Source organism: Dolichospermum compactum NIES-806 (assembly GCF_002368115.1).
Classification (GTDB): domain Bacteria; phylum Cyanobacteriota; class Cyanobacteriia; order Cyanobacteriales; family Nostocaceae; genus Dolichospermum; species Dolichospermum compactum.
The window spans coordinates 1742585-1800255 of sequence record NZ_AP018316.1 but is presented as its reverse complement, the minus strand read 5'-3'; the positions used below and the strand labels follow the sequence as shown (position 1 = coordinate 1800255).

Sequence of the window (57671 nt, the reverse complement as noted above, 5' to 3'; positions counted from 1 at the left end):
GATGGATTGCTAACTTCGTACAGGTATTGATGATGACAGAAATTCTCGGTGGTAAAGACCAACAACATCCACTCTACAACCGCGATCGCCCCCTTATTGATATTTTACTCGCTCAAGACGCAACGGACTACAATTTATCGGAATTAGCTAGACTAAAAATTCGTTATCAAGGTTTCCCCGGTGCGCGAGACATCCAAAGCAACTTAGATAAAGTTTTGCAACGTTGGGGTTTAACTGAAGCTGAACTATTTGCCAAAACCCGTCAAATCCATGATACAGGCGGAATTTACAAAAGTCGTGGCAAAAAAGATGAGCAGGATTGGAATTAAGGAGTTCGGAGTATGGCTAACGCCACGCTGCGCTATCAGGAGTTCAGGAGAAAGAAAGAAGAAAATTCCTTCCCTGTCACCTGTCACCTGTCACCTGTCACCTATTCCCTTCTCTCGATAGTCTCGAAGTTTCTGGAGGAGTTGTTCTTGGGATGAATTGGGTGATTCTGTGGGTGGTTGGGGGGTTGTTTCCACTTTCTCCACTATTTTGGGTGCGGAATTTATTACTAATATTTGTTTTTCGGGAACAGGTGCGGTAATTACTACCTTTGGGTGATTAGCATCAGCTTTGAGAGCATCTAGAGTTACAGCTACCTTGGTTTTTTCTTGGATGTCTTTGCTAGAAGAAACTAATTTACTCAGACCATTTACCAATCGCAGCATATTTTGACGAAACTTAGGATCACCTGTTAATTCATCTAAATCAGCGGTGATTTTTTGGGTATTTTCAAATGTTGCTCTCGCTGAATCTAAGGTTTGCTGCAATAAAACAATGTTTTTTGGATCATTTAAAGTTTTAGAGGCATCTTTTAAATTCACAGAAGCCTCGGCTGCATTTGCTGATAGGGTTTCTAGATTGGTTAATAATTGTCCTTGAGTTAAGCGATTAATGGCAGGTGATAAACTTGTAACCGTCTGTCTAAGTTGGTTACTTGTCTCCGTCATACTATTTAAAGTACCAACTAGAGAAGAACGATTAGTAGTAATGAGATTATCTAAATTTGTCAGTAAGCGACTTGCTTGTTTAGCTGTGACACTAAAATCTTTAGCTGTTGTCCCTAATTGATCTGCAGTTTTATTAGCAGTTTCAGTTAATTGGGTTGTAGAGCGTTGTAATGTAGATGCTGTTCCAGAAAATACATTTATTTGTCCTTTGAAGGTTTTGCTCAAATTTTGTAAATCCTTACTTAAATCGGCGATATTAGCAGCAGCATTAGCCGAGGTTTCTAAGGTGCGATTCACATTTTTATAGAAATTTTCGTTACTATATTGAGCCGCAAAAATGGTTGATTGACGCATCAGTTCATCTACACTAATACCAATTATCCCTCTTAAGCGAGAACCATTACAAATAATCAAACTAGAATTACAGTCTTTATCTAGAGGTTTGGCAGATAACTTCCCTGGTAAATCTCCTTTTGGAGTAATTTCAATAATATTTTCGCTAATTAATCCACTTTGATTAGCTTCAATGAGGGAATTACTGGGAATTATTAAATCAGGGGAGTTAATTTGAATTTCCACATCAATGGCATTTGTTCCGGGTTGAACCTTGGTGATAGTTCCCACTTTCACACCCCGAAAACGGACTACTGAACCCTTTTGCATTCCCCCAGCGTTGGCAAATTCGATAGTTGCTTTGTAAGAAGTTTCTCCGGGAGTGATTCTATTTAACCACAGTAAAATTATTCCAAATGCGCCTAACCCTACCAGGAGCAACAATCCTACAGAACCTTCTCTCATCATGCGTGCAGACGTGAAACTGCTAATTAGACCTCGCATTTATTCCTCCACAGATAGCGTTAAACTCAGCAATTTGATTTAGTACTTAACCAGCCACTTGAATGGGTCCATTTACACTTCCACTCATAAACTGTCTAATTAGGGCATTTTCTGTGTGATCTAAGGCAACTACTGTACCTTGCCATTGCACTTTTCCTTGATAAAGAAATACTATTTGATCGGATGTCCGCCGAATAGTGCTTTCTTGGTGAGTGACAATGGAGTAGGTACTACAGACTCCTTGTGTATTTTGTAAATCACGGATTAAGTCCTCAATTACCGTTGAGGCAATGGGATCTAATCCGGCTGTAGGTTCATCGTATAATAGAACCTCTGGACTATCTGTAGGCCGTTGAGGATTTGACATAATAGCACGAGCAAAACTGACTCTTTTTCGCATTCCTCCAGAAAGTTCTGATGGGTAAAGGTGACTAATATCTGCTAGTCCTACCAATTCTAATTTTTGATTGACTAATTCCCGAATGTGCGATCGCTTGAGTCGAGAATGTTGATAAAGTAGAAATCCAATGTTTTCCTCCACTGTCAACGAATCAAATAGGGCTGCTTGCTGAAATACCATGCCAATTCCCACCGGATCAGCAGCATCTTCTATTAAACCTTCTCTGCGTACTCCTTGAATATAAATTTCCCCTTCATCAGGTTTTAATAATCCGGCTATAATCCTTAAAACCGTTGATTTGCCAGTTCCCGAAGGGCCAATTATTCCTAGTGCTTGTCCTCGGTATATCTTTAAATCAACGTTATCTAAAACCTTGTTGTTACCAAAAGTTTTAGAAATACCTTTTAATTCAATTAATGGTTCTAATGTTTCTATCATTGCTGGCTAGTAATTAATTAAATTCTCACCTGTCACTTACAGCAGATTGCAGATTAATGAGTTACAGGATCTAAATTCAAAGCCAGACAGCAAGCCAGTTTTACTCCTGACTCCTGACTCCTGACTCGGTGAATCCTGCTGTAAGTAATCACCCGTCACCTATAATATTTTGTAAATCACGTTACTTTCCCATTTTACTCAACTTTATGTCTCCTTATCCTAGTTTAGTTACTGTTTCCGCACTTATACTATACTTTGTAGTAACAATTAATGTTGGTATAGCTAGAGCTAAATATCAAGTTCCTGTACCGCAAACTACAGGAAACCTGGATTTTGAAAGAGTGCTAAGGGTACAACAAAATACCTTGGAACAACTAGCTTTATTTATTCCGGCTTTATGGTTGTTTTCTACTTATGTTAGTCCTATTTGGGGTTCTGCGCTGGGCGCTGCTTGGATAGTAGGAAGAATTGCTTATGCTTGGGGATATTATCAAGCTGCTGAAAAACGCGGTCCTGGTTTTGCAATTAGTTCTCTCAGCGGTATGGTGCTAATTCTTGGTTCACTGGTGGGGATTATTTTATCTATGGTGAAGTAGATTGGGGACTGGGGACTGGGGACTGGGTTAAATTTTACCAATCACCAATCACCAATCACCAATCACCAATCACCCAACTAAATCGGGAAACATTTCTTGCACAGCAGGATGTACAAGACGGTGATTTTGGACGTTTAAACCTTTTGCTAAGGCTGGGTTAATTTCTAAAGCTTTAAGCCCCAGATTTGCTAATTGGACTGTATAAGGTAAGGTGGAGTTGTTGAGAGCTTGTGTAGATGTCCAAGGAACTGCTCCTGGCATATTCGGCACGCCATAATGCACTACTCCTTCATCAAGGTATACTGGCTTAGTGTGAGAAGTGGGATATAAAGTTTCAACACATCCACCTTGATCAACAGCGACATCTACAATCACTGAACCGGGTCGCATTTGTTTAACTAGTTCACGAGATACGAGAATGGGGGCTTTTTTACCGGGAATTAAGACTGCACCAATGAGTAAATCGGCATCTTTGACGGCGGCTTCAATATGGGCGGAGTTGCTGTAAAGTAGTTCTACTCTCGACCCAAACAAGGTTTCTAGGTAAGATAGACGTTCCACGTTGACATCTAAGATTTGCACTATTGCACCCATACCGACGGCGATTTTGGCGGCTTCTGTACCAACTACACCACCACCTAAAATTACCACTTTACCCGCTTTGACTCCGGGGATACCGCCTAAAAGTACGCCTCTGCCTCCTTGTTGACGTTCTAGGAATCTTGCGCCAAATTGTACGGCTAACCGACCAGCAACAATACTCATGGGGGTGAGTAAGGGGAGTTTATTTGCTCCTGGTTGTTCTACAGTTTCATAAGCGATCGCACAAGTGCCACAATCAATTAAATATTCTGTTAACTGGCGATTTGCCGCTAAATGTAAATAAGTAAATAACAACTGCTCTTTTTGCAAGAATTTATACTCGCTTACCAAAGGTTCTTTTACCTTAATAACTAACTCCCGATTCCAAGCAGCATACGCAGTATTGACAATTTCTGCCCCAGCATTGCGGTAGTCTTCATCAGTAAATCCCGCGCCAGTACCAGCTTCAGTTTCTACAAAAATATTATTACCGTTTTCCCGTAATACCCGAACACTGGAAGGACTTAAACCTACCCGAAATTCCTGATCTTTAGTTTCCTTGGGAACACCAATTTCCATTGATAGCCTCTTATATTTGATTGTTTCACTTTAGCGTGCCAGTACCTAGCTGATTATTTCCGTATTCAGTAATTCAAAATGCAAAATTTTTATTCTCCCTCACGCTACACCTTGACTAATCCGCCAGTCTTCTTACAATAGATAAAGAATAATTAAAAATTGTTAAGTACCGACGACCAGAGCCGGCAATTTACTTGAAAAATCTCTGTAAATTTTTGTTTGCCAATTATCAAGAAAGGAATCACTGATTATGACACAACAACAACCAACCATTACCCCCAAATTAGAAGAACCCAAATTTGGCTTCAATGAATATGCTGAACGTTTAAATGGCAGAGCAGCTATGATTGGTTTTGTTTTAATGGTAGTAATTGAATACGCTACCAATCAAGGTGTAATTGCATGGCTTGGTTTAAAGTAGACTTCTAATTTGGCGTTACTGATAGTATGAATTAGGTGTAGAGACGTTCCATATAACGTCTCTACACTAGTTTTCGGTTTATTTTTGTCCTCTCAGGCTGTTTCCCCAAGTTAACTTAGTGCCTCAGTCCTAGTAAAATAGAAATAACTGTGATGATCCTCAACACAATCTCTTCTGTCTGTGGGTGTTAATTACCGTACTCCCTTTTTTGCCAAAGGAAATTACAATTATCTATGCTATTATTTGCCTTTGATGAAACAGACAAATATTAGTTGGGATATTCTGAGTAAATTTATACAAAAAATCTAACTGGAACTAAGTAAGCTGTGATGAATGCTGTATTACCTCGTTTTTTAAAGTCAGCCTACCGCAAAGAACCTATCATTAGTGCGTTGATAACAGTGGGAATGATAGATGCTTTGATTGGTGGTTTAGATGATAGTTGGTCACTTTTCACCTTTGGTTTAGGAACAGCCGGAATAGCTCTCGTCTTTAAATTATGGCGAATGCAGCAACGTCCGTCTTTACCAGAAGAACCTGTTGCACAATATTATTTACCTCCTCAGTCTTCGGCTGACCCTTTACCTGTATTAAAGGCTTCTAAGAAAAAACCCCGTCAGTAGTAAAACCCTTGAGGTGCAAAGCTTTGTGATGAAAATTTGTACCTCTTTTGCCTATAAAATAGGCTATTTTATTACAGCGCTAATACTACAATAGTTACTAATCCTGTGTTGATTGTGGAAGTTTTATCTAAATCAACAAAAGATTATGATGCCTACGGCGAGCGCAGCTATCGTGGTGATAAGTTTCTTTATTATCGCTCAATTCCTGAGTTTAAAGAATATATTTTAATTGACCAAACTAAATATTATGTAATGCAGTATGTGAAAACTTCGGAAAATCAATGGATTTTAACGGAGTATGAAACTGAAGATGCTATGATAAATTTGTCATCAATTAATGTAGAATTATCTTTAAAGAAATTATATAAAAAAGTCAATTTATCGGAAAATTTAGCATAAATAATCTCAGAATTTGATATGGCGGTTCTTGGTTGAGTGAAATACAAGAACCCCTCCCCGCAAGCGATGAGGGGGCTAAGATATAGCGCATAAGAGCGGAAACCGCTGTAATTACCTTTTTATTAACAACTAACAACTGATGAATAAATTACTTGTAGTAGCGACAGGAAACCCCGGAAAATTGAAGGAAATGCAGGCTTATTTAGCTGATTCTGGTTGGGAATTAGCTTTAAAACCAGAAGATTTGGATGTGGAAGAAACGGGAGAAACCTTTGCGGAGAATGCTTGTCTGAAAGCCTCAGAAATTGCTAAAGCTACAGGTAATTGGGCGATCGCTGATGATTCTGGTTTAAAGGTAGATGCCCTCAATGGTGCGCCGGGGGTGTATTCTGCACGTTATGGTAACACGGATACAGAACGGATTGAGAGGTTATTAAGAGAATTAGGTGATCAGAAAAATCGTCAAGCTCAATTTGTGTGTGCGATCGCAGTTGCAAATCCTCAAGGAGAAATAGTAATTCAATCTGAGGGTATTTGTCACGGTGAAATCTTATTTGCACCTTCTGGAGATAGTGGTTTTGGTTATGATCCGGTTTTTTATGTACCAGAGAAACAATTGACTTTTGCTCAAATGACGACGGGTTTAAAAAAATCAATTAGTCATCGTGGTAATGCTTTGAAAGCTTTAGTTCCTCAGTTAATTAAAGTTGTAATTTTATGACTAGAGTAGAATTTACTCTTCCCATTGATACCATCACAGATACTATCAGACAAGAAGCGGAAAATAAAGCTAAAGAAGCTTATCAGGACTTACGCAACTGGCACAGCGATCGCTAATTATTAGTATATGTGTACTGCAATAATGAAGATGTTATTGAATCAGACTGATTGAGAATTGTTAATAGTAATAGATTAAATAAATGACGGGTATTAATTTTATGAGAGAATGATGATAGGGTGCATTAAGAAATTAATTAACGATGAAATTTACTAAACTTAATTACTGCCAGTATTTACTTAGCAGTCAAATCAACTACACAATGACTAATCTAGCAGAACATTTAGACAATATTAGTCACGATAAAATTAATTATTATTTAAAAAATGAGTTCTATGGATGTTACACAACAGGTGTGTAAAATCCGTTGGAAAATAGAAGAGTTTCACAGGGAGATAAAACAATTAACTGGCATTGAATCATGTCAGTGTCGCAAAGGTCGTCTTCAAAGAAATCATATAGCTTGTGCTATGTTGGTTTGGCTAAGACTAAAAAACTTAGCTTACAACACAGGTCAAACTATTTATCAAATTAAGCATAATTTGCTTTCTAATTATTTAATAGGACAACTAAAACGTCCAGATATTGCTATGTCAATGGTTTAGTCTTTAGGCGCTCGGTGCAGCGTAGCCGCACCATCGCTTGTGCCAGTTGCGTAAGTCCTAGATGTTATAACCATCCTGATGAAGTAGTGTAGGAATTTTTCAAAATGATAGAAATTGGATATTCTTAAAATAATCTGACCTCACCCCAACCCCTCTCCGACACGGAGAGGGGCTTTTAAACTAATAATTAGTAATATTCTTGGTATTTAAGCCTCTCCCCGTTGCGGGGAGAGGTTTGGAGAGGGGTTATACAATATATGGTAAAATTGAATTCAAAACTACACACAAAACATGGCTACAAAAATCCCCGTTACCGTCATCACAGGCTTCTTAGGAAGCGGTAAAACCAGCATTATCCGTCACCTCCTCCAAAACAACCAAGGACGACGCATAGCAGTATTAGTTAACGAATTTGGCGAACTGGGGATAGATGGAGAATTATTGAAATCCTGTCAAATTTGCCCAGAAGATGAAACAGAAGCAAATCAAGAAACTAATATATTTGAACTGACAAACGGCTGTTTATGCTGCACTGTCCAAGAAGAATTTTACCCGACAATGCGGGAATTAATTAAACGCCGAGATAGCATTGATTATATTATCATTGAAACCTCTGGTTTAGCCTTACCAAAACCCTTAATTAAAGCCTTTCGTTGGCAAGAAATCCGCAATGCTGCTACAGTAGATGCAGTCATTACAGTAGTAGATTGTGCCGCTGTGGCCGCGGGAACATTTGCTAGTGATTTAGAAGCCATAGCAGCCCAACGCCAAGAAGATGATAGTCTAGAACATGAAACACCATTACAAGAATTGTTTGAAGATCAACTTGCTTGTGCTGATTTAGTGATTTTGAATAAAACTGATTTAGTTGATAGTGAAACACAAGCACAAGTTTTAGAATTAGTTAAGAATGAATTACCTAGAGTTGTGAAAATTGTCTCTAGTGATTATGGTAAATTAGACCCATCTATCTTATTAGGATTTGCAGCCGCAGTTGAAGATAATTTAGATGATCGTCCTAGTCATCATGACACCGAAGAAGACCATGATCATGATGATGAAATCAACTCAACTCACGTGATTTTAGACCGAACATTTGACCCAGAAAAGCTACAAGTAACATTAGAAAAACTGGCAGAAGAACAGGAAATCTACAGAATTAAAGGATTTGTGGCTGTTGAGAATAAACTCATGCGGTTAGTTATGCAAGGTGTAGGAACAAGATTTGATAAATTTTATGATCGTCCTTGGAAACTAGAAGAAGCAAAACAAACCAGTTTAGTTTTTATCGGTCGTAATTTACAATCTTCAGAAATAGAATCTCAATTAGTAGCTTTGTAATATGAATATCACAGATTTATTTAACGTTGCCAATCTTTTTGTTTTGCCTTTTTGGGCTTTGATGATTCTGTTACCCAATTGGAATGTCACCCGCAAGGTAATGGAATCTTATTTACCTTTTGTTGTTTTAGCTGGTGCATATTCCTATTTATTTGTCGTCAGCATTACCCCAGAAAACGCCGCAGCTTTATCAAATCCTCAATTAGCAGATATAGCTAGATTTTTTAGTGATGAAACGGCTGCTGCTACAGGTTGGATTCATTTTTTGGTAATGGATTTATTTGTCGGTAGATGGATTTATTGGGAAGGACAAAAAACCGGAATTTGGACAATTCACTCGATAGCTTTGTGTTTATTTGCCGGTCCTTTAGGTGTACTTTCTCATATTTTCACCTATTGGATTACTAAAGCCTTTTCTAAAGGTTCTGAAAGTGTGACAGTTACACAAAAAGTATAGGTTTAGGAATTTATATCCCCGACTGCTTGGAGAAGTCGGGGATCTGTTTTTATGTTTTTTCAAAACTAATGTACCAATAGGTTCAGAAAAAATTGGTTCTTCCGTACCTGTTATGCCAAATATGAGTTTATTTACCCCATAACCCATATAAACAAAGGGTTTCATTGTTTTTGATGCCAAATTTATGTCAAATTAACCAATGAATTAACGTAAAATCCTTATATGGCAAGGATTTTGGGATTTGAAACAATAATTTAGCATAGTAAGTACGGAAGATCCCAAATAATTCTCGTAACCCCCACTTTAGTTTAAAGGGATCATCTGTAATTATCCATCCATCTTTTTATAACGCAGTTCTAACTGTATTGTGATAAATATCTTTGGCTGGCATTTCTAGTTAATCTTAAATCCAATCTATGCGGTTAGTACCAATTATAATTATAGGGTGATTTATCTCACCCTATGTAATTAATATTAAGCTGCTACAGATTCTCTTTCTCTAAATTTGGCATCTAACCAACAACGTGGTAATTTTTCTCCAGAGGGAAATACTAGTTCTTCTTTTTGATAAATGTCGGTTTCTTGTTCTTCTTGTCCTTCTTGATCTTGGGCGTGGACGATTTTACTAGTGGGGTCTAATAGTTCTTGAACATCAACTATTTTCACCAAATCGCGGCTATCTTTGATTTGTAAAAACATATTGATCAACCTCCATTATTTAAAATGTGTAAATTTGCCAATGGGAAGAAAATGAAGATTATATTTCCCGTTGATATTTCTCGACAATATCTACTAAGGTAACTTGACATTGCAAGGGCAATAAATTAATTAAAGATATTTCATTTCTGCCACCACCCACTTTCACAGTGATAGATTCTAAAGCGGTAATTACTTTTTCTTCATTAACGCCTTTAGAAGTAATTAAAGGATACAATTTTTCAGCAACAATATTATGCAATTTGGCATCGGCTAAATAAAGATGCCATTTTGCAATATCTATATAAACACTTTCACCAATTTCGGCCGCTAGGGTTTCCAGTAATTCTGTGGTATTAGTTTTAGCCACAAATATAACCTCATTGTTCGTAATATTGGGATATCTGACTTTCATTTCACATTATTACTCAATTAGCTAGACTTTAGCTACTACCACAGGTAAGAATTCCCTAGCTAGATAGTCTTTCTTTAGGTAGATTTCGGTGGGGTTTGGTCGTAATTAGCGATCGCACCAATGTAAATTAGATGCAGCAGCAATACTCCCACCCAACCAATTGTTACCCCAGGAAGCCATTCCCAGGCAGTAGTTTTCAAAATGTGGAAAAACCACAACCCAGAAGTGACAGTTGCACAAATACCAACATGAACAGCGAAATTCATGCGATCATCTAGTTTACGGAAATCTGGATCTTGGCGATCTGGTTTGCGAGGCCAACGAGGAGGCATAAATATAAATGTTTGTAACAGCAGTTAACGCACCTCCTCCATTGTAAGGTCTTTGGGGTTTACTTGCTCAAATATACGAACAATTTTTAACTGGTGACTCCTATCACCAATCTGGGGATGAGATAATGTTGGTGTTGCTGATTAAATATATGAATATGTCTCACGCAAAGGCGCAAAGACGCAAAGAATTAAGGCTGCATTAAATTTCCTAATTTCATACTTCAATTCAGCAAGACCAAAAATGTTGATGGGTTTCCCCAGATGGTAATATAGGCTATGAACTATGCACAGTTGACTCTGCATAGCTAGTGAGGGCAAATTCACTGCCTCTGGCACTAGGTACTAAAGTCCAACCCGCTTTCAAGAGTTTTTGATAAGTAGCCCAACCCTTAGAACCGCGAGGAATGCGATAATCTGGAACTGAAAATTGCGGAAAAGCTGTGTAAGGTCGCCAAGGTTGTCCAGGTGCAGTTTGCAAGTGTAAAATCTTTTCATCATCACCGCCATACTTAGATAACCAGCACATTTGTCGAAGCATAATGAACTCCTTGATTGTTTAGCTGAAATATCACAAGGACGCTAACTGCGGATATTTAGTGGTGTGGGAAACTGTTGTCAAAGTGTTTTTCATCCCCAATCTAAAATTCCGAATTAGTATGACATATTTTGATAATATCATACTGATACCAAATTAATATGAAGCTACATAAACAGGACTTACGCAACTGGCACATTGGTAGGGTGCGTCAAATATCAACAATCTGTTTATTTGCAGGATTTATGCAGTCTGACGCACCCTACAACAGATTTTTGGTGTGACACTTGCGTAAGTCCTAATAAAATCAGATTTCTAGAATCATTGACCGCAGATAAACGCGGATGAATTCATGGATTTTATGATTCTGTGCAGTCTCACATCAAATTGGTATGAATTGTGATAGAGTTGTTTTAACCTTATATTTAAGGTAATAAAGATTATTTTTGTCGGGTGAATTATTTAAGAAGGCAAACTCCTGTAGGTTGCTGTTTATGAAAATGGTAAGAGGAACAAGAAATGGTTTTTTGATTCTTGATTTTTCTTACTATGTGAATATTTTTATCATGTTATCCACTGTTGCCAGAATTGGATGTATCCATAGTTACGATTTTGCAAAAATTATTAAAATTTTATGGATCAGGAAAGTTAGAATGCTTGGAGTTAAGGGTCACAATGCTTGTCAAATCAGCCATTAAAGGATTTGAACTTGTTGGAAAATGATTGACTATCACCGTTATAATTTAAGATGGTTGGATATTGGTTTTTCTCTTGATATAGATAAGCAAAGATTATGAATAAACCAGTTATTTGGATCAATGGAGACTGTCTGAGTCCCCAAAGCCCTGTACTCCAAGCATATCCCCAAGCCCCAGCCCTTTGGGTTTGGGATGATGCTTTAATAGCAGAATGGCAAATTAGCCTCAAACGCCTGACTTTCATTTATGAATGTTTGCTAGAATTACCTGTGGAAATTCGCCGAGGAAATGTAGCAGCAGAAGTTTTAGCTTTTGCTAAGGAACATAATACTAATTTAGTTGTAACTACAGATAGTCCCAGTCCCAGGTTTGATGATATTTGTGATCAAATTGAAAAGTCTGTAACTTTGGAAGTTTTTGCTGTAGAACCGTTTTTTGAATATGACGGATATATTGATTTAAAGCGGTTTTCTCGTTATTGGAAAGTAGCAGAAAAATATGTTTTTCAATAAGAAAATAAATGTAATTTATAGCGATTTATAAAATGACAACTAAACTTACTGATGTTCAAAATCTCCTCTCAGATTTAATTTCCCGTTATTCTTCCCGTGTGGATTATTTGATGATTCGATTGGAAGAAGCTGAAGGAACAGATATTGTTTTGCGTGGTGATAGGGTGGAAACTCTCAGCGAGGGAATTTCCATTGGTGGTCATGTTCGCACTTGTTATAAAGGTGGCTGGGGATTAAGTAGTTTCAACAAATTAGCAACCATTGAAGAACGCATAGAAGAGGCGATCGCCGCAGCCCGGATAGTGGGTGATGAAGAAACCATACTTGCAGCGATTAATCCTGTGCAAGCTGTATGTAAATTACCTCTATTGGGTACTGATCCCCGTCAGGTTTCGCTAAAGCAGAAAAAGCAATTATGCGATCGCTATACTGACCTCCTGAAAACAGTTGATCACCGTATTACTACCACGTCCGTTCATTACAGTGATAGCACTCAAAGAGTGATTCTTGTCACATCTGAAGGAACTTTCATTGATCAATCTTGGGTAGATATGGAAATGCGCTTTGCCGCCACAGCCAGGAATGGGGATACTGTACAAACCGGCAGAGAAACCACTGGTTCTCGCAAAGCTTACGAAGATCTAACTAATTTAGACAAACAAGTTAAAGGTGCAGCAGAAAGGGCTGTTACGGCTTTATCTTTACCATCTGTCAAGGGTAATACTTACACCGTAGTTATTGATCCCATTCTCAGCGGTTTGTTTGTTCATGAAGCCTTTGGACATCTTTCCGAAGCAGATATGGCTTATGAAAACCCTGATATTCTGGAAGTCATGACTCTAGGACGACGTTTTGGACCGGAAGAACTGCAAATATTTGATGGCGCTGCACCCCAAGGACATCGCGGTAGTTATTTTTACGACGATGAAGGTACACCGGCGACGACGACCCAGTTAATTGAAGATGGTGTATTAGTTGGTAGACTCCATTCCCGTGAAACTGCTGGTAAATTAGAGGAGAAACCCACAGGAAATGCCCGTTGTCTCAATTATCACTATTCCCCCATTGTGAGAATGACAAATACCTGGATTGAACGGGGTAAAACCCCAGTCGCGGACTTATTTACGGGGATTAAAGAAGGTGTTTTTGCCCAAAATTGGCTAGGAGGAATGACGAACGGGGAAATGTTCACTTTCAGTGCTGGGGAAGCTTGGATGATTAGAAATGGCAAAATTGCTGAACCTGTAAAGGATGTGACTCTTTCCGGTAATGTTTTCCAAACCCTCGCAGATATTGAAGCTATTGGTGATGATTTTTACTGGGATGAATCCGGGGGTTGTGGTAAAGGTGGACAAAATGGTTTACCCGTCGGTTGCGGTGGTCCGAGTTTACGAATTCGGGATGTCGTGGTGGGAGGAGAAAGTGGAGAATAGTTCTTCCTTATCAAGCGCTAGTCTAACATATTTTTTGGCGCGAGTCAATAGCTTCAACCCATAAAACGCGAAAAAATGATCAAGAATATACCCAATTGATTAGAGAAGTCGGGTATATTACGAGTTATAAACAGAGTAGGTTTAATACCTGTCTTTTTTAATTTCTCGTAGGATATTCTAATTAACTCAATATTGTTTAGTTAACGCTTTAATTTCTTCTTCAGTAAGTAATTTTTTAGCAACTCTTACAGGTAAATGTTCAGCATCATAACGATTATTGATAGGTGTTAGTAAGCGCAAACTATATAAGTCTTCTCCTGCTTGTTCAGAGGTGTCTTTATCTATGATCAAACAAACCTGATCTGGATAAGTATGTAATAACCTTACCTGTAAACATCCTTTTAAATCTCTCGCGCTTTGGGCTAAAGGAGTATCATCTCCAAATAATTCTACCGCAGCTTTCCAGCTATGATTTAAAGCGACAATTTCATTAAGTAAACTTTCTATTGATGGTTTTTCAAAAATATCTGTCATAATTATTAATTATATATCAATTAAAGTTTATCAAAATTGCGATCGCCTGGCATCTGATTCTAGTCTGTTAATTATACCTCTCCATTGTTGTAGTTGTTCTTGGCGTTTATATTTATTTTCAGTAGATAGTTCAGGTAAACCTCTATTATATCTACCATATATTTCGTGTAAACCAATAAAATATGTAGTTCCTGTATTTGGTAAAATCTGATATTTTTCTCTCAATAATTTTTCACAAGACCATTGCCAACCCAGAACATGATCATGCGCTTCTCCACCTAATGATCTGATTTTTTTTACTGATAATGATCTTGAACCGAATAAAATTCTTTCGATATCATCTTTTTTAGGAAATAATCTAGTTTCACTGCCTCTACCTCTAAAAAATTCAACAATAAAACCTTTATCTCCTAAATCAAATATACATATTTCTGTAGCATCACTGCCATCAAATTCCAATTTTTTTACATCTTGATCTTCTCGCAGCAAATCATTAATTATTTGATAAGATTGCATAGGAAGTAAAATTTTAATTCTCATAAAACTATTACTATAGTTAGCCCAAAAACCTTGCCGTCTTGTTAATTGTTTTTCCTCTTTTTCTGTAATGCTAACCCTATTAATAATTAAATCTACTAATTGGCGAAAATCATTATAATTAATTGCACCAACCCAATCTCTAAATTTTTGTTTAGCTTTATCTGATAATTTTGATTGTTTTTGAGAATTATTATAATTTTGTTTTAACCAATTAACCAACTCAGGAAAAGTACCAGCTATGCTAGTAGAAACATGATTTAATATATATTCAACTGCTGCAATTTGTATTATTTCCTCCATTTGATCAAAACAACGTAATAACCAGTTAACTTTATCTAAAGTAATCGGATGCATTTTAGGAAAATAAGGAGCAATTTCTAAGAGATAATCTTTTAAGATTGGAAGATTTGGCAAAACATTATTTATTTTATTTAATAATTCGTTCCGAGTTAAATTGTGATTGCAGGTAATTTTAACCAGTTCTTGTTTAGGGTAATCTGTTCCTAAAGCAACCAGAATTTTAATTGCTAAATTATCTTTTAAATAAATTGATTTACTCCAAATAGGAAAACTCTTTTTCAAATAAGATGCTATGACATTTTTTTGACCACTATAACACCAAGCTAAACGACGAATTAATGTAAAATATAACCATTCTATTTCCAAAGAAATATTCCAAATTTTTAAAGATAATTCTTGTTTTTCTGAATCCTGTAACTTTTCCCAAGGTTGATCATTATCAATACACCATATCCATTCTACAAAAGTAATTTCATTGATTTTATTATCATTAATTTTTTCTTTTAATACTAATATATCTAGGTTAATATTACCTACTTTTTGTTTTTTAGCAAGAGTGATTAATCTATGAGGTTTATAGTCAGGTGGAGTAATTTCGCCGAGATTTTTATTAAGCATAACTTCCTACTTTTTTCCTGTATTTAACTGACCTAAATCTTGCCCCTTAAATTGAATCCGAAATACTACCTTTCTATCTGTTGATAAATCTCCTGATTTTGAATCATTTTCCCCTCTCCCTACTACCATGATTTTTTTCTCTAATTGCGATTTATGAGATGTATTAGAAAATGGCATTTTATACAAAGTATATTTAGAAACTTCCCATGCTCTCATTAAACTTAATTCCATATTAAAATCAGACTTACCATAAGCACTGGTATGACCTTCAATAATTACTCGTTCAACTTGATCTTTAACTCTGGGAGTTTCAAAAATTACTTTGCTATAAACTGGTATCAGTTTTTGTAATGTTTTTTCACCTTGAGGATTTAATTTAGCACTATTAGTTTCAAATAGTATGTTATCTCTCAAGCTAATATCACCAGTATTTGGATCAATTGAGGCTTGAATATTATTCGCTTTTAGTTGACCTTCTAATTCACCTATTAAAATTCTGGTAATATCTTTTTGAGCTTCATTCAATTGAACTAAAGCAGTAATAAAAAGCAGAGCAAAAAACATCAGTAATCCTGACATTAAATCACCAATAGAAAGATAAGTTGCAGAACTTTCTTCATCTTGATCATTGTGATTATTTTGAAATTGTAAAGGATTTAACATGAGATAATTTACCTAATTGTATGATTTAATTACTTAAAAAATTAATCGTTCATTAATTGACGATTATTTTCAATTTTGACTAAAACATTAGCAGTTTCTAGTAAACCACTACATACTTTTGACATTGATTCATCAGCTTCATTAAAGAATTTAGTTTGCCATTTTGTTGAAGTATCCATATAGTTATTAAGATGATTTTCCCAATTATGAAGAAGAAGATTAAATTCTTGAGTTGCTGTACCAACATTCCGAGATAACTCTTGTAATTGGGTTAATCTTTCTCCTGAGTGTAATCCCATAGCGGTAGTTAGTTTTTCAATAGATTGAATTCTTTCGTGCATAGCAATACCTACTTGATTAATTTCAGCAATACCTGTTTTAACTTGGTTTATGGTATGACTCAAATCATCCATTAATGATTGTCTACGTTGGGTTTCTTCTGCAAAAGCATTGCGTAAATCAGTTACAACTTCTGATAAAGCATCCCGTTGTGTTCCTAATGTACTTTCTAATAATTGATTTTGATCATTAAAGAATTGAGTTAAACTGTCTTGATACTGGACTCTAAATGTTTGTAATTCCTCTTGTACTGTAATGCGAGTATTTTGCAACGTTTCATCAATATTAGTTAATGTACTTTCTAAGTTATCCTTAGCATTATTCATTAATTGTGATGCTTCTTTACCAACAGTTTCTAAAGTTTGTGTCTGAACTGTGAAATTATCATTTGCTTGATTTAGTATATTTGAGAATACAGAATAAACACTCTCTAACATTTGTTTTTGTTGTTCAGCTTGAGTTGTTAAAGATTGTTCTAAATCTTCTCGAATACCTGTAAATGTATTTGCAGCTTTTTCTGCACTTTCTTCAAATGCTTGACGTTGCGATTCCATTCCTTCAATACTTTTTTCTACTGCATTACTAATTGCAATACCTGTTTTTTCTAAAACTCCTGTGGTATCTGTTTGAAAATCATGTAAAGTAGATTTTAAACTATTAGCAAAGTTATTCAATTTTCCTAATGTTTCTTGTTGAAACTGCTGAATTGTGACAATTGAATTGGCTAACTTTTCAGAAATTCCCCCTAACTCATTATTTAATTTAGTAACAGCTTGGGATGCTTGTTGAGTTAAAGCTGCACTTTGATCTAGTCTTTCAACTATGGGAATAATTAATTGATTTTTCATTTCACTAATTAAATTTTCCAGTACATCTCTTTGAACAGTGGTAATTTGATTTAGTGTTTCTTGGGAACTAGCAATATTATTAAATACAGGTGTTAATCTCGTTTCAATTATCCTATCTAATTGACTACTAACAGCATTTCCTACTTCTGTGCCAATAATTTCAGCATCAAGGTTTTTAGCTACTCTTTCTAGTGCTTGAGACGCTCTTAAATTAGCATTAAAATCAAATTTTTTAAAACTTTCAGCTATTTCTTTTAAACTATTAGCTGCATCATCACTGCCATCTTTTCCTGTAACAGTAATTTTATGTAAACTTCTGCTAATTTGATCATGTTGTGATTGTCTAATTGAGTCTGTTATAAAGAGGATAATCGTAAATAAACTTCCACATCCTAATCCCATTAAAGAAGTAGAAAATGCTGTTTTCATTCCTTCTAATAACCCTGCAACTCCTGACATTAAAGACTGTGTATTATTAAGATTATTTAGGGGAATACCTCCTATTCCTGCTTGAATACCATAAAATGTTCCTAAGACACCAATAGCTGTACATAAAGTACCCACAAAACGTAAATTACTGCGAGTAGAATGAGTTAAAATTTCTGGATATTGCTTGAGTATATATTTGTCATTAATCTCAAGAGGTATATTATTTTTTGCTTCTAAATGTTCATTAATCCATTCTGGTGAAATATTTTCTATATTTCCTCTCCTTAGCTGAGATATTGCTTTTTGATCACGATTAGATAGTTTACAGTATTTTAAAACTGTGAATATTTCACAACTTACAGCTACACCAAAAACTATAACAGTTGCCCAATGGAATAGATCATTATCCCAAAAAATATCCCAAATCTTATAAATTTCTTGCATATTATCTTGCTCCCTGTAATTATTGATGACAAAAAAAGATCATATTCTGGGTAAGGTTTGATCAATTAAATCACTTTATCAAATGTTATAATCACCACAATATCCAGTCAACATAAATCAGTTAACTTCCGAGTTACTTGATTATTAAAAACCAAAGTAATATCCTTTTTAGATATACCTTCCTTTAAAAACTATGTAATTATTCCTTACTCTGCCTAATCTAGACTAATCTAACATGATATAAATTTTATCACATTCTATACAAATGTTAACCGTAATTACTCTATTCATACAATAAAACATTTTATAGGTAAAACTATTTAAACTGGATTTTATACGCAAAAACTCTTTTTTTAAATACTAAATAATAATGTTCTGCGACTTGACAAGTCGAGACATAAAGAAAATAAAATACCCGACTTCTCACAGAAGCCGGGAATCTATTACACCAAAGCTGCTACCTTCCCCAACAAACCCTCAAACAAGCGCAAACCATCGCTATTACCTAACGCGGAATCTGCTGCTCGTTCTGGATGTGGCATCATGCCCAAAACATTGCCTTGAAGATTACAAATCCCGGCAATGTTGTTGAGTGAACCGTTGGGATTTTCTTGATAACGAAATAAAACTTGGCCGTTAGCTTCGATTTCTGCTAAAGTAGTTTCGTCACTGTAGAATCTACCCTCTCCATGTGCAATGGGTAAAGTAATAACTTCCCCTTCAGCATAACCCTGAGTCCAAGGTAAATTATTACGCTCAACTTTCAAGGTAGAGCGATCGCAGATAAAGTGCAAATCTTGATTTCTCGCCAATGCCCCAGGTAATAAACCAGCCTCAGTTAATACCTGAAACCCGTTACAAATACCGATGACAAATTTACCTTGTTGTGCATGGTTGATAACTTGCTGCATCACAGGAGAAAAGCGAGCGATCGCCCCACATCGTAAATAATCCCCATAACTAAAGCCACCGGGGACAATTACCACATCTATATCACTAATATCCGTCTCTTGATGCCAAATCATCCGCGTTGGTTGTCCTAGTAAATCTCTAGTCACATAGGCAACATCACGATCGCAATTAGAACCTGGAAAAACTAAAATACCGAATTTCATTAGTTGTCAGAGGAAAGGGAACAGGGAACAGGGAACAGGGAACAGGGAACAGGGAACAGGGAACAGGGAACAGGGAACAGGGAACAGGGAACAGGGAACAGGCAAGAGGCAAGAGGCAAGAGGCAAATTATTTATTTTCTCAATACTATTGCCAATTTTCCAAAATATGTCTGAAACCCAATAAAATCGTGACGATATCAATAGGGTTTCAGGGCTTTGGCAATAGTATTGTTTCTATTACCAATCACCCATTGCCAGTTTCAAAATACGCCAGTTTGTGATTCTACCTCAATCAAATCAAAGCGATAATTTTCGATGACTGGATTTGATAACATTTGGTCACAAATTTGATTTAAGTCTCGACGCGCTTTCATTTCATCAGGTGCGGTAATGGTTAACTCAATGTACTTACCAATTCTCACCTGTTCCACATTGTCGTATCCCGTTTGTTTGAGGCCAGATTGTACAGCCACACCAGCAGGATCTAAAACTGAAGTTCTCAGAGTCACGAAAATTTTAGCTAAATATTTTATTTGCACGGGCTTTTTGCTGAATGCTGCGATCGCTTTGACACTCCCCGGTCTAAAGACACGGGGATTCTTGGTTCAACGAGACCACTTAAACTAGACTCCTTGCGTTATCTAGCGAGAGAGGTGGGACTCTCCCCAAGCGTTAACTTTCGGTCTGCCCGACCGTAGTTGCATGACTGCAAATCCTGTTGAGGATGAAACTTTTCTGTTTCAACAATTCTGATTCGTCTAGTCCTATAAATCTTTTACCTACTGCTAGGAGGGAACTAGAACAATGAAGTAGAACCCCATAGATTTAATTGTCAAGGTACAGATTACCGTTAGGCAGTGAGGTTTTTAGACAGGTTGATTACCTTTCCTGTGATAATTAGGATAACACAAGTCACTGGAGGAAGACAGCCTCTAGTAGTCTGTCAACCCGAAAATGACGGGTGAAGGCAAGCAGGGGGAGAAGAGAAGCGCCGGGGGTAGGGGAGGGAAGAACAGAAGTTTTTCCGATCATTACCCGTCAAAATAAATTTGACGAACTACTAGTACAGCACGGCGTAAATAAATCAACCATTCTTAATCGCCAAAAAGCTTGCCCAATATTGCTTTTGACGTTTGACGTTTGACTTTTGACGAACGCCTTGTGGTACTAGTTGGCTTTCATCCCTTGCCTAAAGAAAGGATAGTTAAGTTTTTCCGCCACCCTCCAAAACTTGCCCTCAAGGGTTTTTAGGCTATTTTCTTATAACTTTTCTGGTCTAACTGAGTGAAAATATAATCAGGAAGTAGAAGTAATTCATGAATTACCTCTACATAAATACAAATTTAACAACGATTTATGAGAGCCATACATACCCGTAGTCAAGAACGGATTTTAAACCTGTTACAAAATATTAAACAAGGCATTTCTGCTCAAGAGATTTACGTAGAACTACGTAATCTCAACCAAAGCATGGGTTTAGCAACAGTTTATCGTTCCTTGGATGCTCTCAAATTAGAAGGCTTAGTGCAAGTGCGAACTTTAGCACATGGTGAAGCCCTTTATAGTTTAATACAACAGGACAAGCATCATCTAACTTGCCTACAATGTGGCATTTCCATTCCTATTCATCAATGTCCTGTCCATGAACTCGAAAACCAATTACAAACCAGTCATCAATTTAAAGTGTTTTATCACACTCTAGAATTTTTTGGACTATGTACAAAATGTCAAGCTACTTAGGAGTCAGAAAGAAGGAGTATGTGGCTAACGCCACGCTGCGCTATCAGAAGGTAGGGGCGCAGGGTCTGGGCCCATTCAGGAGTCAGGAGTCAGAAAGAAGGAATGAAAGAAGAAATTATTTAATTAGTGGGAAAGAGAGGTTTGGGATTAGGAGCATTATCTGAAACAATAGAACGAATACCTTCCAAAGTAGCTGGAATAGTGCGAGGGTCTATAAACATCACCTTGCTGCTATCGCTTTTACCAATAGTATTCCCCATATCCAAATAATTTAAGGCTAACAGCACATCTAGTGCTTTTTGAGCATCAGGGTTAGCCTTAATCCTCTCAGCGATAATTTCTGCCGGTTTCCTGTACCAGAGTAGGACAATAATCCTACAATTAAAGCACTAATGCCCATCATAAAAGCAACAAAAGCCGATGGTAAAAACAATTCCGTCAAACACAGAACCGAAACCGCTAACAGCCAAATCAATCTAGAACTTGGCATAACGCTTTTCCCTTACAATGAATTTACTCATCCCAACATTATCTGAGGCTGAACAGAATCATAAAATCTATTCATCTATTCTTATCTGCGTTTATTTGCGTTTATTTGCGGTCAAATATTCTTAAAATCTTATTCCATGCAGTTTCATCTTAACTTGGTATTTAGATACACCAATACAGTCAAACTTTACAGAAAAAACTAATCCTAATTTTAATTATGTTTTCTACCCAACGGGTGATTAATTGCCCAAATCCAGAATGTGATCAACCTTTGAATGCTGTCGGAGAGACTATTTGCGATCGCTGTTACACTCCCCTAATTTACCGCTATCTCTGGGCAACTGGCAAGCAAGCCGCAGAAATTCCCCCAGAAACAAAAGTAGCAAATAGATATGAAGTCATCAAACCGCAAATTTGGCTAGATACCCAACCAGCACTATTACCAGATATCCCCGCAGAACTACCAAATATCGTTATTCCCTACCTACGCTTATACTCAGAACATTTGCATATACCCCAAGCCTATGGTTTTACCTCCTTAGCCGAAATAGAAGATGATATTCTTTTACTAGAAAATGCCCCCATAGATGAAACAGGCTGCATTTACCCAACAATTACCGACTCCTGGAAACAAGCATCTCCCGTCAGACAAATTTACTGGTTATGGCAAATTCTCCAATTGTGGACACCCTTATCAGCATTAGAACTTGCCCAAAGTTTATTATTAGCAGATAATTTATGTGTGCAAGGTTGGTGTATTCGCCTATTAGAACTGCATCAAAACACTGGTCAACCGACTTTACAAGATTTAGGTAATTCTTGGCGCAATTGGGTGACACTTACAGAAACCACGCTTTCCCAAAAATTAGACATCATAGTTGAGTTAATGTGTCAACCCGAAAATGATTTAGAAATCATTAATACTAAAATCAATGAAATATTACTGACAACAGCCGCAGAATTACCTTTATATTTAACTATTTCTGGGGCAACAGATTCAGGTTCCGTCATTAAACATAATGAAGATGCTTGTTATCCTATTCATCAGCGAGATATAGATGATCAATTGCAACCACGACTAGCAATTATTTGTGATGGTATTGGTGGTCATGAAGGTGGTGAAGTTGCGAGTCAATTAGCTTTGCAGTCTCTCAAATTGCAAATGCGGGCTTTATTGGCGGAAATAGACGAACAAACAGAATTATTAACTCCTAATCTCTTATGTCAACAAATAGAGTCTTGTTTGCGGGTAGTTAATAATGTAGTATGGTCGCGTAATGACGAGCAAAAACGTCAGGGAAAGGAACGCATGGCTACAACCTTAGTTATGTCATTGCAAATCCCTCAAAAAAGAGAACAGTTAGAGAATTCCCACGAACTTTATTTAGCCCATGTTGGTGATAGTCGTGCTTATTGGATTACCCAGAATTATTGTCAACTCCTAACTGTGGATGATGATATGGTCAAACGAGAAGTTGGTTTAGGGAAAAGTTTATATCGTCAAGCATTGCAAATCCCAGAAGCCAAAGCCTTGACCCAAGCACTAGGCACAAAAGAAGCAGAATTTCTCAACTTTTCGGTTCAAAGATTTATTATAGAAGAAGATGGGATTTTATTGCTTTGCTCCGATGGTTTAAGCGATCGCAATTTAGTAGAACAATCTTGGCAAGACTACGCCATACCCGTACTTACAGGCGATTTAGACATAGCAGACGCTACTCAGGAATTAATTAAACTGGCTAACGAAAAGAATGGCCAAGATAATATATCTGTAATCTTAACTCTTTGCCGTGTTGCCAAACCAGCCTCAATGGCAATTATACCCGCACCCCCGGCAGAAATTATTCCGCCCCAACCCTTAGCCGTCCCTGATGCAGAAGCATTAATTATAACAGACCCCATAGAAACAGATTTAACAGCCAGTTCCCAAGCCTTGCTTGATTTAAGTCTGACGGAAGAACCAACAGCACCGTTAAAACCATCTAAAGGTAAAGGTTTGGTACTATTAGCAGGACTATTAGTTTTATTATTGGGTAGTACCACAGTCAGTTTATTTGCTTGGTGGCAATTATCCCCCCAATCATTCTCACAAATTTGTCGGCAACTTCCTCAAAAGGTGCGAGAATTATGTCCAGGAAGGGAGTAAGTAGGGGAGGTAGGGAAAAGAGTATTATCATTACCCATTACCCATTACCAATCATCTCAATCAAAAATATACAAGTTCATTCCACAGCCTAATAGTACAATGTGTTGTAAAATTGGGTTTGCCATTAAATCATGCTGGATTTTGCAGTCAAAATAGCTGTGGAGATGGTTTAGGAACAGCAAAAGTTAGATACATAAGATATTATGAAAGTAGGCGATCGCGTGCGCGTTAAAGAATCAGTAGTAGTTTATCATCATCCCGAACATCGTGGTGATGCTTTTGACATCAAGGATTCAGAAGGGGAATTAGTAGCTATTGTCACCCAATGGCATGATAGACCTGTAAGTGCTAACTTTCCTTTTTTAGTCCAGTTCAGCAAAAAATTTAAAGCCCATTTACGCGATTTTGAAATAGAAACTATCTAGCGTAGGGGCGCAAGGCCTGCGCCCATAAATTCGTGTGTAATACCACTATTCCCAACAACGCAAATTAATATTACTACCTGTAACCACAACCGCAGCCGCAAAATTGTCTGCTGGGGTTAATTCCCTTAAACTCCAATCTCCTGATACAAGTAATTGACTAGGTTGATTTGGTGTTAAATCTATTTCAATTTCTTCCAACTGCACCAAACCATCTCCTGTAGCCTTTAAATAAGCTTCTTTACAAGTCCAATAACGAAAAAATATTTGTTGTTGTTCGGCGGGGGAAAATAGTCGCAGGTATTCATATTCTCTAGCAGAAAAGAATCTTTTCGCCAGACCTTCCAAATCAGACATAGTGCGAATATGTTCTAAATCCACACCAATTTGATGTTGATAACTTACCCCCAATAAAGCCAAATCTTGGGAATGAGATAAATTAAATAATAGTCCTTGATTAGCAAATTTAGCCGCCAATAAAGGCTTACCACGCGGCTGATATTCAAATTCTACCTGTTTAGGGTCAATATCCAAATATTGCCCTAAAATTGTGCGGAGAGTGCCACGTCCAGCTATAAATCTTTGCCGATGTTCAGGAAAATAAAACCTTTCAGCGCGAGCAATTTCATCACTAGATAAAGTTTCCCGAAAAGATTGTAATTGTAATTCTGATGAATTTAAATTAATGCGCCAAATATGCACATCATTTAATAACAAATCTAATTTTTTAGGTGCGGGTAGCCAATTCAAATTACACACAATATCTAATAATTAAACTGTAAAAATTCGGGAGACAAAACGTTTGATATAGCCGGAAAAGTTAGGGATATTCTTTCTTCCTTCTAACTCCGAACTCCTTCTATCCATTCTAAAACACGATTCCACGCCCACCATTGATCAGGATCTTGGTATTGATTTTGACATTTTTTGCTACTCACATAACCAACATGACCACCGTAGCGAGTCAGTAATAAATCTATATTGGGATTTTTTCTAGCAGCAGCTTCTAAATCAGGAATGATAGCCGGATCAAATAAAGGGTCATCAGCAGCATATAAAATTAAAGTTGGTTGAGATAATTTTGGTAATAATTCTAAACCACTGCTGGCTTGATAATAATCAGCAACCGTCGCAAAACCCAAACGTTCAATTACCAATTCTTCATCAAATCCCCAAATACTATTAGCCCGTTCAATCGCTTCTGGTTGAATAGATTCAGGATAAACAGCATGAATTTTCCAGGCTAGTTTTTTCAATTCCTTAGCAATGCGAGACTCGACATATTTACCAAAAGGGTGTTTAACTAGATAGGTGAGCGATCGCAACGAATCCAAACTAGGACAAATCACCGCCCCACCCGCAACGTCAATGTCTTTAGGTGCTAAATCCGCAGCAGCTTTCACACCCCACAAAGCCAACTGTCCCCCCAAAGAATAGCCCGTAAACCAAAATGGTGAAGGACAACCCATTTTTGCCGCAGCTTCGGCTATTTTAACAAAATCTTCCCCCTCATACAAACCATCAGAAGTCAATGTTGGCGATAATTCTGCGGTTTTACCATGCGCCCGCCAATCAAATAACACCACAGCATAGCCTTGGGCGTAAGCCTTGCGTCCCAAAATTCGTAAAAACCATTGCTGGTCTAGCTCTCCAGTAATACCATAGGTGCCAACAATTGTACTATGGGCATTTGGGGGAATAGCAACTTGACCAAAAATTGGCACACCTTGACCCCCAGAGAAGATAACCTCGTGATATTTCGGTTCTAGATGAGTAATTTTACTCTCCCAATCCCGATTAGCCCATAAAGCCGTATAAGCCGTCATGGTCACGCCATTTTGCAAAAAATAGGGCGGTAAATATTCGTATTTATACATAAATGAAAGGCGGTATATTTTACAATGATTTGATTTTAATATTTATATTAGGTTTAACATATTTTTCATAATTAAGATGGTAATCTTTTTATATATCAAGGAAAACAAAGCCTTATGGTTTGCTTGATTATCCAATCATCGCTCAACTTTTTCCCAAAATCAGCGTAGCGAAATTTTGGTGGTTGGGAGAGAGTCAATTATCGTTAAATAAAGTAGTTATAATTTTTTAAGAATGCCGAGGATTCTTGTCATAGACGATGACCCAGCGATTTCAGAACTTGTTGCCGTCAACTTGGAAATGGCGGGCTACGATGTTAGTCAAGCTGAAGATGGCATTAAAGGTCAGGCTCTGGCTTTACAGCTACAACCAGACTTAATTATGCTTGATCTGATGTTACCTAGAGTAGATGGATTTACAGTTTGTCAACGCCTACGTCGGGATGAACGGACTGCCGAGATTCCTATTTTGATGTTAACTGCTTTAAGCCAAACCCATGACAAAGTGGAAGGGTTTAATGCTGGTGCAGACGACTATCTAACCAAACCCTTTGAGCTAGAAGAATTGTTAGCGCGAGTAAGGGCTTTATTAAGACGCACTGACCGGATTCCCCAAGCGGCAAAACATAGCGAAATTCTAAACTATGGACCGATTACCCTCGTTCCCGAAAGATTTGAGGCTATCTGGTTCAAAGCAACGGTGAAACTGACTCATTTAGAGTTTGAGTTACTCCACTGTTTGCTGCAACGTCATGGACAAACGGTTTCCCCTAGCGAAATCCTCAGAGAAGTGTGGGGTTATGATCCTGATGATGACATTGAGACTATTCGGGTGCATATTCGCCATTTGAGAACCAAACTTGAACCCGATCCTCGTCATCCGCGCTACATTAAAACCGTCTACGGTGCAGGATATTGCCTGGAATTACCTAGTGTACCTCCAGGAATGGAGGAAACTTTGGCGACAGTAGTTGAGTGAAAGGGGACTGGGGACTGGGAGAAAAATAAAAAGAAATATTCGCCATAAAAAATCCCAGTGAAGACTGGGGAATCAGAGAGTAGCGAGTGTGGAAGGTTATTTGATCAAAACCAATCCCCAAAATCTGTATAGCCAAAAACTTGTAAATTATGGATTGTACTGATTACTGCCTTTCGTAAACCAATTAATAAATGCTGGAATGGTTCTCTGTTACTGGGTTCTTCGATTGCGGTGGTGTCATTAGCAGCTAACACAGATATCTCAGCAGTGCGTAACTCCTACATAAGAAAAATCATTGCTCGTCAAAGAAATATCTGTTACTCCTTGGACAAATCCAATCAGTTCATGTGTCCCGTGGAGGAAGATAGCCGTGCCATTGTTACTTCCTAATGTGTATTTAGTATTGAGTTCGTATTGATTAGAGTTCCCATGTAATTGAATCTGATCCTTGTTTTGAAAATCCTCAATGATCGCATAATCTTTGAGTCCTTTTCCCACATAATAAATATCGTGAGCATCTCCTAACACAAAGGTGTCCTTCCCTCTACCCCCATTGAGAATTGACAACTACTCTGCAATCTCGCAAATACTTATTCTACTTACAGTAGTAAAAATAACATTAAAACGGTTAATTGCTCTTGGTGTAAAGCTTTCAGAACCATTTTTGAACTAAGAATTGCTGGTTTTACTAATTACCAATTATCAAAAACTATGATATGATTAGTAGTTCTCTAAAACAGTGCTGGGTGAAGAACGTAGAGACAAAACTCAGCACACCTACACACTCAGCACTAAAGAACTCTAGTTTATGGCATTGCCAATTGTTGCAATTATCGGTCGCCCCAATGTGGGCAAATCTACCTTTGTAAATCGTCTTGCCGGAGATCAAACGGCGATCGTCCACGATGAACCAGGGGTAACACGCGATCGCACTTATCGTCCAGCTTTTTGGAATGATCGTGATTTTGTCGTAGTAGATACAGGTGGCTTAGTTTTTAACGATGACACCGAATTTCTCCCTTTGATTCGGCAACAGGCTTTAACGGCTCTTGCGGAAGCCTCTGCTGCTATTTTCGTAGTAGATGGGCAAGCGGGTTTGATGCCCGCAGATGAAGAAATTTCCGAATGGTTACGTCAGCAACCAGTTCCCGTATTACTGGCTGTGAATAAATGTGAATCTCCAGATCAAGGCGCGATTCAAGCCGCTGAATTTTGGGAATTAGGACTAGGTGAACCTTTCCCCATTTCCGCTATTCATGGTAGTGGCACAGGGGAAATCCTAGATGAGTTAATGAACCACATTCCTCAGACAGTAGAAACCGAGGAAAATCCAGAAATCAAAGTCGCTATTATTGGTAGACCAAATGTAGGCAAATCAAGCTTACTAAATGCTTTTGTTGGTGAAAATAGAGCTATTGTTAGTCCTATTTCTGGAACAACTAGAGATACAATTGATACAATAGTTGAACGAGGTGGACAGACTTACAGGTTAATTGATACTGCTGGTATTCGCAAAAAGAAACATATAGAATACGGAACGGAATTTTTCAGTATTAACCGTGCGTTTAAAGCTATTCGTCGTTCTGATGTGGTTTTATTAGTGATTGATGCTTTAGATGGTGTCACTGAACAAGATCAAAAATTAGCAGGGCGCGTCTTAGAAGAAGGTCGCGCTTGTGTTGTGGTTGTGAACAAATGGGATGCTGTCGAGAAAGATTCTTACACCATTTATGACCATGAAAAAGAACTAGAATCACGCTTACATTTTACAGAATGGGCAGATACTATTTTTGTGAGCGCAAATACGGGGCTACGGGTAGAAAAGATTTTAGAATTGGTCAATCAAGCGGCTGAGGCACACAAACGCCGTGTGAGTACATCAGTCATTAATGAAGTTCTGGAAGATGCTATCAGTTGGCATTCACCACCGACTTCACGGGGCGGTCGTCAGGGTAAGATATACTATGGTACTCAAGTCAGCAGTCAGCCTCCTTCCATTGCGCTGTTTGTTAATGATAATACCCGCTTTAATGACAATTATCGCCGTTACATTGAACGCCAATTCCGTAAACAGCTTGGCTTTCAAGGTACACCGATTCGGTTATTTTGGCGCAGTAAGAAAGTTCGAGAAATGGAAATTGGCGGACCAAATCGTGCTACTCGTGTAAAATAGGAAACTGATGGAATTTTAGATTTTAAATTTTGGATTTTGGATTGGATGATTCCGAATTTGAACAGGAGAAATATCGCTTAGGTTGAATGGGATGATTTGCTAGGTTTCAACTGTCGAAAAATTGAAAATCTCTTTCCCAATCTAAAATCTAAAATCTAAAATCCAAAATTGTTTGACAACTGACTAAAATATGGATTTATTGCGATCGCTCCCCCTCGGACTTTACTTAGAAGAACCGGAAACTTGGTTACATAAACTCGACCCGCGAGTGAAGTTAATTTGGTTATTAAGCTTTCTCAGTAGCTATATTGTCGCTAATAACTATTGGCGAGTATTATTGGTATTACTGCTAATTACTTTTACTGTATTTGCCAAAATTCCTTTGCGAGTATGGCGACAACAAATGGGCTGGTTGTTGATACTATCATTTATGGTATTAGTAATTGGCTCGATTAGTCCTGATGGATTAGGCGTGAGTTATCAATCCCGCTTACCCGCAAATGAACAAATTCTCACTCAACCAATAACTGATAAAAAGACCCAAGTTACCCCAGTAATAGCAGATAACAGTAAAAAGTATAGCTATGTGTTATTTCAGAAAGGATTTGTGAAAATAAATCGCCGTTCTTTGGATTTGGCAATTAGCTTGAGTACAATAGTTTTTACATTAATCTATAGCACTAATTTATATTTACTCACAACTGCACCAGAAGAAATAACTTCGGGTATGGAAAGTTTAATGCAGCCTTTGAGAAGGTTCAATATTCCAGTTACAGAAATTACCCTGACTCTAACTTTATCTTTGCGGTTTATCCCCCTAGTTTTAGAAGAAATCCAAAACCTAGTGCGTTCGGTGATGACTAGGGCAATTAATTGGAAAAAGCTAGGATTAAAAGGAGGAGCAAAAGTTTGGTTAATTGTCACCGAGAGATTATTAGAAAATCTGCTTTTAAGGGCGGAACAAATGGCAAATGCGATGATGGTAAGGGGTTTTACTAGTCCTAACGAACATCGGGTTAAATGGCAAGAGTTAAAATTAAAAATGGGTGATTGGTTAGCGATCGCCACTTTAATGATATTTTGGGTAATTAGAATAGCCTTTGGGGCTGATACCGCAGCGTGACTTAAAATTCACCATCTCATCTTTTTCCTAATTTCCAATCTTCACCACCGGGTAAGGGGTTTCATATTTGGTTAAACTATGAACCGTTTGCAGTATAGCTGCATAGAAGTTGATTATTTTTGTCGAGTATATAATTTGTAAGCTTTAGAGTGCTTTTGAGATTGAAAAAACTCTGTGTCAAGCAATGCGGTTACATTAGATAATAATTCTTGAGTTTTTTGACCATCATCTATAAGCTTAATTTCTTTTGATAATTTAAATCCTGAAATTTCAACTTCCTGAGATATTATATAATCCATTTGGTTGATAAATTCACGAAGTTCTTTTTCATTTATTTCAAAGAAGGGCTGATATAATTTCCAGCCTAGTAATCGCCCCACTTGGTAAAATCTCCATGTTGATTCCCAAACTTTGTATTCTCCTTTTCCTATAGAAGAAAACCCTTCATTCAACAAAACATTAGAATTTATCCCTTCCATATTATGCCTTATAACAACCGGAGGAAGGATTAAAGAAAAGGCAATAGACCAACTCAATAAAAGTATTAAAAAACCAGATTTCACTTGAGGATTTAATACTTTAATGTTTTTGCTTTTTTGTTCGCAGTAAATATCACTAACTAGGGCTATTAAGTAAGGTAAAAGATATAGAATTCTAGCAGTGTAGCTAATGGTAACACAAACCAGTGATAATGCAAATAGGGTAGTTAGTGCTAACCATTTGTCACGGCTATAAGTTAGTCCCAATAGAGCTAATATAGCAAGGATTGGGTTTCTTAAGAAGTTTTTAACAAGATTAATAATAGAATCTATGCTGAAACTTTCAACTCTATTATTGGTGAATTTAAGAAGATCATTTACCAATATTTCTAATTGATATTTTATTGGAATCAACAGAAACATACTTGTCATTATTCCTGTAAGAATAAATCCCAATAATAAATATAAACACTTTTTTAAGTTACCTTCTTCTTTAATGATTGCATACAATAATGACCACAATTCAAGTAGGACAAGTGGATAAATAATTAGCGCACTCGGCCAAACAAAAAAAGCGATCGCTGATAGACTTCCAGCTAGACTAACGCTGATCAAACAAAATTTATCATCATGGAATTCATGGAATCGCTGAAGCGATAGTTTAAGTAACCAACAAGCTGCAAGACATAGTGCAATTGCCCAGCAGTCAATGCGATCATGTAAATAGCTTCTGACGAAAAATGGATCAAGTAAAAAATTCAGCCCTAATAATCCTGCTACTCTAACAGGAACTTTGCGAGATAACAACCATCCCGTCGCTGTAGTAGCAGCTAAACTTGCTCCTATTAAGCTGAATATTCGTGGACCAACTATAGAAAAATGAGTGGCTTTAAATACTAATTGTTGCAGCAAGCAACCTAAGTAAGACAGAGTTAAAAATGGTCTATTATTTGCTACATCCCAATTTATTGACCAGTCTGTATGAGGATTTAAAAAAGTGCGCCCATATTCAATAATCTGGACTTCATCTTGCCAAATAGGTGGGGAAACAGCCAAAGTCAGACAATGAATTAAGAACACCACAGTCAGAATTAAAAACCAAAGAAACCAGAAGTTATGCCTGAGTTGATTAATCTTATTTACTGACAACATTTACACCCTCTCTAAAAAAACTATTAATAGCCATAACAACAGTTTCAATCTGTGAAAGTCCCAACTCTGGAAACAGAGGTAAACGCAACAGACAATCAGAAACATGATTAGTATTGTTCATATCACCATGAACCCGTCCATAATGCTGTCCAGCGGGAGAACTATGTAAAGGTACATAATGAAATACAGAACTCATACCCTGTTCTTTGAGATAGCTTATCAGACTGGTACGGATTTGTAAATTATTTAAGATGATATAATACATATGTCCATTATGCTGACAAGTCGGCGGAATAATAGGACGGCGTAATTTACCACTTTTTTCTAGGGGTTCTAGAAGTTGATGGTAATAGTCCCACACTTGCAGGCGGGCTGCTATAATCTTCTCTGCTTCCTCTAATTGAGCATAGAGAAAAGCCGCAATTAATTCTCCGGGCAAATAACTAGATCCTTGGTTAATCCAGGTATATTTATCTACCCCCCCCTAAAGAATTTACTGCGATTAGTGCCTTTTTCCCGGATGATTTCCGCTTGTTCTGTAAACCGGGAATTGTTGATAATTAAAGCACCACCTTCACCCGCAATAATATTTTTGGTTTCATGAAAACTGAAGCAACCTAAGTCTCCAAAACTACCAAGGGGTTGACCTTTGTAGGATGCCATAAGTGCTTGAGCAGCATCTTCAATTAACAGCAGGTGATGTTTTTGGGCAATGTTTTGTAAAGTATCCATTTCACACCCTACTCCGGCATAATGAACGGGAACAATGGCACGAGTACGGTCAGTAATTGCCGCTTCTACGAGGGTTTCGTCTAAGTTTAGGGTATCGGGTCGGATATCAACAAATACGGGAACTGCTCCCCTGAGAACAAAAGCGTTAGCTGTGGAAACGAAAGTATAACTGGGCATAATCACTTCGTCTCCCGGTTCTAAATCGGCTAAAATAGCGGATATTTCCAGGGCTGCTGTACAAGAGTGGGTGAGTAGGGCTTTGTGGCAATTCGTTTGCGCTTCTAGCCATTGATGGCATTTTTTGGTATAATTGCCGTCCCCAGCCAATTGTCCAGCGTGGTGAGCTTGGCTAATATACCAAAGCTCTTTACCTGTCATATAGGGTTTATTGAAAGGGATTTTATTCATGGGTTTTAATTTTTGGCAGGTTATTTTAAATTGCGAAGTTAAAACTTAATAAGTTAGGTGGAGTTTTATATAGTTTAACTTAATCATGTAAATTGTCTAACCAATTTCGTAGATCTTCCACAGTAGCGAAATCAAATATTGCTTCTGCTAGTACTTCAATTACCTCTAGATTTAAACTTTTAATCCGGGTTTCTAATTCCATATCAATATTTCCTACTTTCCTCTTGATTTGACGGACAATTAAATCTTTTTCTTTGGTAATTGCTTCTTGACGACCTCGTTCAATACCTTGTTCAATCCCTTGTTCCATCCAACTAGTAACTATCTGCATAACTTCCTCCTTTTCCGCTGGTATTAATGAACCTATTTCTGCTGCAAATTTCTCTTCTTCTATTTTATTCAGTCGCAAATATGTATCAATAAATCCTGATATCAATTGCATTTTTGCCGGATTTAATTTTAGAGTTACTAACAACCTTAAACACTCTGCTTTCACCTTTGGTCTATCCGCTGGTGCTATATTCATTTTCGACATTAAAGCAGATGCAACTGGATTTTGACATTAAATTTCGATTTTGCTCCTGATTCGGCTTCAATGTGAACGAGAAAGTAAGAAGGTTCACCGAGAAATCTGACTTTGGCTATTAAGTCGGTTTCATATTTGCCTCCTGCGGTAACATCTGTAAATATTTCTTTGTCTAATAATGAGACTGAGTTGGTATCTATGTATTTAAGAACTTCGGGAAAGAACAGTTCTATAAATTCTATGAAAAATGTGGATATCAGTTCTTTAAATAAGCGGTCATGGTCTATTTTTTCACTCATGTTTTTGTCACATAGATTCTTTAATTATTGGTATATTTTAACTTAATCATGTAAATTGTCTAACCAATTTCGTAGATCTTCCACAGTAGCGAAATCAAATATTGCTTCTGCTAATACTTCAATTACCTCTAGATTTAAACTTTTAACCCGAATTTCTAATTCCATATCAATATTTCCTACTTTCCTCTTGATTTGACGGACAATTAAATCTTTCTCTTTGCTAATTGCTTCTTGACGACCTTGCTGAATACCTTGTTCAATACCTCGTTCAATCCCTTGTTCCATCCAACTAGTAACTATCTGCATAACTTCCTCCTTTTCCGCTGGTATTAATGAACCTATTTCTGCTGCAAATTTCTCTTCTTCTATTTTATTCAGTCGCAAATATGTATCAATAAATCCTGATATCAATTGCATTTTTGCCGGATTTAATTTTAGAGTTACTAACAACCTTAAACACTCTGCTTTCACCTTTGGTCTATCCGCTGGTGCTATATTCATTTTCGACATTAAAGCAGATGCAACTGGATTTTGACGATTTAAAAAGTCTCTCCAATTTAGCTGATTTAGTTGAATGACTTGATAATTAAATTTTAGCACTTCCAAATCAGGAAAGTTGATTTGATAGTTATTTGTGGCTAAGGTTTTGGGAGAAGAATATGAGAAAATGACTATGGGATAAATTGGTAAGTCAAATTTTTCGTGTAATCTGGAAAAATAGCGGAACATTCTTTGATTAAATTTCGATTTTGCTCCTGATTCGGCTTCAATGTGAACGAGAAAGTAAGAAGGTTCACCGAGAAATCTGACTTTGGCTATTAAGTCGGTTTCATATTTGCCTCCTGCGGTAACATCTGTAAATATTTCTTTGTCTAATAATGAGACTGAGTTGGTATCTATGTATTTAAGAACTTCGGGAAAGAACAGTTCTATAAATTCTATGAAAAATGTGGATATCAGTTCTTTAAATAAGCGGTCATGGTCTATTTTTTCACTCATGTTTTTGTCACATAGATTCTCTGGTTATTTTTTGTAAGCAATTACTAATAAAGAACCACCGAAAGGAAAGGAAAACCCTAATTTTATAAACCAGCGTTCCATATCAAGGATTTTCTCCAAGAGGTAATTTAGAAATCCGCTAATTTTGAGTTCGCTGGTGGGGTCATAATCTTTGGAATTTGAGCGACTGTTGATGCGAGAAATTAGCATTAATGGTAATAGGAAAGAAACAAAAGATGTCACCCTAACTATTTTAAATCCCGCTTGGTGTAATTTGATCATTAGATCTTTTTTAACGTAGCGACGGACATGATGAGCATGAGTATCAGCTTGACTCCATAGCCAAGGATGTTGAGGAACGGTCAGTATTATCCCCCCCCATTTTGTGTAGCTTGATACATTTTTTCTAAAACGTCTGTATCTTGTTCTATGTGTTCAAGAACGTCAAAAGCTCCAATAATATCAAATTCTTCAGCAAAGGGGATATTCCGAGCATCCATTTGAAATAGAGTTGTTTTACATAGACGTTCTCTAGCAAATTCTAACCCTGCGGTAAATATTTCACTACCTGAACAGGTAAGATGAGAGAGATTTTTTTCAATTCCTTGCAGGACAAAACCAGTTCCGCAACCAATTTCTAGGAAGTTTTTGGCTTGGGGAAAATAATGTTTTAGTGCGTAAATTATCAGCCTATTTCGGGAACGAAACCAGAAGTTTTTGGCTTCTAATTGTGCTAATTTAGGAAAAAATTCAGCTTCAAATCCAGCACTTTCCGCAGCCAGTTCTGGAGCAAAGGTCAAGTGTCCATTTAAGGATGGGGGGGTATATCCACAAGCTGGACAATGCCAATTTTCTTGGTTAAAATGGTGGTGACATTGAGGGCAGATTTTCATGGTATTTTTATTGAACAAGCGTGGTAATTCAACTTTTGCAGACACCGCAGCTTACTAAATATCGTCCTCTGGTAAATACTGGGGATTTAAAACATTAGCACTATTAAAAGGGCAAATTTCCGGGAAAACATGAATATCTATTCCTGTTTCTTGAGAAGCAATTAATCTGGCATCATGATAACATTCATCAAATACCTCTTCCAAGTATCTCTTTAAGCTAGGACTTTTTTTTAATGACTTGTTTAAACGCAAAGAATGTTCAGTAATTGACGCTTTCCAACTATTAGAGCGTTTTTGGGGTTGATATTTCCACTTGAGTAAATGTTGAAAAACTCTGATCAGATTACTCTCTAAAGCATCTTTACGATTATTGCCTATGTCCTCAATTTCTTCGATAAGATTCTGAATATCCAACTGAGCAAACTCTCCTTTTTCTAGCAGGTTTACGGTTTGTTCTATCCACAAATTGAAATCAGATTCATAGAGAGGTTTTGTGAGTTTCATCATTTTTCAGAATGTACAGATAGTTGAGTAAAGCTAATGCTTATTGATTTTTTAACTAAGAGGGTGTTTAAAAAGTCATGATTGATGTATACTAAACACGGGTGAGATTTAAACTTTTACGGTAGAAAAAATATTATGTTCGTTTTGCTTGTATCAGATTCTACTTTGCACTAATTTGTTATTCAACTCGTTGTCCAAGTACCGCTAGAGTTGATTCCATTGTAGATAATTTTGTGGCATGGTGGGGATTTAGAATCTGTTTTACTTCCTTTTCATGAATATTGAGAGTAGATACAAGTTCAACTTTACGCATTGCTAGATATAGCGTAGATTTTAGTGCTGTCGGCGCTGGTACTAATCATCAAAAGGAAGAGCGATGGATTTTTCTAAGCAGTCAGCAGCCTCGTTTTGTTCTAGAGAATCTCCGTCAAATAATTTGTCAGTTTTCATCTTTTACTACTACCAATAATAATACCTAATATGATTAAGCCTAAGCCTATGGATTTGGGAATTGTTACGGGTTCTTTAAAGAAGACGGCGCTGAGAAACATGACTAAAACAAAGGCTAAACTCATAAATGGGTAAGCATAGCTGAGGGGAAATTTGGTCATGGCGGCCATCCAGCTAAGTGCTGCTAAAAAAGCACAGGTAAAGCTACTAATTACCCAGGGGTTGAGTAATAGTCTGATGATGTATTGTAGTTTTTCAATGTTGTCTTGGGGAAATGCTCCGGCTATTTGAACTTGCCACTTAATGATGATTTGTCCGTAAACTGTAAATAGGATTGTTAAGAGTATGTAGAGATGATTCATTTTTGGTTTTATTATCAAATACTATTTTCTTGCATAAGTTGAAATTCTAGCTTTAGTAGTTCTCTGGAAAGGGGCTTAGTTTTCTTTTCCAGGATTACTGACAACTGTTAATTACTCTAAAAGTAAATGATAAACATCTACTGGATTTCTAAACCTAAATCCCAAAGATGAGTAAAGATTTAAAACGGCAATATTGGATGCAGATATCGAACTTGTTAACTCAGAATAACCTTTTTCAAATAATTTTTGACAAGCGATACTCCAAAAGTATTTTGCAAGTCCTTTTCCTCGATATTTTTCACTTAAGGCATGAAGAAGTATTTTATGATTGGAATACCCCCAAAAACCTGCTAGGTTATCAAAAATCATCAGTCCAAAAACTTGCTTCGACTGATGAAGTTCTCTTAACCATGAATCATATCGAATATCAGCTAGATGTTTTTTCAATTTAAAATCTCTATGAAAACGACCGTGACTGAATGCGCCATAAACACTATTACTCAAGTCTTCTATATCTACTAAATCGGAAATGTGTATTCCTTCTTTTTGATATTTAGCCAAATTTTCAGAACTACAGTAAGGTTCGATTAAAGTATCACAATAATAAAACCCAAACTCATCCAATATCTTCTTATTATTTAGCGGATTTATCTTAACTGTATAATGACCCAAGCGGGTTTCTTGAAAAATTTCTTCTAAGATTTTTTTTAGGTTGACATCAGAAGTGTATACAATCTCAAATGTATTAATTCCAAACACTCTGGAATCCCACGGCGTAGCAATAACATCCTCAAACATATAAATTAACCGATTTTTCTAGTGTATTGGAGAGGTTTTTAGTATTACCTAGATTGAATGTTGAGTTTCTGACTAAATATAGAGGTCTCTTCTTGATTTCATCAAAAGTTTTCCCCAAATAAACGCCTATAATCCCTAAAATAGAGATAATAATTCCTCCCAAAAAATATAACGAAACAATAAGACTACTCCAGCCTGTGACAGTTGAACCATAAATAAAAAATTGAACAAGTATATAGATTCCATAAGTGAAGGCAAAAGCAGAAATAATAAAACCTAGTTTAATTGATAATCTCAGGGGTTTATCAGAATAAGCTATAATTGTTTCACTGGCTAGTTTCCATAATTTAGCAAAAGTATAGGTACTTTTCCCAGCAAAGCGTTCTTCATGAAAAACATCAATACTAGCAGTAGGAAATCCCATCCAATCTACTAAACCTCCAAAAAATCTGAGTCGTTCACGCATTAGACAAAAATCTTGAGCAACTTGTCGGGAAATCATCCGAAAATTGCCAACTTCACCATCATATTGAAGTTCAGTAAAATAATTGAAAATCTGGTAAAATAGCCATGATGTCACTCGTTTTAAGGGAGAATCTTTTCGTTTTCCCCTCCTAGCTAAGACAACATCATAACCTTCTTGAGCCTTGGCATAAAGTCTGGGAATTTCTTCTGGTCTGTCTTGCAAGTCACAATCCATAACTACAACCCAGTCACCATCACAATGGTCTAAGCCTGCGGTTATACCATAATGTTGACCGAAATTCCGACTAAATTGAATTCCTTTTACCCGTGAGTCACTGTTAGCTAATTCAATAATTATATCCCAAGAGCGATCGCCCCCACAATCCTCAACTAAGATTAATTCAAAGTCTTGTGTAATCGTCTCTAATGAATCCGCAAGACGCTTATACAAAACGTACAAACAGTCTTCTGCTTTATAGACTGGGATTACCACCGAAATGTGAGGCATAATCTAAGCTAGTAGATTTACTGGAAAGTCAATAAGCAATACAATACTATACTGCCACATTGTGCTAATATAATTTTTAACATATTGTAACATTTTTATTGGGCATAGCTAAACATCCTCTTGCTAAGGAAGAGAATTTTCCGGTTTCCCCTTTTGGTAAGGGGGATTAGGGGGGATAATGTGGGAATCAGAGTTCCAGCATTAGTTTTATACCTCATTTACCTGGGAGAAAATTATTTTTTGGTGCTGAAGATGGTGGTGAACATCATCAACATTCCCCCTATCAAAATAGCGATCGCTAATCCTCCAGCCACTAAATCCAAAGTATTATTATCTATGGTCATATTATCCATGCTCATCCAAAATTAGACATTATAAGACCAAAGAGATACAAAGGGCGGGGAGATAAAGGGGAGATAAAGGGCGGGGAGATCCCGCCCCTACGAGGTTTAAATGCCCCAACTTAGTGTTAATGGACGCTGGGCGAGAACTTGACTATAAAGCTCTTCTAATTGGGTGATATTATCATTCAGGGTATAGCGCTCTAATACTCGCTTTCTGGCTTTTTCTCCCAACAAGCTGGTTAACTCTGGATGATCTTGGCATAGTGGTAAAAGGGTTTTTAACTGCGATCGCACACTGCTTGTATTAATCGCTACACCAGCCCCTTTTTCTAAAACTTCCCCGTCTGCACCCACATCAGTAGCTAAACAAGCTACACCACAGGACATAGCCTCTAATAAAGACAAGGATAAACCCTCAACTAAAGAAGGTAAAATAAACACATCTGCCCCTCGTAAAATTTCGATGCGGCGATTTTCATCGGCGATAAATCCTAACCAGATGATGCCATGTTCTCGCCCATAAAACGACTCCAGAGAAGGCTTTAATGGACCATCACCCACAATCAATAATTTGGTATTAACGCCCATATCCGATTGCTTCCAAGCCCGCAAGAGAGATTCAACGTTTTTCTCTTGGGCGATTCTCCCTTGATAAACAAACAACCGTTCAGCCCCGAATTCGGCTTTAACTTGGGAAACACCGGGAGAATACTTAACAGGATCTACACCATTAGGAATCACAGCAATTTTGCTTTCCCCCACCCCCATACTTGAGAGTAATTCCCGTTGAATTTGGGAAAAGATAATTACCCGATCATAATGATCTAAAAAAGGAGCATAAAGTTGATAAGCTAAAAGCTGGGTACTGGATATTAATTTTGCTCCCTTCCCGGCAAATGGAGTGTGGAAAGTAGCAATGAGGGGCAAATTTAACTCTTCGCAAATTTCTGGTAAAACAAAATCTAAAGTTGATAGAGTCAGAGAAGCGTGGACTATATCCGGTTTAATTTCCCGTAGCGAATCCTTCAAAACCTTAGTTGCTTTGAAAGAGGGAATTGTGTAAACCTGAGACTTGTAGATAAATGGTAAAGGAACTTCTTGAAAATTAGGCCAATTGTCAGTTGTCGCTTCTTCTTGGGCAAAGTGCAGAAAACTAACCTCATGTCCCCTGTCTAGTAATCCGTTGGTAATTTCTCGACTGTAGGTGACGTTACCGCAAAAGGGTGTTTTTTTTCCAATCCAAGCTATACGCATTCTTCGGTTATCTATAAAAAAAGCGAGGGTAAAATATACTGTTTTTATTATGGAGTTGTTATAGCCGAATTTTTGGTATTCACAAAAACTCAGATATCTCTAACTTTAAAACCTAAATAATCTGGGCAATTAAACAATTAATAGCTTTATTGATAATGCTATTAATTTATAAAATTTTTAACTTGATTACAAATTAATATGCTGATTATTTAGTTGATTCCCAGCAAGTATTTTGCATCTTGCTGGATTAAGTTTAGCACGAAACCCAATAGTTTGATGCAGTTATTCCGGCGAATATAACTCGCTACTATACAACCTACCTTCCGCACCCTAAACTGTCACACAACGAAAATTGGTCGTTTGGAGATTTGGTTTTAGTGAACTGCTTGCAGCAGCGCTTCGCTATCGCCTACCAATATTTCTTGGTTTTGGTACAAAATACAACATTAAATGGGGATAAAAATCAGAAAAAACCGATTGTGACACCGGGGGGTGCGGAATGTGGGATACAAACAAAGTCCACCTACCTGCGTGGACTAATGAAAAGTCAAGGCTTTTGAACCCACGTTCCCGTAGCGTTCCGAAGGAATAGGTGGGTTTTGTCTGTGTAGTCGCGTTCGCGGGACGGGGGCATCTTTCCAATCGCTTTTCAAACAACCTCTGAGGATTTCCCAGAATTATACCAAGTAAAGAGACCGCCGACTAAGACGATGGCAGCTAAGGTAAAAAATACTGCTTTTAAGCCGATAAAAGTTTCCGCCACACCAGCTAAAGCCAAGGGGAGAGAAAGGGCAATATTAATCACGTTATTTTGCAGTCCAAATACCTTACCTCGCATAGCTGGAGGTGTTTCGGTTTGGATTGCAGTTTGCATAGGGATACCCACCAAAGCCCCAAATATTCCCAAGGAAGCTATAAATAGCAGCACGGGTAAAAGTTGCGTGGTGAACAGTGATAAACCAATTAAAGATCCTGCCATACCTAGACAACCCCAAAAACTCAGTTGTTTATAAGAAAAGCGTTGTCCAAATTGTCCTAGAATTGTCGCCCCAATTGCCACACCAACACCGGCAGATGCTAATAAAAAGCCGAATTGAGAGGCTTTCATATTCGGGATAATTTCTGCCATGCGAACTGCCAGCACAGTCAGGGCAGCAAAGACAGAAAATAGGATAATTAGTTGTAATAAAGCGTTGCGGATACGATGATTTTCTTGGAGGTAACGTAACCCGTCGCGCAAGTCTGAGAAAACATGAGGAAATTCTGTTTCTGGGGGATGGGGTTTTTCGTTAGTTTGGAGTAAAAATAATATTAACCCAGCGATCGCATAACTGCCACCCACCAAAATTTCCTTACCCAATCCCCCACCACCACCTAATTGTGTCCAGAGTCCATCTGCTAAGGCTAAAACTGGTTCTCCTACCGCAAAACCCACAATCACCGAAGCCATCATTGTCGTTGTATAAAGAGAATTAGCCGAAAGCAAATCCTGTTCTTTGACTATTAAAGGAATAGCCGATTGTTCTGCCGGGGCAAAAAATTGTGTTAAGGTAGAAACCAAAAAAGTCACACCTAAAATAATCAAAAACCCCACAGGTAAAACGCCCACAGGCTGCCAATCATGGGTTAACCATAACAGGGTAGGAATAAGTAAAACCAGAATACCACGCCAAATATTTGATGCTACCAAAACAACTTTTTTTGACCAACGATCTACAAATACTCCCGCTACAGAACCAAATAATACAGCAGGAATTGTAAACGCCATCATTAAAGCCGAAACCCAACCGCTAATACTTTGATCACTAGCTTGAAACTGGCTATTAATCAAAGCAATCATCAATACTAAATAAACCTTATCAGCTAACTGACAGAAAACTTGCCCCGCCCAAAGAGCGAGAAAATTAGGGTTTTTTAATACAGGTAAAAATCCCGCCTGTTGATTATTTGCAGAATCCGTACCCCCAGAATCGGCACCCATCAATGGCAATGTTTCCGGCGTTAAATCCGTCGTTAGTTTACCATTCGATTCCGTACCTTTTAATGCTGGATCAGATTTGATTTCCGAGGCTGGAGAAATATCAGTTAATGGAATTTCTACTGGACAATTTCCATCTTCAGAAACATCTTTGAGTGACATTTCTGGACTATGAATATGACTAAGTTTAGGAACAGCAGTGACATTATGATCTAATGCTTTATGCTTTTTTTTAGCGTCGCTAGGTGAGTGAGTTCGGCTTTTTTTATTTAAATCAGACGATTGCATCATGGTTGGCGGCAAAATAGGAGTCAATCAAAGTGGCAGAGCGAATAGGTTGTCCTAAATGATACTGAACATACTGGCGTAAAATTTGCTCAACAGCTAACCATCCAGAATAGTCGGCTACATCTATTTGTATTATCTCTGTTTCCGACAGGTGTTGAAGCATAACCAGTTGTTTCCCATTTAACCGACGAGAAATAATTGGTAACTCCTGCTGGTGAAAAACCGTTTCGTAGCCAGGGTTAGAGTTACAGAACTGGGAATGGGAAACATTTGTCTGACTTTTTTCCTCCATTTCCCTATTTTCCCGTTTCTCTTGCTCTATTTCTGTTCGCAAGGTTTTCCAAGCGTCTAAACAAATTATGCCACCAGAAGGGATGCTAAATCCAACTTGCCAATGGGGATTTGTCCAGTCTGGGGTTAAAAGCCGTTGAGTTAAACAACAAGACTCTACTTGTGGTGTTAGTCCTGCTAAGGATAAAATTTGAAATACACCTTGAGCTAGATAGGCAACTACACAGTTTATTTCTGTTCTGGGTATATCCTCTAGCCGCTGAATATGCTCATTAAATAACTCATAAAGTTCTGTTTGCGGTTGTTCGCTTAACGCTTGACACAAAACTATTTCCGCTAAATATTGACTAGCAGCTAATTTACCCAAATCTTTAGATAAACCCGGATAAGTCTTTATAGTTTCAGCTTGAGTAATTCTATCGAGATTTCGTCCTTGGGAAATGAGTAATTCATTAATGACAAACATCCCCATTCTCCCACCCAAGCTGGAGTTTTGTTTCCGCACTCCCGTCGCAACTGCCCGAATTAACCCAAATTCTTGAGTTAAAATTGTAACTATTTTATCAGATTCGCCCAATGCTTGCGCCTTGAGATTAATACCAATTGCTTTGTAGGTTTTGCTCATTTCCCTGCTTTCAACCACCCTAATTTAAATGTTACTTATTTAAGTAAAAAACTGGTATACTATCTATGTAAACATCCGCTGCCAACAGCGCTTAATTTTCAATTGTCCCAATCTTATCAACCAAACAGGCATAGCTGTTTTAGCCGTGATTGCTTTAAGCTCACTTGGTGTTATTGGTGATTACTTTCTGAAAGTTGCTAGTAACAATGAAATCTCATTAAAAAAAAGTTGGTTTTTTATTGGCGTAATTATTTTAGCTTCTACCGCTTTTGGGTGGGTATATGTAATGAAACACATGAAACTAGCAACATTAGGCGTAGTTTATTCCGTTTCTACAGTTTTATTACTAGCATCTGTAGGTGTTATTTTTTTTCAGGAATCTCTCAATGCTTATGAAATTGGTGGGATTGTTCTAGCGATCGCAGCACTGATTTTACTTTCAGCATTTTCTTAGTAGCCTTTTATAGCAGGAGTCACGAGTAAAAACCTGTTGTGGACGGAGTTTCATGAATACCTACGGTACGTTGACACGAACAATTCATGTCCTAACCACCTTGATCGTTGCTATAACCCAAAAATGAAGACTTCCGAAACTAGGAGAAGTAGGAGAAAAATATCACTTTTTTGTCTATCATTAGGGTTTGCTGAATAAGTTTTTTAGTGATTATAGAGGGAAGTTTTTTTATACAAAAATGCTTGCTTTTGTCAACCTCTCCTAGCCAAAACCTTGCACCTTATTGATGTATTATCTGTGATAACTTCTACCTTTTTTCAGCAAAGGGTATGTTCAATGCCACATTACCACTCTCAGATTTTTGATTTGGAAAATGATGTAAGACGGTTAAAATAGGTATTCAAGACAAATGTTACAATAGAAACTAATTATTGTCTAGTCAATTTGTGAAATTACCTGATCATTTCGTAGGTATCAATTAGTTGTTTCTTTTTCTGGATTATGGCGTTGACGAAGTAAATCCACACCGCGAGATGTGCCTAATCTAGTTGCACCAGCCATAATTAATTCTAAAGCATCATTATGAGTGCGAATACCTCCTGATGCTTTGATGCCTACACGATCTTTTGCTATCTCTTTTAAAAGCTTCACATCAGCTACAGTTGCGCCACCATTCCAACCTGTACTGGTTTTTAAGAATGCAGCACCAGCATCCATAGCCAGTTCCGCAGCGATTTGTTTCTCTGTATCCGTAAGCAGGCTAGTTTCTAAAATTACCTTTACAGGTTGTCCAGCTTCTTCACAAATTGTGGCAATTTCTCGGTGAACTTCCTCTGTTTTTCCCGCTTTTAACCACCCTAAATTAATAACTACATCCAACTCAGTAGCACCATTGTCTACTGCTTCTTTAGCTTCATATAACTTGACGGCTGAAGTATTTGCACCATTGGGAAAACCAATGACTGTACAAACTTGAGGATTTTTTTTATACAAAAGTTCTGCTACTTGCTTAACATAACAGGGATTTACACAAACCGCTGCAAAGTTATATCTATATGCCTCATCGCACCATTGACTAATTTGCTCTGGGGTAGCAATTGGTAATAGCAGAGAGTGGTCAATAAATGGTGCAATATCAATGTTTGGATAGTCTGCTGCCATAGTTTTTCTGGTAGGGTTTATTAAACTTGATGAAAATTAAAGTATTTCTTATATATTAAACTACATATCAAGAAAAGTCGGAAAGTAGGGGCGCAAGGCCTGCGCCCTTAATCTTGCAACTCAGCGTTTAAAAAGTCAAGAATAGTTTGTGCTAAGGCTTTTGCTGCTAAGTAGGGAACACCGTTACCAACGGTTTTAAACATATTCGTAAGTGACATATTTTCTGGAAGGGAAAAATTAGCAGGTAAGGATTGAATTGCTAAAGCTTCGGCTATAGAAATACGTCTAATTTTGTAAGGATGTAAATGGACTTCATTATTACCATAGCAAGCTGTGGGAGAATAACGCCACCTGTGCAAACGTTTAAATGATTTTTTGGAATCATCTCCTTCAGCAATAGTAGCAAATTTTATTTTACCTGCTCTTGGTTGAAAATGATGTTGAGCATTGGCATGGTTGAGAACTTGATTTTTTCTAAACCAATATTCAACAGTGAGTTTTTCAGGAATATTTTCAGGACAAGGAATTATGGAATCTTCTTGAAATGGTTGGCTTTTATGCCAAGGATAGGTAAATACTTTTTCTTGAGGATATAAAATATGTTTTTCCCAAGGAAAAGTAAATTCATCTTTAGTTTTTATATCTTTGAGAAATTTATCTTGAAAGCCTATTAAAATAATTCTATCTCTATCTTGAGGGACACCATATTCAATAGAATTAATTAACCGTTCTGTTAAGATATAACCGGATTTCTGTAATTTTATTTTTAGTTCTTCAAAAAATAAACGGTGTTTTGTGGTTCTCCATAAACCTTTGACATTTTCAAATAAAAAGAAATCGGGTAAATTTTGACAAATCAATTCAACATAAGCAGATGAGAGTTTACCATTATCGCCTAAATGTCCTTTGTTTTTGCCACCAATAGAAAAATCAGGACAGGGTGGACCACCAATAAAGCCTATTATATTATTTGATTTACGGGAATCTTTGACTAATTCATTTAATCGTTGTGCTGGTGTTCCTGCTATTAATTTACTTACGTCTGAGGCTTCTGCTTGATGATATCCATATTCAGGTTGGGGGAGGTTGAGTTTTTCCCTTGAATAGCGATATGCCGACATGAATGGAGGAAATATTTCGTTGACATAAGCAATTTTATAGCCGCTGGTTTCAAATCCTAAATCGAGGAATCCTGAGCCAGAGAAAAAGGAGAAAATAGTCGGACATAACATAATCTTTAAGGAAAATTTGAATCTTCACATTAACCAATAGATTCTATATTTTGTAATCATCTAAATCATTCCTAAAATGGATAAATTACAAAGAATATTTACCCTATTTATATTACTATTGGTACAAGTAGCATAAGGGATAATTCCTAGAGGTTCAGATTTCACCATAATTCTGCTATCATGGAAGGCTGTGGGATTTGCTCCTAGTCTTGGTGCTTACTGCCCATTTGTGTATTTTAAACCATTCGTCCGCCTAAGACTGAAGCCGTGATTGGCGACAGGCCGATGTTATTCTTGGAGTTCTATGTCTTTTTCTAATCTCGGCTTGTCCCCAGAAATTGTTCGTGCTGTCACTGATCTGGGATATGATAAACCTACACCAATCCAGAAACAGGCTATCCCTGTGGTATTGTCTGGTGGTGATATTATGGCTGGAGCGCAAACGGGTACTGGTAAAACTGCCAGTTTCACTCTGCCTTTGTTACATCGCTTGTCTGCAAATAAGGGCATTTCTAGTAATTCTCATGGATTTCCGCCAATTCGCGCCTTAATTCTGACTCCTACCCGTGAACTTGCTGCACAGGTGCAAGAAAGTGTCCGTGATTATGGTAAATATTTGAATCTGAATTCAATGGTGATGTTTGGGGGAGTGAGTATTGGTCCCCAAAAACAGAAATTGAGAACCCGTGTAGATATTTTGGTTTCAACTCCAGGACGATTGTTAGATCATGTCCAACAAGGGACTGTGAATTTGTCCCGTGTGGAAGTGTTGGTACTGGATGAAGCAGACCGAATGCTGGACATGGGTTTTATTAATGATATCCGGCGTATTCTTTCACTTCTACCTAAACAGCGGCAGAATTTGCTATTTTTTGCGACTTTCTCTGATAAAGTTAAAACTCTTGCGGCTGGGTTACTAAATAACCCGACTATGATTGAAGTCGCACGCCGGAACGTAACTGCGGCAACGATATCACAAAAAGTTTATCATGTGGACAGAGAACGGAAGCGGCAATTACTTTCCCATCTGATTCGAGAAAACAAATGGTATCAAGTATTAGTATTTAGCCGCACGAAGCATGGCGCTGACCGGTTGGTGAAGCAGTTGGGTGAGGACCGGATTCAGGCGCTCGCTATTCATGGTAATAAGAGTCAGGGAGCGCGAACTCACGCTTTAGCTAAGTTTAAAGACGGGACTTTGCAGGTATTGGTAGCAACGGATATTGCTGCGCGGGGTCTTGATATTAGCGAGCTACCTCATGTTATTAATTACGATTTACCCAATGTCCCAGAGGATTATGTACATCGCATTGGTCGGACTGGACGCGCTGGTGCGGAAGGACAAGCGATATCTCTTGTATGTGTTGATGAACATCATTTGTTAGCGGATATTGAAACCCTGATTGAGCAGCGTTTACCGAAAGAAGTGGTAGATGGTTTTGCTGTGAACCCGGAAATTAAGGCTGAACCAATTCCCAATGGACGTAAAGCTCCTTCTGGTGGTGGTGGAAATCAGCGGACTCGTCGTTCTGCTCCTAAATCTGCTTCTTCAAAATCACCTAGACAACCTTCTTCACGCACAGCCGCAGGTGATAAAAAGCCTGGTTCTAATTCTCCTACACCACGTCGTTCTGGTAAACGTAGGTAATAGCTGAGTTGATAATTGATAACTGACAATTGACATTATCAACTTTTACCCATTCCCCAGATTATTTTTGGGGTTTGGGAACTGATATTTGGTGAAATCGGTTCTTTATAATTTATGCTATAATTAGCACGGGTATTACGATTATCTACTGATAAGTAAATATAAACTTTGTTATTTTAGATACTGAAAGTAACCCAAATTTAACTGAATTAGCTATTGTTAATAGTCAAGGTGTGCTAATTTATGAAGGTTTTTGTGATGGTAACTCTCATGGTTTTCAAAATGTTTTAAATCTCAAAAGTCTCAAAACTTTACTAACAGAATTTCTGACTATTGTTGAAGAGAAAAAAATTATCTGTCACTATGCAGAACATGATATTGATATCCTCAAGCATAGTTTTCGGCAAGTTGGTTTACCTTTGCATAATTTAGAATTTGATTGTACTTGGATTTTAGCTAAAGACTGTTTTCCAAATTTAGAAAGTTATTCTTTAGAGTATCTGAGTAAATACTTGAATCTGCGAGCTTATAATCAATATTTTTTGCCGAATATGGCACATACCGCTAGTTATGATGCCACATTTACTTATCATTTTTATAGAAAAATTGTGTTAGAACCAGGACTTACGCAACTGGCACATTGGTAGGGTGCGTCAGATATCAACAATCTGTTTATTTGCAGAATTTATGCAGTCTGACGTACCCTACAACAGATTTTTGGTGTGACACTTGCGTAAGTCCTAAGAACAAGAAGATAGGATTCTCTTTGATTTGATTTATGATCTAATTATCAGTATTCATAACAAAGATTTAGACATAGATTTGGAATCAGCTTTAAATTTTGTTACCACTCATCAAGAATGGTATCACTGGATATTTACAAAGTTTGGTTTCACTCCACCCAAAAAATAAAATCATTTCGTTCCTATGCTCTGCATGGGAATGAATTGAGGAAGAATCTGGCTTCGTCTATTGCTTGTCTTTTCCTTTGACTTTGATCTCGTAAATTATCATGGTGAGGACCTAACAACCATATTATTATGTTAGGGTATTTTACATAATCTGTCACTGGAGGAAGACAGCCTCTGTCTGACTTTCATCCCTTGCCTAAAGGACGGCTAAGTTTTTCCACCAATCTCCAAAACTTAACCTCAAGGGTTTTCAGTCTAGTCTATTATAAAAATTTTGTAAATAAATCTGTATTTACTTAACAAAATAGACGATAAAGGAGAATATCCATTGTTATCTCCGCTAGAATCTCTGTAAATCCTTTACAGCCAAGAATTTCCCCCTTTGACTGCCAAAGTTTACCCTCCCTGGTAGGTTGAATTATCCCTTGCATCTATCTTCGGAATTACCACGAAAAATCATCGCTAAATTCATAAACTCGATGTTATGGTAAATGTATATGAAAATTTCGTTCATAAATCCCATATATAACAAGCAAATTTTATGCAGTGCAGTTTTCACATTCACTTTGATCACTAACGGCAAAAGTTTTTGCATAGCACAAAACAACTGAAATGTCAAAAATAATGCTAGTCCAGTCAGAAGCAAATTCACAATTCCTCTAGTCTTTTCCTCAACTACGGCAAGCATTACAGTTAAACCACGTATGAACGCAACTAAAATCCTCTACGTTCGCCTTCCCTGTAACCCTATCTTTCCTATTGGGGTTGTCTATCTTTCCGATCATGTCCACAAATTATTTCCTCATGCAGAACAGCGGATTTTTGACTTAGGCACAATTCCCCCCCTAGATTATGCTTCCGCCCTAGACCGATGTATTGATGAGTTTAAACCCACACTCCTAGTCTTCTCCTGGCGAGATATTCAAATTTACGCCCCAGTTGGTGGACGGGGCGGCAATCCTCTCCAAAACGCCTTTGAATTTTACTACGCAAAAAACCCGTTTATAAAATTGCGTGGTGCTTTGGGCGGGCTGAGAATTTTTATTGCTTATTATGTAGAATTATGGCGCAATTTGGGATTAGTTAAACGGGGTTTAAAACGCGCCCAAAAATATCAATCTCAAGCCCGTGTAGTTTTAGGCGGTGGTGCAGTTAGCGTATTTTATGAACAGTTGGGTAAAAGCTTACCGCCCGGAACAATTATTTCCGTCGGTGAAGGAGAAACCCTACTCACAAAACTGCTTAAGGGTGAAGATTTTCAGGATGAACGCTGTTATGTTGTAGGAGAAAATCAACCGCGTCAACGGCTAATTCATGAACAACCCACACCCCTAGAAAAAACAGTTTGTAATTACGACTACATCGAAACTATTTGGCCGGAATTTAATTATTACCTGCAAGAACAGGACTTTTATATTGGTGTCCAAACCAAACGCGGTTGTCCCCATAATTGCTGTTACTGTGTTTATACAGTAGTTGAAGGTAAGCAAGTCCGCATTAACCCTAGTGACGAAGTTGTAGCGGAAATCCGAGAATTATATAACCGGGGTATTCGCAACTTTTGGTTTACAGATGCTCAATTTATTCCCGCCCGGAAATTCATTGATGATGCTGTAGAACTTCTCCAAAAAATCGTTGATTCGGGAATGTCGGATATCCATTGGGCAGCATACATTAGAGCCGACAACTTAACACCCCAATTGTGTGAGTTGATGGTAAAAACAGGCATGAATTATTTTGAAATCGGGATTACAAGCGGTTCTCAAGAACTGGTTCGCAAAATGCGAATGGGTTATAACTTGCGGACTGTCTTACAAAATTGTCGTGATTTAAAATCTGCCGGTTTCAATGATGTAGTTTCTGTTAACTACTCCTTTAATGTGATTGATGAACGCCACGAAACTATTCGTCAAACTATTGCTTATCACCGCGAACTAGAACGGATTTTTGGGGCTGATAAAGTTGAACCTGCCATTTTCTTCATTGGACTCCAACCCCATACCCATTTAGAAGAATATGCCTTTAAAGAGGGTATTCTCAAACCTGGTTATGATCCTATGAGTTTAATGCCTTGGACAGCTAAAAAACTCCTCTGGAATCCTGAACCATTAGGTTCTTTCTTTGGTGAGGTGTGCTTACAAGCTTGGCGACAAAATCCCAATGACTTCGGACGGGAAGTGATGAATATTTTAGAAGCCAAATTGGGTTGTGCTGATTTGGAAGATGCACTTTCTGCACCGATAGAAAAACCAGAGAAACAATTAGTAAGCGTATCTTAAAACTCCTGGGCGATTAGAAATCACGGCTACACAAACAAAGTCTGCCTGCGCGGACTAATTAATACTTAAGATATTGAACCCACGAAGGTGGGTTTTACCTGTGTAGGCGCGGTTTATAACCGCCGTATTATCTGAAATCCCCAATTAATTCCATGTTACAAGGTTCAATTCTCCAACAGTTAGAAGCATCTCACCGCCATAGTGCTAGACCTATTCATTTTGGCGTGTACTATAAAAATACCTTAGTGTCTCTCTGCCATGCTTTGGAAGATCATATTTTAACTAAAGATAATGACCCTTTGGTGATTACGGCTTTCCAGCAGGGTAAATGGTATCTGGAAGAGGCTCAAAGATACGCAGATATCGCGCAACACAGCCGGGAAATTGTAATTATGGCAACGGCTGATGCTGGTTTTGCTGAACATCCGACTGGTCAATTACCTAATATTGATTTGGTGGGATTAGCTGCTGATGATCCTGTGGCGCAGGAGTGGCACTTGATTATTTTAGCTCCTGATTACACGGCTATGGTAATTTGTCAAGAGTTATCTGAAGCTGACTATGGGAAAGATGGGTTGCCAACTTGCGATTTAGAGCGTAAATTCTATGGTTTATGGACATTTGAACCGGAATTGGTGGAGGAAACCGCCGAGTTAGCGATCGCTCACATTAAAGACTATCATCCTGAACTAGCACTCAAACTGAGTCAATATAAACAAGCAATTCACCCAGCTATCTGTCCGGGCGAAGAAGTAGCTACCGTTGTCTCTCGTGTTGTTGATTACCTCAAAACCGGACAAGGTAACTTACCTATTCTCACCGCATCCCACCAAAAATTTCTAGATCGTAACTTGGTATCTAACGAAATTCAGGCATTTTTGCGGATGGCACAATTGATTGATCTAGCAGATAGCCGTAATCCTGTAGCCGCGTCAGAAGTAGCATCTCTCGCTGAAACAATGGGGCAATTATTGGATTTACCAGCATGGCAAATTAAAAGATTACGCCTAGCTGCTTTATTGCATCGTCTAGATCCAATGCAAAAAGCCAAAAGCCTGATTAGTCCGACTCATATAACAACAGCTTATCAAGAAGAAGCCGCTAGTTGTCCCCTAGCTTGTCCCCTCGTACCAGGAGCGCAAGCATTACGAATCATGCCAAGACTACGAGCTATTGCCCAGATTATTACTCACCAAAGCGAATGGTGGAATGGTGCTGGTGAACCCGCAGGTTTAGCCGGTGATGATATTCCCTTAGAATCACGAATTTTGTCATTGGTAGCAGAATTTCAGCTACAAATCAATCAGTATAAATATTTAAGCGAAGGAGGAGCAGAGATATTTGCTCAGTCCTTAGACCAGTGCCGAAAACAACAATCCACCAGGTTTGATCCTAAACTTGTAGATACATTAACTTTATTAGTGATGGGTTTACAACAGGGGCTTGATTTACCGATAATGACACCCAAGGTCAGCAGCGGTTTATGGTTACTCGACTCGCGTTGGGATACCGACAACAAAAGTAGTGAGCAGATTTCAATGTACAGCAAATGAATATAGAAACCATTAGATTAGGGCAAAACAAACAACTCCCCGGTGCAAATTTAGAAGATGAGGATCTATCTCACCTAGATTTAAGGAAGATAAATTTAACAGGGGCTAAACTGGTGGGGGCTGACTTCACTGGTTCTAAATTAGAGGGTGGTCATTTTGAAGGTGCAAATTTAATGGGGGCTAATCTGCAAGAAACAGACTTGCGGGCTAACCTGATGGGTGCAAACTTGATGCAGGCTAACTTGACAAGTGCGGACTTACGTGGGAGCAACTTACGGGGTAGTAACTTGATGGGAGCAATCCTCAACGATGCATCTTTAGCCGGTGCTTTTTTAAGTGGCGCTAATTTGCAGGGTGTAAATTTGCAGAGTGTTGACTTGCGATGTGCAGATTTACGAGGTGCAAATTTAACGGGAGCTAATCTCAAAGGTGCAGATTTAAGCGGTGCAGATTTGCAAGGTGCTGTACTAATTGAAGCGAATCTTGAAGAAGCAGATTTAAGAAAAGCAAATTTAGCAGGGGCTAATTTAACTGGGGCTAATTTACTCTGTGCTGAATTAGATGCAGTGAAGTTAAATGGCGCAAATTTAGATCGGGTGTGTTTGCGGGGAACAGTTTTGGAAGCTAGGAGTTCGGAGTTAGGAGTTCGGAGTTAGGAGTAAGAAAGAAGGAAGAAGGAAGAAGGAAGAAGGAAAAATTTATTTACCCGTCAATTATTTCTTAACAGACTACTAGGAAATGCGGCATTGGTGAATGAAGGTATGATTTTTTCTCACCCAGAGGCGCAGAGAACGCAGAGAGTAAGAGTTTAAGAACTAGAATATTTGATTTTCATACCTCAATTCAGCAATGCCGGAAATGCTATATAGTTCCTCTGGGTTCTCGTGTCAGGGATTGACTGAAAGGTGATATTATTATGAGTGTTATTTCCGAGATTTAACAACTCAATGAATATTATCTCCACCTCTATTCCTGATGTCCTGCTCCTCGAACCCAAAGTATTCCAAGACTCGCGGGGCTTTTTTTTGGAATCCTACAATCAAAAAACATTCACAGAAAAACTAGGAATCACAGTCAACTTCGTTCAAGATAATCATTCAGAATCTGAATACAATGTCCTGCGAGGATTACATTATCAACTCATCCAACCTCAAGGTAAACTAGTCCGGGCCATTGTGGGGACAATCTTTGATGTCACAGTAGACATTAGAAAAAACTCCCCCACCTTTGGACAATGGGTAGGTTACGAACTCAGTGCCGAAAACAAACGCCAATTGTGGATACCAGCAGGGTTTGCTCACGGTTTTCTGGTGCTGTCAGAAACTGCCGAAGTTTTGTATAAAGCTACAGACTATTATGCACCAGGAGGCGATCGCTCAATCCTTTGGAATGATCCAGATTTAGCGATAAATTGGCCTCTGAAAACACCCCCAATTTTATCAGCTAAAGATAGCAACGCTCCAACTTTCAAAAACGCCGAAGTTTATGAATAAATCAATATTATTAATAGGTAGTAACGGACAAGTTGGTACAGAACTACAACATACCCTACTAGCATCCAACCACAAAGTTATTGCCCTTGCCCGTCCAGAAATAGACCTAACTCAACCGGAAAACTTACGCCAAATCATCAGAGAAAACCAACCTGAAATAATTATCAATGCCGCTGCTTACACCGCAGTAGATAAAGCCGAAAGTGAGCCAGAAAATGCTCACATAGTCAACACATTAGCCCCCCAAATTCTCGCCGAAGAAAGTCAAAAATCAGGAAGCTTCCTCATTCATATTTCCACAGATTACGTATTTAATGGCAACAGTAATCATCCCTATCAAGAAACCGATAATACCAATCCATTGAGTGTATATGGACAAACAAAATTAGCCGGAGAAATAGCAATCCAAAATATTTGCTCTCAACATCTAATTCTCCGTACAGCCTGGGTTTATGGAACTTATGGCAAAAGTAACTTCGTCAAAACCATGTTACGTCTTGGTAAAGAAAGACCAGAAGTGAGAGTAGTTGCCGATCAAATTGGTAGTCCTACATGGGCGCGAAATATAGCCTTAGCAATTACCCAAATTATCCCCCAATTAGCATCAGAAACTGCGGGAATTTATCACTATACAAATAGTGGTGTAGCCAGTTGGTATGACTTCGCCATAGCTATCTTTGAAGAAGCAGAAAAACTCGGTTTCCCCCTAAAAATTGAAAATATTATCCCCATTACCACTCCTGAATATCCCACTCCCGCAAAACGTCCTGCCTATTCCGTTCTCGCTTGTGAGAAAATATCGAAAGTCTTGGGAACTTATTCTCCTCATTGGCGACAAGAACTCAGATTAATGTTAAAAGAATTACAAGAAAAATCTCTATGAAAGCCCTAATTTTATCCGGTGGAAAAGGTACTCGTTTACGCCCATTAACTTATACAGGAGCAAAACAACTTGTACCCGTTGCCAACAAACCAATTTTATGGTACGGCATTGAAGAAATGGCTACAGCAGGGATTACTGATATTGGTATTATTATCAGCCCAGAAACCGGGGAAGAAGTCAAGAGTAAAACCGGAAATGGCGAAAAGTTCGGCGTTAATATCACCTATATTTTACAAGAAAAACCGGCAGGATTAGCCCAAGCTGTCCAGGTTGCCCGTCCTTTTTTAAAAGATTCACCCTTTGCTATGTATTTAGGTGATAACCTGATTCAACAAGGTGATTTGAGTTCATTTTTAGATAAATTTACTCAACAACAACCAGATGCTTTAATTCTGTTACGGGAAGTTAGAAATCCTAGTGCTTTTGGTGTGGCAAAGGTAGATCAAAATGGCAGAGTTTTACAGTTAATTGAAAAGCCTAAAATTCCCCCTTCAAATTTAGCATTGGTAGGAGTTTATTTCTTTTTACCAGTTATCCATGATGCAATTTCTCTGATTAAACCTTCAGCTAGAGGAGAATTAGAAATTACTGACGCGATTCAATGTTTAATAGATCAAGAAAAAGAAGTTTTAGCTTGTAATCTTGAAGGTTGGTGGTTAGATACAGGTAAAAAAGATGATTTATTAGAAGCTAACCGTCTCATTCTTGATACCTATTTAACAAAATCAATTCTGAGTGATATTGACTCTACAACCCAGATTACTGGAAGAGTAGAAATTGGTGTTGAATCTAAAATTATTAACTGTACAATTCGCGGACCTGTGATCATTGGTAATAACTGTTATTTAGAAAACTGTTTTATCGGGCCTTATAGTAGTATTGCCGATAATTCAACCCTCATAGAAACAGATTTAGAACACAGCGTAGTATTAGAAGGTGCTAAAATCACTGGAATTCAACAACGAATTATTGATAGCCTCATTGGACAACGCGCCCAATTAAGTATTGCCCCCCGTCGTCCTAAAGCATTACGCTTTTTAATTGGTGATGATTCGCAAATTGAACTGACTTAAAGACAAGAGGTATCATTCTAGATACTGTACCAATATTCAATCAAAAGGCTGGTTTTAGCAATACTATAAATACCTTGCTAAAACTGGCTTTTATTTCAATATGTTCTGTCATGATTATTTCTTTTTATCTTTAGGACTTACGCACAAGTTACTAAAAACGAACCACAGAGAACACAGAGAACACAGAGGAATGAGAGTTTGAGATCGAGTAAGTATCTACCATTCATCAAAGTCAACCTTTTCACAATCTTGTTTTATTGTTTCACTCATTAGCTGTAAGTCTTCTTTGGGTATTGAACCGGCAAACTTTAGTAATTCTTCACCGGGAACACCTTTGATTTTTGATTTTGTTAAATTGCGGGCAAATTCCAGGACTTGATATTGCAAGTCTTGAGGTATTATGTTTAATTGTTGAATAATTGGATCAGAAATAGATGTAGTCATAATTTCCTTGAATTTTGACTTTGAATCAGTGCAAATTAAACTACTGTTATCCGTGCATTATCTCTCAATTTAGGTTTGACTGTAATTTCTACATCAATTCCTAAAGTATTGAGAAATCTAAACATTCTTTCTAGAGAAAACCCTGCAAGTCTTCCTCTCATTAAAGCAGAAACTTTTGGTTGATCAATTCCTAATAATTCAGCCGCTTCTGCTTGTGTAATATGACGTGCAATAATAGCATTACTGATTTTACGTGCAAGTTCTGCTTTTACTAGCATTTCCTCTGGGTTGGGTAAATCTAAATCAGCAAATACGTTACCGCTACTGGTTTTTATTTCAATCTTTTCTGTATTGTAATTGTGCATCTACTTTAATTACTCAATTACAGGGATTTGCATATCAATTTCTTGAAATTTATTGCAGGATATGTAATCCATGAACTATACCACCTTCAGAATCAAACCTTTGCTGAATGATAGAAAAAAATCTACTATCTCCCTTTTCAAAATTCCTAAAAATGGCGTAAGCAATTATATCAGCAAGTTGAATTAATCTCGAAGCTTTTGAGTCTAAAAATAATGGTACTTCAGAAAAATTTCTGATTACACCCCAACTGTAGCCAATAGTTCTAAAATCAGTTGCTAAAGATTGAATGGTTGTTTCATACGTAGATTTATCAAAAATGATAATACCTCTCTGTGTATTATCATTAGGACTTACGCAAGTGTCACACTAAA

Annotated in this window: 59 protein-coding genes and 6 pseudogenes; 27 read left to right on the top strand and 38 right to left on the bottom strand. The window is 37.7% G+C overall.

Going from position 1 to position 57671, the window contains the following annotated elements; translation table 11 throughout:
* The first annotated feature begins 32 nt into the window (after window positions 1–32).
* A complete protein-coding gene (locus CA730_RS08710; protein WP_096666352.1) occupies window positions 33–329 on the top strand; it encodes a DUF3288 family protein in 297 nt (98 codons plus the stop codon).
* A 90-nt stretch (window positions 330–419) separates the two neighbouring features.
* Here the strand turns inward: CA730_RS08710 and CA730_RS08705 are convergent, their stop codons facing one another.
* Complete coding sequence (locus tag CA730_RS08705; RefSeq protein WP_096666349.1) at window positions 420–1832, bottom strand: MlaD family protein; 1413 nt, start codon at window positions 1830–1832, stop codon at window positions 420–422.
* 46 nt (window positions 1833–1878) lie between these two features.
* Window positions 1879–2670, bottom strand: a complete 792-nt coding sequence (locus CA730_RS08700) for an ABC transporter ATP-binding protein (RefSeq protein ID WP_096666346.1) — start codon at window positions 2668–2670, stop codon at window positions 1879–1881.
* Window positions 2671–2876: 206 nt separating this feature from the next.
* Between CA730_RS08700 and CA730_RS08695 the strand changes: the two genes are divergently transcribed.
* Entirely contained in the window at window positions 2877–3266 is a 390-nt protein-coding gene (locus tag CA730_RS08695) for an MAPEG family protein (RefSeq protein ID WP_096666343.1), read from the top strand.
* A 69-nt stretch (window positions 3267–3335) separates the two neighbouring features.
* Here the strand turns inward: CA730_RS08695 and ald are convergent, their stop codons facing one another.
* Entirely contained in the window at window positions 3336–4427 is a 1092-nt protein-coding gene (ald, locus tag CA730_RS08690) for an alanine dehydrogenase (protein ID WP_096666340.1), read from the bottom strand.
* Between the two features lie 250 nt (window positions 4428–4677).
* Between ald and CA730_RS08685 the strand changes: the two genes are divergently transcribed.
* From CA730_RS08685 to CA730_RS08655, 7 genes and pseudogenes are all read left to right on the top strand, one after another.
* Window positions 4678–4848: a chlorophyll a/b-binding protein gene (locus CA730_RS08685; protein WP_096666338.1), complete on the top strand. Its 171-nt coding sequence runs from the start codon at window positions 4678–4680 to the stop codon at window positions 4846–4848.
* Window positions 4849–5177: 329 nt separating this feature from the next.
* Entirely contained in the window at window positions 5178–5471 is a 294-nt protein-coding gene (locus CA730_RS08680) for a hypothetical protein (protein WP_096666335.1), read from the top strand.
* Between the two features lie 69 nt (window positions 5472–5540).
* A pseudogene (locus CA730_RS08675) lies at window positions 5541–5870 on the top strand (Uma2 family endonuclease); the annotation flags it as partial.
* 139 nt (window positions 5871–6009) lie between these two features.
* Window positions 6010–6591 carry an RdgB/HAM1 family non-canonical purine NTP pyrophosphatase gene (gene rdgB, locus CA730_RS08670; RefSeq protein WP_096666332.1) on the top strand — a complete coding sequence of 194 codons (582 nt, stop codon included), beginning with the start codon at window positions 6010–6012 and terminating at the stop codon, window positions 6589–6591.
* 386 nt (window positions 6592–6977) lie between these two features.
* Window positions 6978–7253: pseudogene (locus CA730_RS25140) on the top strand (transposase); the annotation flags it as partial.
* Between the two features lie 291 nt (window positions 7254–7544).
* Window positions 7545–8594, top strand: a complete 1050-nt coding sequence (gene cobW, locus CA730_RS08660; RefSeq protein WP_096666327.1) for a cobalamin biosynthesis protein CobW — start codon at window positions 7545–7547, stop codon at window positions 8592–8594.
* 1 nt (window position 8595) lies between these two features.
* Window positions 8596–9051, top strand: coding sequence for an ABA4-like family protein (locus CA730_RS08655; protein WP_096666324.1), 456 nt, complete (start codon window positions 8596–8598; stop codon window positions 9049–9051).
* A 474-nt stretch (window positions 9052–9525) separates the two neighbouring features.
* Here the strand turns inward: CA730_RS08655 and CA730_RS08650 are convergent, their stop codons facing one another.
* The 4 genes from CA730_RS08650 to CA730_RS08635 all read right to left on the bottom strand — a co-directional run bounded on the left by CA730_RS08650 (window position 9526) and on the right by CA730_RS08635 (window position 11032).
* Window positions 9526–9750: a hypothetical protein gene (locus CA730_RS08650; RefSeq protein WP_027401946.1), complete on the bottom strand. Its 225-nt coding sequence runs from the start codon at window positions 9748–9750 to the stop codon at window positions 9526–9528.
* A gap of 58 nt (window positions 9751–9808) precedes the next feature.
* Complete coding sequence (locus CA730_RS08645) at window positions 9809–10117, bottom strand: DUF3181 family protein (protein ID WP_096671388.1); 309 nt, start codon at window positions 10115–10117, stop codon at window positions 9809–9811.
* A gap of 119 nt (window positions 10118–10236) precedes the next feature.
* Window positions 10237–10494 (bottom strand): hypothetical protein, encoded by a 258-nt coding sequence (locus CA730_RS08640; protein ID WP_096666321.1) that lies wholly within the window; start codon window positions 10492–10494, stop codon window positions 10237–10239.
* Between the two features lie 274 nt (window positions 10495–10768).
* Window positions 10769–11032, bottom strand: coding sequence for a hypothetical protein (locus tag CA730_RS08635; RefSeq protein ID WP_096666318.1), 264 nt, complete (start codon window positions 11030–11032; stop codon window positions 10769–10771).
* Between the two features lie 790 nt (window positions 11033–11822).
* On the opposite strand from CA730_RS08635, the gene CA730_RS08630 reads away from it, so the two are divergent.
* Window positions 11823–12239: a hypothetical protein gene (locus CA730_RS08630; RefSeq protein WP_096666315.1), complete on the top strand. Its 417-nt coding sequence runs from the start codon at window positions 11823–11825 to the stop codon at window positions 12237–12239.
* Between the two features lie 32 nt (window positions 12240–12271).
* Window positions 12272–13672, top strand: coding sequence for a TldD/PmbA family protein (locus CA730_RS08625; RefSeq protein ID WP_096666312.1), 1401 nt, complete (start codon window positions 12272–12274; stop codon window positions 13670–13672).
* A gap of 186 nt (window positions 13673–13858) precedes the next feature.
* On the opposite strand, the gene CA730_RS08620 is transcribed toward CA730_RS08625, so the two are convergent.
* From CA730_RS08620 to purS, 6 genes are all read right to left on the bottom strand, one after another.
* Window positions 13859–14206 (bottom strand): hypothetical protein, encoded by a 348-nt coding sequence (locus tag CA730_RS08620; protein ID WP_096666309.1) that lies wholly within the window; start codon window positions 14204–14206, stop codon window positions 13859–13861.
* Between the two features lie 30 nt (window positions 14207–14236).
* Window positions 14237–15664, bottom strand: coding sequence for an EH signature domain-containing protein (locus CA730_RS08615; protein ID WP_096666306.1), 1428 nt, complete (start codon window positions 15662–15664; stop codon window positions 14237–14239).
* Window positions 15665–15670: 6 nt separating this feature from the next.
* On the bottom strand, window positions 15671–16327 hold the full coding sequence (locus CA730_RS08610; RefSeq protein WP_096666303.1) for an OmpA/MotB family protein: 657 nt from the start codon (window positions 16325–16327) through the stop codon (window positions 15671–15673).
* A 41-nt stretch (window positions 16328–16368) separates the two neighbouring features.
* Complete coding sequence (locus tag CA730_RS08605; protein WP_096666300.1) at window positions 16369–18387, bottom strand: hypothetical protein; 2019 nt, start codon at window positions 18385–18387, stop codon at window positions 16369–16371.
* Between the two features lie 443 nt (window positions 18388–18830).
* Window positions 18831–19502 (bottom strand): phosphoribosylformylglycinamidine synthase subunit PurQ, encoded by a 672-nt coding sequence (purQ, locus tag CA730_RS08600; protein WP_096666297.1) that lies wholly within the window; start codon window positions 19500–19502, stop codon window positions 18831–18833.
* 260 nt (window positions 19503–19762) lie between these two features.
* Window positions 19763–20041 carry a phosphoribosylformylglycinamidine synthase subunit PurS gene (gene purS / locus CA730_RS08595; protein ID WP_096666294.1) on the bottom strand — a complete coding sequence of 93 codons (279 nt, stop codon included), beginning with the start codon at window positions 20039–20041 and terminating at the stop codon, window positions 19763–19765.
* Window positions 20042–20858: 817 nt separating this feature from the next.
* Between purS and CA730_RS08590 the strand changes: the two genes are divergently transcribed.
* Window positions 20859–21242 (top strand): Fur family transcriptional regulator, encoded by a 384-nt coding sequence (locus CA730_RS08590; RefSeq protein ID WP_096666291.1) that lies wholly within the window; start codon window positions 20859–20861, stop codon window positions 21240–21242.
* Between the two features lie 119 nt (window positions 21243–21361).
* Here CA730_RS08590 and CA730_RS08585 read toward each other — a convergent pair.
* Together CA730_RS08585 and CA730_RS08580 are read right to left on the bottom strand one after the other, a co-directional pair.
* Window positions 21362–21586: pseudogene (locus CA730_RS08585) on the bottom strand (SPFH domain-containing protein); the annotation flags it as partial.
* Between the two features lie 11 nt (window positions 21587–21597).
* Window positions 21598–21732 (bottom strand): annotated as a pseudogene (locus tag CA730_RS08580) (NfeD family protein); the annotation flags it as partial.
* A gap of 216 nt (window positions 21733–21948) precedes the next feature.
* On the opposite strand from CA730_RS08580, the gene CA730_RS08575 reads away from it, so the two are divergent.
* Together CA730_RS08575 and CA730_RS08570 are read left to right on the top strand one after the other, a co-directional pair.
* The gene (locus tag CA730_RS08575; RefSeq protein WP_096666288.1) at window positions 21949–23877 is read left to right on the top strand and encodes a protein phosphatase 2C domain-containing protein; all 1929 of its coding nucleotides are present in this window, start codon (window positions 21949–21951) and stop codon (window positions 23875–23877) included.
* Window positions 23878–24080: 203 nt separating this feature from the next.
* Window positions 24081–24302, top strand: a complete 222-nt coding sequence (locus tag CA730_RS08570) for a ferredoxin-thioredoxin reductase variable chain (protein ID WP_096666285.1) — start codon at window positions 24081–24083, stop codon at window positions 24300–24302.
* A gap of 45 nt (window positions 24303–24347) precedes the next feature.
* Here the strand turns inward: CA730_RS08570 and hetI are convergent, their stop codons facing one another.
* The gene (gene hetI / locus CA730_RS08565; RefSeq protein ID WP_096666282.1) at window positions 24348–25058 is read right to left on the bottom strand and encodes a 4'-phosphopantetheinyl transferase HetI; all 711 of its coding nucleotides are present in this window, start codon (window positions 25056–25058) and stop codon (window positions 24348–24350) included.
* Window positions 25059–25141: 83 nt separating this feature from the next.
* A complete protein-coding gene (locus CA730_RS08560) occupies window positions 25142–26176 on the bottom strand; it encodes a YheT family hydrolase (protein ID WP_096666279.1) in 1035 nt (344 codons plus the stop codon).
* A 232-nt stretch (window positions 26177–26408) separates the two neighbouring features.
* On the opposite strand from CA730_RS08560, the gene CA730_RS08555 reads away from it, so the two are divergent.
* On the top strand, window positions 26409–27152 hold the full coding sequence (locus CA730_RS08555; protein ID WP_096666276.1) for a response regulator transcription factor: 744 nt from the start codon (window positions 26409–26411) through the stop codon (window positions 27150–27152).
* Window positions 27153–27413: 261 nt separating this feature from the next.
* On the opposite strand, the gene CA730_RS08550 is transcribed toward CA730_RS08555, so the two are convergent.
* Entirely contained in the window at window positions 27414–27719 is a 306-nt protein-coding gene (locus CA730_RS08550) for a hypothetical protein (RefSeq protein ID WP_096666273.1), read from the bottom strand.
* A gap of 241 nt (window positions 27720–27960) precedes the next feature.
* Here CA730_RS08550 and der point away from each other — a divergent pair, with 241 nt between their 5' ends.
* Both der and CA730_RS08540 read left to right on the top strand, forming a co-directional pair.
* Complete coding sequence (gene der, locus CA730_RS08545) at window positions 27961–29325, top strand: ribosome biogenesis GTPase Der (protein ID WP_096666270.1); 1365 nt, start codon at window positions 27961–27963, stop codon at window positions 29323–29325.
* Window positions 29326–29515: 190 nt separating this feature from the next.
* Window positions 29516–30448 (top strand): energy-coupling factor transporter transmembrane component T family protein, encoded by a 933-nt coding sequence (locus CA730_RS08540; protein WP_096666267.1) that lies wholly within the window; start codon window positions 29516–29518, stop codon window positions 30446–30448.
* 113 nt (window positions 30449–30561) lie between these two features.
* Here CA730_RS08540 and CA730_RS08535 read toward each other — a convergent pair whose 3' ends face one another.
* The 13 genes and pseudogenes from CA730_RS08535 to CA730_RS08490 form a co-directional block, all read right to left on the bottom strand.
* Window positions 30562–32079: a hypothetical protein gene (locus tag CA730_RS08535; RefSeq protein WP_096666264.1), complete on the bottom strand. Its 1518-nt coding sequence runs from the start codon at window positions 32077–32079 to the stop codon at window positions 30562–30564.
* Entirely contained in the window at window positions 32063–32518 is a 456-nt protein-coding gene (locus CA730_RS26020) for a DegT/DnrJ/EryC1/StrS family aminotransferase (protein ID WP_197705514.1), read from the bottom strand. Before CA730_RS26020 ends, CA730_RS08535 begins: the two co-directional genes overlap by 17 nt.
* A 35-nt stretch (window positions 32519–32553) precedes the next feature.
* Window positions 32554–33219 carry a dTDP-4-amino-4,6-dideoxygalactose transaminase gene (gene rffA, locus CA730_RS26015; RefSeq protein ID WP_197705513.1) on the bottom strand — a complete coding sequence of 222 codons (666 nt, stop codon included), beginning with the start codon at window positions 33217–33219 and terminating at the stop codon, window positions 32554–32556.
* A gap of 79 nt (window positions 33220–33298) precedes the next feature.
* Window positions 33299–34044, bottom strand: a pseudogene (locus CA730_RS08525) (DUF4351 domain-containing protein).
* A gap of 42 nt (window positions 34045–34086) precedes the next feature.
* Complete coding sequence (locus CA730_RS08520; RefSeq protein ID WP_096666261.1) at window positions 34087–35043, bottom strand: DUF4351 domain-containing protein; 957 nt, start codon at window positions 35041–35043, stop codon at window positions 34087–34089.
* A 24-nt stretch (window positions 35044–35067) separates the two neighbouring features.
* Window positions 35068–35325 (bottom strand): hypothetical protein, encoded by a 258-nt coding sequence (locus CA730_RS25125; RefSeq protein ID WP_197705512.1) that lies wholly within the window; start codon window positions 35323–35325, stop codon window positions 35068–35070.
* 86 nt (window positions 35326–35411) lie between these two features.
* Window positions 35412–35936 carry a class I SAM-dependent methyltransferase gene (locus CA730_RS25120; protein ID WP_197705511.1) on the bottom strand — a complete coding sequence of 175 codons (525 nt, stop codon included), beginning with the start codon at window positions 35934–35936 and terminating at the stop codon, window positions 35412–35414.
* Between the two features lie 54 nt (window positions 35937–35990).
* Complete coding sequence (locus CA730_RS08510) at window positions 35991–36443, bottom strand: DUF29 domain-containing protein (RefSeq protein WP_172891164.1); 453 nt, start codon at window positions 36441–36443, stop codon at window positions 35991–35993.
* 175 nt (window positions 36444–36618) lie between these two features.
* Entirely contained in the window at window positions 36619–36753 is a 135-nt protein-coding gene (locus CA730_RS26010; protein ID WP_255539976.1) for a hypothetical protein, read from the bottom strand.
* A gap of 133 nt (window positions 36754–36886) precedes the next feature.
* Entirely contained in the window at window positions 36887–37252 is a 366-nt protein-coding gene (locus CA730_RS08505) for an EamA family transporter (protein ID WP_096666255.1), read from the bottom strand.
* A 111-nt stretch (window positions 37253–37363) separates the two neighbouring features.
* On the bottom strand, window positions 37364–38050 hold the full coding sequence (locus tag CA730_RS08500) for a GNAT family N-acetyltransferase (RefSeq protein ID WP_096666252.1): 687 nt from the start codon (window positions 38048–38050) through the stop codon (window positions 37364–37366).
* Window positions 38043–39023, bottom strand: a complete 981-nt coding sequence (locus CA730_RS08495; protein WP_051424274.1) for a glycosyltransferase family 2 protein — start codon at window positions 39021–39023, stop codon at window positions 38043–38045. Before CA730_RS08495 ends, CA730_RS08500 begins: the two co-directional genes overlap by 8 nt.
* 449 nt (window positions 39024–39472) lie before the next feature.
* The gene (locus CA730_RS08490) at window positions 39473–40621 is read right to left on the bottom strand and encodes a glycosyltransferase family 4 protein (protein WP_096666248.1); all 1149 of its coding nucleotides are present in this window, start codon (window positions 40619–40621) and stop codon (window positions 39473–39475) included.
* A gap of 386 nt (window positions 40622–41007) precedes the next feature.
* On the opposite strand from CA730_RS08490, the gene CA730_RS24240 reads away from it, so the two are divergent.
* Window positions 41008–41181: a hypothetical protein gene (locus CA730_RS24240; RefSeq protein ID WP_157749938.1), complete on the top strand. Its 174-nt coding sequence runs from the start codon at window positions 41008–41010 to the stop codon at window positions 41179–41181.
* Window positions 41182–41270: 89 nt separating this feature from the next.
* On the opposite strand, the gene CA730_RS08485 is transcribed toward CA730_RS24240, so the two are convergent.
* Together CA730_RS08485 and recO are read right to left on the bottom strand one after the other, a co-directional pair.
* Window positions 41271–42887, bottom strand: coding sequence for an MFS transporter (locus tag CA730_RS08485; protein ID WP_407919800.1), 1617 nt, complete (start codon window positions 42885–42887; stop codon window positions 41271–41273).
* Entirely contained in the window at window positions 42874–43803 is a 930-nt protein-coding gene (gene recO, locus CA730_RS08480; protein ID WP_096666242.1) for a DNA repair protein RecO, read from the bottom strand. The genes CA730_RS08485 and recO overlap by 14 nt, the downstream gene beginning before the upstream one ends.
* A gap of 145 nt (window positions 43804–43948) precedes the next feature.
* On the opposite strand from recO, the gene CA730_RS08475 reads away from it, so the two are divergent.
* A complete protein-coding gene (locus tag CA730_RS08475) occupies window positions 43949–44257 on the top strand; it encodes a transporter (RefSeq protein ID WP_096666239.1) in 309 nt (102 codons plus the stop codon).
* 474 nt (window positions 44258–44731) lie between these two features.
* Here the strand turns inward: CA730_RS08475 and deoC are convergent, their stop codons facing one another.
* Together deoC and CA730_RS08465 are read right to left on the bottom strand one after the other, a co-directional pair.
* On the bottom strand, window positions 44732–45418 hold the full coding sequence (gene deoC, locus CA730_RS08470) for a deoxyribose-phosphate aldolase (RefSeq protein ID WP_096666236.1): 687 nt from the start codon (window positions 45416–45418) through the stop codon (window positions 44732–44734).
* 107 nt (window positions 45419–45525) lie between these two features.
* Window positions 45526–46650, bottom strand: a complete 1125-nt coding sequence (locus tag CA730_RS08465) for a DNA cytosine methyltransferase (RefSeq protein ID WP_407919778.1) — start codon at window positions 46648–46650, stop codon at window positions 45526–45528.
* A gap of 304 nt (window positions 46651–46954) precedes the next feature.
* Here CA730_RS08465 and CA730_RS08460 point away from each other — a divergent pair, with 304 nt between their 5' ends.
* The 8 genes from CA730_RS08460 to CA730_RS08420 all read left to right on the top strand — a co-directional run bounded on the left by CA730_RS08460 (window position 46955) and on the right by CA730_RS08420 (window position 56490).
* Window positions 46955–48298: a DEAD/DEAH box helicase gene (locus CA730_RS08460; protein ID WP_096666229.1), complete on the top strand. Its 1344-nt coding sequence runs from the start codon at window positions 46955–46957 to the stop codon at window positions 48296–48298.
* A 233-nt stretch (window positions 48299–48531) separates the two neighbouring features.
* On the top strand, window positions 48532–48945 hold the full coding sequence (locus CA730_RS08455; protein ID WP_231940048.1) for an exonuclease domain-containing protein: 414 nt from the start codon (window positions 48532–48534) through the stop codon (window positions 48943–48945).
* Window positions 48946–49913: 968 nt separating this feature from the next.
* Window positions 49914–51488 carry a photosystem II high light acclimation radical SAM protein gene (locus CA730_RS08445; RefSeq protein WP_096666223.1) on the top strand — a complete coding sequence of 525 codons (1575 nt, stop codon included), beginning with the start codon at window positions 49914–49916 and terminating at the stop codon, window positions 51486–51488.
* Window positions 51489–51640: 152 nt separating this feature from the next.
* A complete protein-coding gene (locus CA730_RS08440) occupies window positions 51641–53041 on the top strand; it encodes a DICT sensory domain-containing protein (RefSeq protein ID WP_096666221.1) in 1401 nt (466 codons plus the stop codon).
* A complete protein-coding gene (locus CA730_RS08435) occupies window positions 53038–53697 on the top strand; it encodes a pentapeptide repeat-containing protein (RefSeq protein WP_096666218.1) in 660 nt (219 codons plus the stop codon). Before CA730_RS08440 ends, CA730_RS08435 begins: the two co-directional genes overlap by 4 nt.
* A gap of 291 nt (window positions 53698–53988) precedes the next feature.
* Window positions 53989–54534, top strand: a complete 546-nt coding sequence (rfbC, locus tag CA730_RS08430) for a dTDP-4-dehydrorhamnose 3,5-epimerase (protein ID WP_096666215.1) — start codon at window positions 53989–53991, stop codon at window positions 54532–54534.
* The gene (gene rfbD / locus CA730_RS08425; RefSeq protein WP_096666212.1) at window positions 54527–55417 is read left to right on the top strand and encodes a dTDP-4-dehydrorhamnose reductase; all 891 of its coding nucleotides are present in this window, start codon (window positions 54527–54529) and stop codon (window positions 55415–55417) included. The genes rfbC and rfbD overlap by 8 nt, the downstream gene beginning before the upstream one ends.
* The gene (locus CA730_RS08420) at window positions 55414–56490 is read left to right on the top strand and encodes a glucose-1-phosphate thymidylyltransferase (RefSeq protein WP_096666209.1); all 1077 of its coding nucleotides are present in this window, start codon (window positions 55414–55416) and stop codon (window positions 56488–56490) included. The genes rfbD and CA730_RS08420 overlap by 4 nt, the downstream gene beginning before the upstream one ends.
* 216 nt (window positions 56491–56706) lie before the next feature.
* Here CA730_RS08420 and CA730_RS08415 read toward each other — a convergent pair whose 3' ends face one another.
* The 3 genes and pseudogenes from CA730_RS08415 to CA730_RS08405 all read right to left on the bottom strand — a co-directional run.
* On the bottom strand, window positions 56707–56934 hold the full coding sequence (locus CA730_RS08415; RefSeq protein WP_096666206.1) for a hypothetical protein: 228 nt from the start codon (window positions 56932–56934) through the stop codon (window positions 56707–56709).
* Between the two features lie 35 nt (window positions 56935–56969).
* Window positions 56970–57299, bottom strand: a complete 330-nt coding sequence (locus tag CA730_RS08410; protein ID WP_096666203.1) for a helix-turn-helix domain-containing protein — start codon at window positions 57297–57299, stop codon at window positions 56970–56972.
* A gap of 49 nt (window positions 57300–57348) precedes the next feature.
* Window positions 57349–57633: pseudogene (locus CA730_RS08405) on the bottom strand (DUF3800 domain-containing protein); the annotation flags it as partial.
* Window positions 57634–57671 lie beyond the last annotated feature (38 nt).

Excerpts from the sequence above, each read along its gene's own strand:
- CA730_RS08710 (WP_096666352.1), top strand. The coding sequence starts at position 33 with ATGACAGAAATTCTCGGTGGTAAAGACCAACAACATCCACTCTACAAC.
- CA730_RS08705 (WP_096666349.1), bottom strand. The coding sequence starts at position 1,832 with ATGCGAGGTCTAATTAGCAGTTTCACGTCTGCACGCATGATGAGAGAA.
- CA730_RS08700 (WP_096666346.1), bottom strand. The coding sequence starts at position 2,670 with ATGATAGAAACATTAGAACCATTAATTGAATTAAAAGGTATTTCTAAA.
- CA730_RS08695 (WP_096666343.1), top strand. The coding sequence starts at position 2,877 with ATGTCTCCTTATCCTAGTTTAGTTACTGTTTCCGCACTTATACTATAC.
- ald (WP_096666340.1), bottom strand. The coding sequence starts at position 4,427 with ATGGAAATTGGTGTTCCCAAGGAAACTAAAGATCAGGAATTTCGGGTA.
- CA730_RS08685 (WP_096666338.1), top strand. The coding sequence starts at position 4,678 with ATGACACAACAACAACCAACCATTACCCCCAAATTAGAAGAACCCAAA.
- CA730_RS08680 (WP_096666335.1), top strand. The coding sequence starts at position 5,178 with ATGAATGCTGTATTACCTCGTTTTTTAAAGTCAGCCTACCGCAAAGAA.
- rdgB (WP_096666332.1), top strand. The coding sequence starts at position 6,010 with ATGAATAAATTACTTGTAGTAGCGACAGGAAACCCCGGAAAATTGAAG.
- cobW (WP_096666327.1), top strand. The coding sequence starts at position 7,545 with ATGGCTACAAAAATCCCCGTTACCGTCATCACAGGCTTCTTAGGAAGC.
- CA730_RS08655 (WP_096666324.1), top strand. The coding sequence starts at position 8,596 with ATGAATATCACAGATTTATTTAACGTTGCCAATCTTTTTGTTTTGCCT.
- CA730_RS08650 (WP_027401946.1), bottom strand. The coding sequence starts at position 9,750 with ATGTTTTTACAAATCAAAGATAGCCGCGATTTGGTGAAAATAGTTGAT.
- CA730_RS08640 (WP_096666321.1), bottom strand. The coding sequence starts at position 10,494 with ATGCCTCCTCGTTGGCCTCGCAAACCAGATCGCCAAGATCCAGATTTC.
- CA730_RS08635 (WP_096666318.1), bottom strand. The coding sequence starts at position 11,032 with ATGCTTCGACAAATGTGCTGGTTATCTAAGTATGGCGGTGATGATGAA.
- CA730_RS08630 (WP_096666315.1), top strand. The coding sequence starts at position 11,823 with ATGAATAAACCAGTTATTTGGATCAATGGAGACTGTCTGAGTCCCCAA.
- CA730_RS08625 (WP_096666312.1), top strand. The coding sequence starts at position 12,272 with ATGACAACTAAACTTACTGATGTTCAAAATCTCCTCTCAGATTTAATT.
- CA730_RS08620 (WP_096666309.1), bottom strand. The coding sequence starts at position 14,206 with ATGACAGATATTTTTGAAAAACCATCAATAGAAAGTTTACTTAATGAA.
- CA730_RS08615 (WP_096666306.1), bottom strand. The coding sequence starts at position 15,664 with ATGCTTAATAAAAATCTCGGCGAAATTACTCCACCTGACTATAAACCT.
- CA730_RS08610 (WP_096666303.1), bottom strand. The coding sequence starts at position 16,327 with ATGTTAAATCCTTTACAATTTCAAAATAATCACAATGATCAAGATGAA.
- CA730_RS08605 (WP_096666300.1), bottom strand. The coding sequence starts at position 18,387 with ATGCAAGAAATTTATAAGATTTGGGATATTTTTTGGGATAATGATCTA.
- purQ (WP_096666297.1), bottom strand. The coding sequence starts at position 19,502 with ATGAAATTCGGTATTTTAGTTTTTCCAGGTTCTAATTGCGATCGTGAT.
- CA730_RS08590 (WP_096666291.1), top strand. The coding sequence starts at position 20,859 with ATGAGAGCCATACATACCCGTAGTCAAGAACGGATTTTAAACCTGTTA.
- CA730_RS08575 (WP_096666288.1), top strand. The coding sequence starts at position 21,949 with ATGTTTTCTACCCAACGGGTGATTAATTGCCCAAATCCAGAATGTGAT.
- CA730_RS08570 (WP_096666285.1), top strand. The coding sequence starts at position 24,081 with ATGAAAGTAGGCGATCGCGTGCGCGTTAAAGAATCAGTAGTAGTTTAT.
- CA730_RS08560 (WP_096666279.1), bottom strand. The coding sequence starts at position 26,176 with ATGTATAAATACGAATATTTACCGCCCTATTTTTTGCAAAATGGCGTG.
- CA730_RS08555 (WP_096666276.1), top strand. The coding sequence starts at position 26,409 with ATGCCGAGGATTCTTGTCATAGACGATGACCCAGCGATTTCAGAACTT.
- der (WP_096666270.1), top strand. The coding sequence starts at position 27,961 with ATGGCATTGCCAATTGTTGCAATTATCGGTCGCCCCAATGTGGGCAAA.
- CA730_RS08540 (WP_096666267.1), top strand. The coding sequence starts at position 29,516 with ATGGATTTATTGCGATCGCTCCCCCTCGGACTTTACTTAGAAGAACCG.
- CA730_RS08535 (WP_096666264.1), bottom strand. The coding sequence starts at position 32,079 with ATGTTGTCAGTAAATAAGATTAATCAACTCAGGCATAACTTCTGGTTT.
- rffA (WP_197705513.1), bottom strand. The coding sequence starts at position 33,219 with ATGAATAAAATCCCTTTCAATAAACCCTATATGACAGGTAAAGAGCTT.
- CA730_RS08520 (WP_096666261.1), bottom strand. The coding sequence starts at position 35,043 with ATGAGTGAAAAAATAGACCATGACCGCTTATTTAAAGAACTGATATCC.
- CA730_RS25125 (WP_197705512.1), bottom strand. The coding sequence starts at position 35,325 with ATGATCAAATTACACCAAGCGGGATTTAAAATAGTTAGGGTGACATCT.
- CA730_RS25120 (WP_197705511.1), bottom strand. The coding sequence starts at position 35,936 with ATGAAAATCTGCCCTCAATGTCACCACCATTTTAACCAAGAAAATTGG.
- CA730_RS08510 (WP_172891164.1), bottom strand. The coding sequence starts at position 36,443 with ATGATGAAACTCACAAAACCTCTCTATGAATCTGATTTCAATTTGTGG.
- CA730_RS26010 (WP_255539976.1), bottom strand. The coding sequence starts at position 36,753 with ATGCGTAAAGTTGAACTTGTATCTACTCTCAATATTCATGAAAAGGAA.
- CA730_RS08505 (WP_096666255.1), bottom strand. The coding sequence starts at position 37,252 with ATGAATCATCTCTACATACTCTTAACAATCCTATTTACAGTTTACGGA.
- CA730_RS08500 (WP_096666252.1), bottom strand. The coding sequence starts at position 38,050 with ATGTTTGAGGATGTTATTGCTACGCCGTGGGATTCCAGAGTGTTTGGA.
- CA730_RS08495 (WP_051424274.1), bottom strand. The coding sequence starts at position 39,023 with ATGCCTCACATTTCGGTGGTAATCCCAGTCTATAAAGCAGAAGACTGT.
- CA730_RS08490 (WP_096666248.1), bottom strand. The coding sequence starts at position 40,621 with ATGCGTATAGCTTGGATTGGAAAAAAAACACCCTTTTGCGGTAACGTC.
- CA730_RS08485 (WP_407919800.1), bottom strand. The coding sequence starts at position 42,887 with ATGCAATCGTCTGATTTAAATAAAAAAAGCCGAACTCACTCACCTAGC.
- recO (WP_096666242.1), bottom strand. The coding sequence starts at position 43,803 with ATGAGCAAAACCTACAAAGCAATTGGTATTAATCTCAAGGCGCAAGCA.
- deoC (WP_096666236.1), bottom strand. The coding sequence starts at position 45,418 with ATGGCAGCAGACTATCCAAACATTGATATTGCACCATTTATTGACCAC.
- CA730_RS08465 (WP_407919778.1), bottom strand. The coding sequence starts at position 46,650 with ATGTTATGTCCGACTATTTTCTCCTTTTTCTCTGGCTCAGGATTCCTC.
- CA730_RS08460 (WP_096666229.1), top strand. The coding sequence starts at position 46,955 with ATGTCTTTTTCTAATCTCGGCTTGTCCCCAGAAATTGTTCGTGCTGTC.
- CA730_RS08445 (WP_096666223.1), top strand. The coding sequence starts at position 49,914 with ATGAACGCAACTAAAATCCTCTACGTTCGCCTTCCCTGTAACCCTATC.
- CA730_RS08440 (WP_096666221.1), top strand. The coding sequence starts at position 51,641 with ATGTTACAAGGTTCAATTCTCCAACAGTTAGAAGCATCTCACCGCCAT.
- CA730_RS08435 (WP_096666218.1), top strand. The coding sequence starts at position 53,038 with ATGAATATAGAAACCATTAGATTAGGGCAAAACAAACAACTCCCCGGT.
- rfbC (WP_096666215.1), top strand. The coding sequence starts at position 53,989 with ATGAATATTATCTCCACCTCTATTCCTGATGTCCTGCTCCTCGAACCC.
- rfbD (WP_096666212.1), top strand. The coding sequence starts at position 54,527 with ATGAATAAATCAATATTATTAATAGGTAGTAACGGACAAGTTGGTACA.
- CA730_RS08420 (WP_096666209.1), top strand. The coding sequence starts at position 55,414 with ATGAAAGCCCTAATTTTATCCGGTGGAAAAGGTACTCGTTTACGCCCA.
- CA730_RS08415 (WP_096666206.1), bottom strand. The coding sequence starts at position 56,934 with ATGACTACATCTATTTCTGATCCAATTATTCAACAATTAAACATAATA.
- CA730_RS08410 (WP_096666203.1), bottom strand. The coding sequence starts at position 57,299 with ATGCACAATTACAATACAGAAAAGATTGAAATAAAAACCAGTAGCGGT.